Below are 57,671 nucleotides of genomic sequence, written 5' to 3' on the forward strand. Positions count from 1 at the left end.
CAGTGTACTGATGTGCGGATATAGGGTCTGCGTGACAGGCGTCAACATACCTTGCACAGCCTGCACGACCTTGTTCGCTGCACTGAAATAGCCGACAGCCACCGGACCGGCGATCAAGCCCAAAACAAATGCATTGCTGCTGGTATAGACATTGATGGCTGCTGTCGACAAAAAAACATGCCAACCATTGTTGAATTGATTACGGAGGCTTTCTCTGGACGGGATACGCCAGCTTATGCCCTGCTTCCTGCGCAGGACTAACCATGCAGGGATGGCCGCCAGCAAAACAGGCACAGACTGTATGCCTGCAGCGATGAGGTAGTCATGCGTGTTGTGGACAAAAATGAATATGCAGGCCGTGGTAATCAGGCGCGCTCCCATATTCATCCAGGTAATATCTTTCATGCGTTCCAGACCCTGAAACAGCCAGGTAGGGAAAAGGGTTGCCCCCATCACCGTAAGGTACACAATCAGATATAAGGCCCAATGCGCATGAAACGTCGGTATGCTTGCTACCAGAGCAGCCAAAATCAAGGCACCCGCCAAAAATAGGGCGACTTTTATGGTCAATACCGCGCTGACAATCTCACCCAGTTTTTCGGGATTATCACGATGCACCGCTATTTCCCGAGTAGCACTTAAATTAAAGCCATAGTCTGTTGCCACCACAAAATACTGGATAAATGCCTGAGAAAAGGCGATGAGCCCAAATTTTTCCGGCCCTAGCACCCGCACCAGATAGGGCAAGGTCACCAAAGGCAACAAATAATTCGCGCCCTGCAAGGTGAACAGGGAGGCCATATTGCCCAGAAGACGCTTGCGGTCACTCATGCGCATGGAACCCTGAGTTCACCATGACTGGCCGTTCTTCCTCTCTCATTCCCTCACATGCTCCATAATGAGCCCCAAGTTCCCGAAGCATGAGTCCCAGCTGGCTTCCCGCAGCGTTCTGGCAGATCTGATCAATTTGCTCGGAGCAAAGGCGCATGGGGTTCAATCCACCCACAGCCCAGAGAGATCCAGAATGATTGCGGCGAAGGGGTCGATGGCGGCCTGATCCGTACCGCCCCAGGTACCCAGCAGCAGCCAACGGCCATCCTGGTTGGCGTAGGCTTCCAGGGTGCGGACGTCGGGGTCAATGAGCCAGCAGTGAGCGACACCGGCGGCGGCATAGCGGGGCAGTTTGAGGACACGGTCGGTACGCGCAGTCGTTGGAGAGATCACTTCGCAGACCCAGTCGGGGACCATCTCGAACCACGCGGTCTTGGGCAGTGCGGGCATCCGCTCGCGACGCCACCCAGCGAGGTCCGGGACGAGGATGTCTTCGTTCAGGTGCAGTTCGGGTTCGTCGAGTATCCACCAACCGCCGGGGCCGCCGCTTCCTCCCTGGTCGAAAGGACTGCCGACCTTGATGCCCAGGGCCGACGAGGCGCGGGCATGGGCCGGTGCAGGCCGGGGATGGGTGTGGAGTTGACCGGCGATGATCTCGCCCACGACGTTGTCGGGCAGACCGAAGAGGTCTTCGTAGCGCGCGAAGCGCTCTGCGGCGGTCATGCCGCCCCCTTTTCGGTATCGAGGCCGGACGCGCTGAGGCCGTCCACTTCCCGGCGCAGGGCGGCGATTTCCGTCTGGAGAGCGTCGTATTCGGCCATTTTCCGGTGCAGGAAGCGGACGGTGACCCGGGCTTTTTCCTGAACCCCTTCCGGCGTCAGCAGGTAGGCGTAAACGCCTTTGTCCGGGTTGTTACGAAAATTTCCCATCTTGACCAGGCCCTTTTCTACGAGGGCCTTGAGACAATAATTGGTTTTGCCCAGACTGATACCCATGACCGCAGCCAGTTCGCGCTGGGTCATTTCGGGGTGCTCAGTGAGCAGTTTGAGCAACTGATAGCGGGTGGCGTCGTCGAGCATTTTCTTTGTTCAGGCGATGAACGATAAGCGATACTATGGAAGACCACCCGATACTGTCAAGAATTTTTGCGCAGCGCATTTTGCAGCAGCGCCAGAAAACCACCCAGAATCAGCCCGCCCAGAATCGCCAGCACCAGTATCAGAGTCTTTTTTGGAGATACCGGGTTGGGATCATAGCGGGGGGACAAGGTTTGCAGGCTCGGACTGGTGTTATTGGCCGCCAGTGCATTTTCAGCCTTGGCCATGGCCGACTGTAGCTGGATCAGTGCATCATTATGCTGGGCTTGTTCCATATAACGCAGTAATGGATCGGAATGTGCTGCATGTACATCTGGGGCGCTACTCAAAGTTTTGCGCATATCCTGATACTGCGTCTGCAACTGTTTTAACTGGGCCTGGCGGGTAGCGACAATCTGCTGGTAGCGTTGCTGATTGTGCTTCAAAAATTTCTGGATGATTTGCGTCAGATATTGCTGGGCATCCTGTGGCGACTTTCCGTAGGCTTCCAGTGTCAGAATGGAAGCTTCTGCCTTGTCCGGCGTGACGCTGTGCAATCTGGGCAATTGTTTTTGGGCCTGCACTGTATTCACGGGGGTATACTGATTCATCAAACGACTGGCTAATTGGGTGCCACTATCCAATGGCTGCCCGGCCACCTGCCCAATCTGAATCACGGCATTGCTTTCATACACGGTCGGCGTCAGCAACAAGTAAACAACGGCAAGCCCCAGACAGACCACAGTGCTGACAAAAACCACCCACTTACGTTTGACGATAATTTCCCAAAGCTCGCGTAAACTGATCTCGTCATCCGGAACACTGCGATAGGCATGGGCTGGATTGGTTTTGTCTTCTTCAGGCATGCTGTATCCTCTTTACAAAATAAAGAAGTCGGGCAGGGTATCAGGATCAGGGAGATGAGGGAATGTTCTTGCAACTTATAGGGGTGACGGTTTGAAGCCGTCCTTACCTTCCGGACGCTGGTCCCTGAAACCTTCATATCTGCTTGTATTGGCGGATATTTTGGCGCTATGGATGGCTTTTTATTTGGGGAGAATTCCCCATGCGCTTTACTATCATCTAAACTCTGTAAAGGTGCTGCTGACCTGGTGGGGCAGCTATGCGCAGATCAATCTGCTGATTTTTTTGTTGTTGGCGTTTCTCGGCATCACCTTTTTTACGGTACGTGGGCATTATGCCCGTCGCAAGGCTTTTTGGGATGAACTGGGCGACATCCTCGCCATATTCACCCTGTTGCTGGCCTTGAATGCAGCCATTGCCTTTGGCGGAAAATGGCCGATTTCCCGCCTGTGGCTGTTTTCGACCTGGTTTTTGGCCTTGGCACTACTGCCACTAATCCGTACTTTGTTACGCGCGCTGTTGCTGCGTCTGGGTGTGTGGAGCATGCCGGTGGTGCTGATAGGTTGCGGGCGCAATGCAGTAGAAACCATCATGGCACTCAAAAGTGAACCCATTCTGGGCTATGCGGTGGAGCGGATTTTGGTGCCCGAGGGAGAGACCGCGCAGGCGGAAAATTATCCTGCAGGCAAGCTCATTCAGCCGTTGGGAAAAAATCCTTTGATCACATTGGCCGCTCTGGGTAATCCCCCCGTTGTTTTGGCTATGGATATGGAGCAATGGAATATCCATGAAGGAATGCTCCGCACTTTAACCATGCATTATCCGAAGCTGACCGTGGTGCCGCCCTTACGGGGGTTGCCCCTGTTTGGCATGGAAGTGATGCATTTTTTCAGCCACGATGTGTTGATGCTGCGGGTCAGGGATAACCTGGCCCAGTTGTGGCCACGTATCACCAAACGTCTTTTTGATCTGCTGGCGGCTTCGTTGCTGGTGGTGTTGCTATCTCCCTTTCTGCTTTACATTGCCTGGCGCATTCGCCGTGCAGATGGTGGACCAGCTCTGTATGCCCAGGAGCGTATCGGACACCAGGGTAAATCCTTTGGTTGCCTTAAGTTCAGATCCATGGTCATTGATGCCGATGCACGCCTGGCGGAGTACTTCACGGCGAACCCGCAGTTAAAAGCGGAGTACGAGCAGACCTATAAGCTGAAAAATGATCCACGCATTACTTCCATTGGAAAATTTCTGCGCAAAACCAGTCTGGATGAGCTGCCGCAACTGTTTAATGTACTGCGCGGCGAAATGAGTCTGGTGGGTCCAAGGCCAGTCACTGCCAAAGAAATTGAAACCTATTACGGAGAAATCGGCGCGCTTTACAAACTGGTTTTCCCCGGCATTACTGGACTCTGGCAAGTCAGTGGTCGCTCCAACACCAGTTACTCAGAAAGAATTTATCTCGACAGCTGGTACGTTAAAAACTGGACGCTCTGGTATGACATTGTCATTTTACTCCGCACCATCAAGGTAGTTTTGAAGCGGGATGGGGCTTATTGAACAGCCTTGGGCCAAACAATATCTGGCCACCCTGGATCATGGAGCAGTGGTACCCGTTCCAGGAGGCCACGCGCCTTTTCTTTGGCTGCGTTGCTTACAAAAGCGACGATCTAACACGACACCCACTCCACCACTTCCCGCAAAGTCCTCAGCATCTGCTTCCCTGCCCGCTGCCAGTGATATGGCTCCTCAGACTTCAGGGATAGCCATGGGTGATGTTGGGTTTCAGCTTGCATCCCCCGCGCGGCTCTTCTACAATAGATGTATTCCGTTGACGCTGTTTGCGTTATGCGAGTAAGAACGCTCCCTCCATCAGGAGGTTTGGGTACGACAGGTTTCCTGATCGTACCTTTTTTAATTTTAGGCTGGCAAAGGTGACATGGCTTTATGGGTGAAATAACACGGGCGCTCATCAGCGTTTCTGACAAGCGCGGGGTGGTGGAGTTTGCACGGCGACTGCGCGACTTTGGGGTGGAAATTCTGTCTACGGGTGGAACCGCCAAGGTGTTGATGGCCGACGGCATTGCCGTTCAGGAAGTGGGCGATTACACCGGTTTTCCGGAAATGCTGGAGGGCCGCCTGAAAACCCTGCACCCCAAAATTCATGGCGGCCTGCTGGCCCGTCGCGGTAATGCTGACCACGATCGGCAAATAGCGGAGCAGGACATCCTCCCCATTGATTTGCTTTGCGTCAATTTATATCCCTTTGCCGAAACTGTGGCGCGCCCCGACTGCACGCTGGAAGAGGCCATCGAGAACATTGATATTGGCGGGCCGACCATGCTCCGGGCCGGGGCTAAAAACTGGGAAGGCGTGACAGTTCTTGTTGATCCTGATGACTATTCCCGCGTCTTGCAGGAAATGGAGCAAAGCCACGGTGGCGTGGGGGCGGCTACCCGTTTTCATCTGGCAACCAAGGTTTTTGCCCATACCGCCCAGTACGATGGGGCCATTGCCAACTATTTGTCCAGCCGTAATGTGGAAGGTCAGCACAGTCAGTTTCCCCAGACCCTTTGCCTGCAGTTCGAGAAGGTGCAGGAATTGCGCTATGGCGAAAACCCCCATCAGGCAGCGGCTTTTTACCGCGATGGCAGCGGCGGAGGGCTGGCGGATGCCCATCAGTTGCAGGGCAAGGAACTTTCCTACAATAACATTGGCGATGGCGATGCGGCCGTCGCTCTGGTCATGGAATTCTCGGAACCGGCCTGTTGCGTGGTCAAACATGGAAACCCCTGTGGAGTAGCTTTGGGTCAGGATTTGCTCAGTGCCTTTCAGCGCGCCTGGGCGGGTGATCCGGTTTCGGCCTTTGGCAGCATCATTGCTTTTAATGCGCCGTTGGATGCCCAGACCGCTGAACTGATCAGTAATCAGTTTGTCGAGATGGTACTGGCTCCGGCCATTTTGCCCGATGCCCGCCTGATTCTGGCCAAAAAGAAAAACCTGCGGGCGCTGGCTTTTGAAGACGGTCACGCCTGGCAGCGTCCAGGCTGGGACTACAAACGGGTGCGTGGTGGCCTGCTGGTGCAGGAATTTGATCAGGCCATGGAAATGGAGGACGACTGGCAGGTGGTCAGCGCGCGGGCGCCCAGCCTGCAGGAGCAACGTGACCTCGCCTTTGTCTGGCGGGTCGGTAAATATGTGCGGTCCAACGCCATTGTCTACGGTCGTGAAGGGCAGACCGTGGGTATTGGCGCGGGGCAGATGAGTCGGGTGGATGCGGCCCGCTGCGGGGCCGCCAAGGCACTGGATCTGGGTTTTGATTTGCACGGCGCAGCGCTGGCTTCCGATGCCTTTTTCCCGTTCCGGGATGGGGTTGATGCGGCGGCCGCTGCCGGAGTGAAAGCCATTATTCAGCCCGGTGGCTCCATTCGCGATGAGGAAGTCATCGCCAGCGCCAACGAGCACGGGATGGCCATGGTGTTTACCGGCGTCCGTCACTTCCGCCACGGTTAAGAGGGATATTTATGGGTGCGAAGGTTTTGGTTTTGGGGGGCGGCGGTCGTGAACATGCCATCGCCTGGAAGCTGGCCCAATCAGAACGGGTCGAGACCGTCTATTGCGCGCCCGGTAACCCTGGTACGGCCGGTGAAGAAAAGCTGTGCAACCTGAAGCTGAATCCCAACAATCCTCAGGCGGTGGTGGCTGAGGCCCATGCCCTGGATATTCAACTGGTGGTGATTGGACCGGAAGCGCCGCTGGTGGCGGGGGTGGGTGATGCCCTGCGCCGCGCCGGAATTCCGGTTTTTGGGCCGGATCAGGCGGGGGCCATGCTGGAGGGCAGCAAGGCCCATGCCAAGGCTTTCATGATGCGCTACGGGCTGCCGACCGCCCGTTATGAGCGTTTTACCGACACTGCCCATGCTCTGGAATATCTGCATGGACACCCACTGCCGGTGGTGGTCAAGGCCGATGGCCTGGCTGCAGGCAAAGGCGTGGTGGTAGCCAGTACCTTGCAGGAAGCAGAAAGCGCAGCACGGCAGTTTCTGCAGTGGGGCCCCATCATCATTGAAGAGTTTCTGGAAGGTGAGGAAGCCAGCTTTATCGCCATTATTGTCGATGGTCAGGTGCTGCCTCTGGCCGGTTCTCAGGATCATAAGCGGCTGCTGGATGATGACCAGGGGCCCAATACCGGTGGGATGGGTGCCTACTCCCCTGCCCCGGTGCTGGACACGGCCATGAGCGAGCGGGTGCTGCGGGAAATCATGCGCCCTGCAGCGCAGGGTCTGATGGCCGACGGCACGCCGTATTGCGGCTTTTTGTATGCCGGCCTGATGATTGGCCGGGATGGGCCGAAGTTGCTGGAGTTCAATTGCCGCCTGGGCGATCCTGAAACCCAGCCGCTGATGATGCGCCTGCGCTCGGATCTTTATGCGGTCCTGCTGCTGGCTGCTCTGGATGAGAGACTACCCGCTGAACTGGATTGGGACAGCCGCAGCGCCTTGTGCGTGGTGATGGCTGCAGAGGGGTACCCTGAGCATCCGCGTACAGGGGATGCCATTGCCGGGCTGGGTGCGGCCGAAACGGATACCGTCAAGGTGTTTCATGCGGGTACCAAAAGTGTGGATGGTCATGTGGCTACGGCCGGTGGGCGGGTGCTGGGTGTGACCGCGCTGGGAGACAGTCTCGCTATTGCCCAGCATCGTGCTTATTCGGTAGTCGCCAAAATCCACTGGTCCGGGGTGCAGTTCCGTCAGGATATTGGTCATTTGGGTTTACGCCGTGACTAGGCAGCGCTGAGACGTATGCCAGGGCATACTCCGCGTCGTCAGGAATTACGCCAGCTGGTGGCGCATCTGCGTCGGGGTGGGGTCATTGCCTATCCAACAGAAGGGGTCTGGGGGCTGGGTTGTGACCCTCGGCAACGGCGGGCGCTGCGCCGCATTCTGCATTTAAAAAAACGCCCACAACACAAGGGCGTTCTGCTCATTGCCGGACGCCGCTGCGAAACTGCCACCTTTTGGTCGGATCAGGGCATCAGTCCGGCACTGCTGGAACAATACTGGCCGGGGACCACCCTGGTGCTGCCCGCCCGTCAGCAGGTTCCGGTCTGGATTCGTGGACGGCATCCCAGTGTGGCCGTTCGGGTCAGCCATCATCCCGGTGTCCGTGCTCTGACCCGGGCTTTTGGCAGTGCCATTGTCTCAACCAGTGCCAATCGCGCTGGCCAGCGACCCGCCCGTGACTTGCGGACCATCCGCCGCTATTTTGGCAACCATCTTCCGGTACTGCATGCCCGACTGGGTAGGCAGCGCCGCCCGAGCCGCATTGTCGATGCCCGTACTGGTCAGGTTTTAAGGGATTAAGAGATTAAGGGGGTAAATTTTCGCGAGAATCAGTTCACCCAATCCACGACCCGCAATCCGGGAACACGCTCAAACTCGCGCAGGTTATTGGTGACGACAATCAAACCCGTACTTCTGGCATGACCCGCAATCATCTGATCATAAGGCCCTATGGGCTGACCTGTGCGGGCCAATTCGGCGCGAAGCTGTCCCGTATGCCTGGCAGCCTCCATGCCATATCCAAGAACCTCCAGGCGAGCTGCAAATCCTTCTATTTCTGCCAAATTCCGTTCTGGAAACTGGGATTTTTCTGCACCATAAATCAACTCCATCAGCGTGATGGTACTTATCGCCATTTGGCCCTGGTGCTGGTGAAACTGCGCCTGAATTTCTGGCGGTTTGCGCTTGATGGTAAAAATGCAGATATTGGTATCCAGCAGGTATTTAATCACAAGCCTTCCCGGTGCTGATCGTCGGGCTGCTCGCGGCTTTCCATAAAGTCAGCACTGACCCCTTCACCATTAAACCAGCTTTCCCAGGATTCACCTGCAGGTACCAGGATGCGCACACGACCCAAGGCGACGACATCCACGCGCTTCACATCATTGGGGAAAGCGATGGACTTGGGCAGTCGTACGGCCTGGCTACGATTGATTTGAAAGACGGTTGCTTGTTCCATGATGGTAATCACTATTGTATATGGCGTTGGGATATCCTACCAAGCGCGAAGCCCGGTGGCAAGGATTCGCGAACCAATAGCCTGCGGCCACTTTCTGGCGAAACGGGCCTTCCGGTGGCATAATTCCCCGCCAGCATAGGAGATAAAACCATGCAGCAGCCTTCCACTCAAGCCGTCGAACAGTTTCTTCTCCAGCTTCAGGACCGCATTTGTACGGCTCTTGAAAAGGCGGATGGTCACGCCAGTTTTCGGGAAGATCTCTGGGAAAGGCCCGGTGGTGGTGGAGGGCGTACCCGGGTCATCAATGGCGGTGATCTGCTGGAAAAGGGGGGGGTCAATTTCTCCAGGGTGCATGGCGATAAACTGCCACCCTCGGCCACCGCGCAGCGTCCTGAACTGGCGGGGCAACCTTTCACGGCAGTGGGTGTTTCGCTGGTCCTGCACCCCCGCAATCCTTATGTGCCCATTGTCCATATGAACTACCGGTTTTTTGCGGCGGGTCCCGTGTGGTGGTTTGGCGGCGGAGCTGACCTCACCCCGAGTTACGGTTTTGTGGAAGACGCCCGGCACTTTCATCAAACCCTCAAGGCCGCCTGTGATCGGCATAGCCCCGATTTTTATCCCCGTTTCAAGACCTGGTGTGATGAATATTTCACCATCAAACATCGCCAGGAAATGCGGGGGGTCGGCGGCATTTTCTTTGATGACCTCAGCGGGGATGCCGATACTCTACAGGCGTTCTGGGAAGAGGTGGCCAACAGTTTTCTGGAGAGCTATCTGCCCATTGCCGAACGGCGCCGCAACACTCCTTTTGGTGAGCGAGAACGGGATTTTCAGCTGATCCGTCGGGGTCGCTATGTGGAATTCAATCTGGTGTACGACCGGGGCACCCTGTTCGGCCTGCAATCCGGCGGACGCACCGAGAGTATTCTCATGTCCCTGCCCCCCCTCGCCGCCTGGCATTATGACTGGCAGGCACCGGCAGATAGCCCCGAGGCCCGCCTGAAGGAAGACTTCCTGACCCCCAGGGACTGGGCATGATTTATCCGCTGCTGCGGCCATTACTGTTTGGTCTGGAGGCGGAGCAGGCCCATCAACTCAGCATCGCGGCGCTGGAAACCCTGGGTCGCATGCCCCGCAGTCTGGAACGGGTATCTGAACATTTTGCGGTGGAGAACCCCGCGCTGCAGCAAAGCTTGTGGGGACTGAATTTTCGCAATCCCGTGGGGCTGGCGGCTGGTTATGACAAGGATGCCCGCGCTACGGCGGCCTTGCCAGCTTTGGGTTTTGGATTTGTGGAAATTGGTACGGTCACACCACGCGCCCAATCCGGCAACCCCCGTCCCCGGGTGTTTCGTTATCCGTCTTCTCAGGCAGTCATCAACCGCATGGGCTTTCCCGGAGAGGGGGCTGCTGCGGTAGCTGAACGTCTGCGCGCCATCCCCCATCCCCATCGCGTTCCCATCGGGATCAATCTTGGCAAAAACAAGGATACGCCACTGGAGCAGGCGACGGCGGACTATGTCAGCGCCCTGGAAGTGCTTTTTCCCTATGGCGATTATCTGACAGTGAATGTCAGTTCTCCCAATACGCCGGGGCTGCGACTGTTGCAAGGCGCTGATGCCCTTCCGGAATTGCTGGCTGCGGTGGCCGCTGCCAATCAACGCCTGGCCGCCGAACATCAGCGCCCAGCCCTGCCCCTGCTCCTGAAAATCGCTCCGGATCTGAATCCCGAAGATATTGGCGCCATGGCGCAACTCGGCAAAGGCGACCAGCCACTGGTGGATGGTTTCATTGCTACCAACACCACCATTGATCGTCCTGCTGGACATCCCGAATATGTGCAGGCGGGAGGGCTGAGTGGTACACCCCTCCGGTCACGCGCCAACGCGGTTATTGCGCAACTGTATCGGGAAACTGCGGGTAAGGTGCCCATTGTCGGCGTTGGCGGCATTTCCTGTGCGGCAGATGCCTACGAAAAAATCCGGGCGGGGGCCAGTTTGCTGCAAATTTATACGGGTCTGGTTTTTAGAGGGCCGGAACTGCTTCGCGAGATTTTGCTGGAGTTACCCGATCTGTGTCAGAAAGATGGTTTTGCTCAGATCAGCACTGCACGGGGAACGGCCAACAATGTTGAGGAATAAAACAGTCATGATTTATTGGTCACGCTTACTGTGCTTATTGTGCCTGCTGATTTCTTTGGCGGGCTGCGCCGCCGTGTCCGATACCGCTTCAGCGACCGGTGATGTGGTTGATGCTGGTACCTCACTGATCCCCTGACTCTGGATTCAGCGCCTTTGGCGTTAGACCATCAGGCAGCACGCTGACTGCCGGGCTCCAGCATTTCCGGCAAAGCCTGCCCTGCCATCTCCGAACCCAGCCACCAGGTCGTGAGCACCCCAATTAATCCTGCTCCCGCCAGTACCAATAATAATCCGCCATTACCCAATTCGGCCTGGAGCGTGGGCAGGAAAAACACACTGACCACCCCACCAAAGCGGCTGAAGGCGGTAGCAAAGCCGTGGCCTGTGGCCCGTAATTCAGTAGGATACAGTTCGGTTGGGATAATCCAGGTGGTATTGCCCGGTCCAAAACTGTTGGCGATTTGCCAGATGATCAACCCTGCCGCGACAATAATAAAAGGCGGCTCGCCGGAGAGGGCAAAGAGCCCGACCAGGCCCAGGCTGATGGCGTCCCCCAGAAAACCCCAAATCTGGGCACGGCGCCGTCCAATGCGGTCAATCAGCAGGGCCAGAGGAATCCAGCCCAGCACAAAGCTGGCTGTAAAAAAGCTATTCCCGATGATGGCCTGTTCCGGCGTTTTCAGCCCCATGTGCATGAGCATAAAGGGCAGAAAAATACCCAGGGCATAGCCCATGACATCCATCATGAACCAGGGTACACAGGCGTAAATGGTGCGCCGCAAATATGGCTTACTGAAAAGCATGGTCCACGACACATTTCGGCTGGCCTGCATGCTGGAAGCGGTTTCCTGGACCAGACGTTCCCGTTCATGGGCATCCACATCCGGCACCAGCCAGCGTAAAACCTGTGCGGCTTCCTGCAGGCGGCCCCGATAAATATACCAGCGCGGCGACTCCAGCAAACTGCGCCGCAACCAGAGTACCAACACCGCCGGCACTGCGCCGGATGCCAGCATCCAGCGCCAGGCATCCGGGCCCGTATTCAGCAATGCCAGGCCCACCAGACTGGAAAGTAGCGCGCCCCCCATCCATAACCCGAAAATCCAGGTCATGGCCGACCCGCGCTTGTTTTTGGGCATGAATTCAGCAATGTAAGTGGAACTCAAGGGATAATCTGCGCCAACCCCAAGCCCAAGAATGAAGCGCAAAATGACCAGAGAGGTGATGTCCCAGGCAAATCCGGAAAGCAAGGCCGCAAAGAAAAATGCCGCAATATCAATTAGATAAACCGTCTTGCGGCCATAACGATCCGCAATAATACCGCCAAAAAGTCCACCAATCAGTGCGCCCACCAGCGCCGCAGTACCCAGCAATCCCAGCAGAGTTGGCCCCAGATGCCATTGCGGTTTGAGCAGAATCAGTACAATAGCCATGATACTCAAATCATAACCATCCAGAAAAATGCCGAGGCCGGATGCCCAGAGAATCCGCCGATGCCGCCTGGTAACTTTCTGTTCGTTATCTATTGCACTGAGTAGGTTACTCATCATCTCGCCATCAAAGCCGTTGTAAAGCGTTCACCATAGCACGTCAATATGACACTTTTATGACAGTCCCTTAAAGAAATAGATGAAAAAACAGGGTTTACCTGACTTTTGTGAGCATTACGCTTTTCGTTATAGACCGTTGCTTAAAAAACACTGGTCATGAGTTTTTATTAATACCTATCCTAAGCAAAATACAGCCCAGAAAATATCATATTTTTGTCATAAAACATTCACAATACTGTCACATTACTCTGATATGATGTTTTCAATAGAAAATTTAACAGGTTAATTCACTATTTACCCATTTTTGAGGATCGAGATGCCAATCAGAAATTTCAGGTTTTCGGCAATCGGTATCATGTTGATGCTTATTCCTTTCAGTCAAGCCCTTGCTCAGAACAGCACCTCACCCATTGTCATGGGCAACACCGCCAATCCGGGCGCCGTTGCGGATGCCTATCTGGCCCATGCCCGGGCCATCCGCAAGGCGGATGCACCCATCGTCCATCTGCTGAATCATTCTGCTTATACCCTGGCGGTACCCCTCCTCAAAAAAGCGGCGGCGGACAAGGACGATTTCTGGGCCGCTGACACGCTGGGTCATTTGTATCAGGCAGGTTTGGGCGTTTCCGCAAACTCCCAGACCGCTTTCCACTGGTATCTGCAGGCCGCCGAAGCGGGAGATCGTTTTGCCCAGCGTCAGGTAGCCAATGCCTATCTCAATGGCTGGGGCGTCACCCGCAATCCCCGACGGGCAGCTTTCTGGTTTCGACAGGGTCTGATGGTTCCGCAAGTGGTCAATGCCGATTTCTGGTTAGGCAAAACCTATGCAGCGGGCAGACTCATGCCGAAAAATCTGACCAAGGCGGCCTGGTATGAAGGGCGCAGTCTTGCTCTGCTGAAACAATTGGATACCGAGCACGTGGGTGCTGCCGCCTATGACCTCGGCATTGCCTACTGGCACGGGTATGGGGTCAAAAAAGACGCTCATCAGGCCGAACAGTATTTCCAACGCGCCCTGGCGGAGCACTATCCGGCTGCGGCTGCTGCCCTTCAGCATCTTAAGGAGAAAAACACATGAGGCGTCGCGATTTTTTAAAAAGCCTGGGGGCTGGTGCCACGCTGACGGCCTTTCTGGGCAGTTCGGTAGCCCGTGCTGCCATGCTGCCCGCCCTGGGACGTTCCGGGACCCTGGAAGATGTGGAACATATTGTGGTCTTCATGCAGGAAAATCGATCTTTTGATCATTACTTTGGACATCTGAGCGGGGTGCGCGGCTACAATGACCGCTTCCCGCTGAAGTTGCCCGACGGTCAACCCGTCTGGTTTCAGGGGCGCATGGACGATCCGACCCGGCCCATTCTGCCTTTTCATTTCAATACCCAGAAAACTTCCGCGCAATTCCTTCAGGACCTGGACCATAGCTGGGCGTCTCAGCACGGAGCCATTGCGGGGGGCCTGATGAATGCCTGGCCGCTCAACAAGACCGACATGACCATGGGCTATTTCCAACGCCAGGATATTCCTTTTCATTATGCGCTGGCCGATCATTTTACCATTTGTGACCATTATTTCACCTCCATTGCCGGGCCTACCTGTCCCAATCGCTGCATGCTGTTTACCGGCTCCATTGATCCCGAGGGCCAGCACGGCGGCCCCTACATTGATGACGACACCCATCTCTGGACCAAGGGTGTCAAACCCTTTACCTGGACGACCTATGCGGAGCGCCTGCAAAACGCAGGCATTTCCTGGCGTGTCTATCAGGAAGGGCTCCACGAAGAGGACCATAATCCGATGACGGGGAATTTCGGGGAAAATGCGCTGCTGTATTTCCAGGCGTTTACGGACATTCCCGACAGTTCACCGCTGGCCCAACGCGCACGGCGACCGGGCGGAGTGGCAGCATTGCGTGAGGATGTGCTGCGTAATCGTCTGCCGCAGGTTTCCTGGATTGTGGTGCCAGCCGGTTATTCCGAACATCCCTCTTATCCACCTGCCTATGGCGCCATTTACATTGCCCGGGTGCTGGATGCCCTGACCAGCAATCCGGAGGTCTGGGGCAAGACTGTGCTGCTTCTGGATTATGATGAGAATGATGGATTTTTCGACCATGTGCCGCCACCTCAACCTCCCACTCCGGTGCGGCCCGGCAAAAGTACGGTAAGCACCGAAGGCGAAGTTCACAATCGGATTAACCCGGACTGGCCTACGCTTTATAGCGCCGACCAACTGCCCTATGGTCTCGGACCACGTGCACCAATGATTACTATCTCGCCCTGGAGTAAAGGCGGCTATGTGTGTTCGGAAGTCTTCGACCATACTTCCGTCATCCGCTTCATCGAAAAACGCTTCGGCGTCAGCGAACCCAACATCACTCCCTGGCGACGCGCCATTTGCGGTGATCTGACTTCGGCCTTTGACTTTTCACGCCCTGATGAGCGCAAGGTATCGCTGCCCAGTACCGCTAATTATGTAGCGACGGTACATCACGAATCCACATTGCCCGCTCCGCAAGTGCCCACAGAACAGGCCATTGCCATAGATCCTCAAGAAAGTGGCCTGCGCAAACGGCGGCCCCTCGCATACGCCACCGCTGTGCGGCTGGAAGCAACGCATCAGGGCGTCCGTCTACACCTGCATAACCCTTCTGAGTTGGGCGTCGTCTGCACCGCCTACTGGGATCACAGCCATCAACTTCCCCACCATTACACCCTGGGAGCAGGAGCCAAACTGGAAGACGAGATGATGCTGCCCAAGAATCAGAAGCTCGCGCTCACGGTTTATGGTCCGGACAGCTATATCCGCAAAATCACGGGTACGGGTCCTTCCACTTTGCACATCGATACCCAGGGAACCAGGCCTGGGGATATCCAGGTACTCTTGTATAACGCCGGTGCCGATACCTTGCCCATTGAAGTAACAGACCATGTGTATGGACAGGGCACACGAAAAATCCAGTTGGCAGCAGGACAAACCCGGGAGCTGCACTGGAACCTGCAACCCAGTCACCACTGGTATGATCTGATGATTTCTACTCCTCAGCACCAGTGGCGTCTGGCGGGGCATATTGAAAACGGGGATGAGAGTTTCAGCGACCCGGCCAATGTAATACCGGTACTTGCCTGAAAATTGACTTTAGCCATGTGAAACGGTTAGTTGGAAAATATCTGATCCAATGTTAGCCCTTCCAACACCTGTTCACCCAGGCGCTCCAGCTCTTCCACACTGGCCGAGCTGATGCGTGCTTCAAATTCAGGGCGCAACGGACCAAAGCGCTTCTGCAACAATTTCCGCAACATCTGCTGTTCCCCTTGTTGCCTACCTTGTTGCCTACCTTCTTCTAATCCTTGTTCTAATCCTTGCTCTAATCCCTGTTCCATCCCTCGCTCCATGCCAAGACCGTAAGAAGGTAATTCGGTGATCAACACTTCGCTTAACATACTTTGTTCCTCCTTCACTACATCAAACAAATCCCGGTTAGTCGACAATATTTCGAGCATTTTCATATAGTCCCGAAATCGACCAGGAGCACCTTCAGTCAACACCTGCAAGCGACCGAGAATATGCCGAATAACCGCACGCGGCGAACGCCCCTTAAAATCACAAAGCACCGCCAACACCAAAGCATCCGGACTATCTTCGTCAAGCAGCCGGGTGCAGTCAATGCGGTGCATGTCCACAGTCTGGTATTGATACTCCAAGCCAGACTGCGTAATTCCCGAAGCCATACGCAGCGGCTCCTTGCCAATATACAACAGTACCTGGCGAATCTCTTCCTCTGGCTGCTGAAGACACAGATCGCTGCGGTAACGCAGCATACGGCAGGGCATCTGCAAATCGTTATTATTTTGCACTTCTATATGCAGCAAGAAATGCCCGTCCTGGCCCCGCATGCGGGCGACCAAATCTGCCCTCCGCTCTTCCACACGAGGGTGACTACTTTCTACAATCTCGGCCTGCTCTACTTTCATATGCAGAAGTATGCGCGCTATATCCAAGGTAATGCGCTTGAGTAACTCCTTTGACACCACATCTTTTTCTTGCATCCGCAGCCTTTTTCTGGCGAGGTTTTCAGGGTGGAATAATAATAATAAATTCTGAAGGCTGGTGCAGTGGAATTTATTAATAGAGGCCGAACAGTGCCATAAATAAACGTTATAAGCTACAATGTTCAATATCATTCCTCGTCCCGCAAGAACAAGGTATCCGCAGCATGCGTCTTATCTGTAGCTTCCTGAACAAACCATTTTTGAGGGATCGCTTACGGAGCTGGTGCGAGGACATTCTGTGCTGTATGGCCGTTGGGATACTTTTGAATGCTCAGACAGCCTCGGCAGCGCCTCTGGACATGCTGATTCACGATCCTTTTGATACCCGGGGATGGGTAAAGCAACCGCTGGGGCAAAGCTGGCAAGATCGGCAACTAAAATTACCTAAGGCGGCTCTGCCGGGCACGCGCACTTTCGTAAAACCCCAAAGCCTTGCCGCATTGACCAATTATGCCCTGGCACACAACCCGCAAACCCGGGTGGCCTATGAGAATTTACAGGCCTCTGCGGCAGGCCTGGGTGTCGCCGAATCTGCCTGGTTGCCGAGTATTTCCCTGAGTGACTCTGCGGCACGTTCCCAGAGCAATACCACAGCGGGTTTTAGCATTCCCATCATCAACAGTAATTCGGCTTCTCTCAGCCTGAGTTATGTACTGCTGGATTTTGGCCTACGCGCCGCGCAGAAAGACGGGGCGCTGGCCCAGTTGTACATTTCCGGCTTTGATAACAATAGCGCGCTGACGAAAGTCGCTCTCAGCGTCACCCAGAATTACTACCAGCTCATTGGCGAGCAGGCGCTGGTTCGGGCTTATGCGCAAACGGTCAAGGAAGATAGCGCCAATCTGGATGCTGCGCGACTGAAGCAGCATTCAGGTATGGCTACCATTGCCGATGTTCTGCAGGCGCAGTCGGCTCTTGCGCAGGCGCAGTCCCAATGGATTTCGGCCCAGGCTACTGTGCGCTCAGATCAGGCCGCCCTGGCGGAAAGTTGTGGATTACCACCCGGCAATCCCATTCCGCTGGTCCCCTTAAACACCCATCAACTGCCCCCCAACATTACGCCTTCTGTGCACTCCCTAGTCCTTCATGCTACTCAACACAACCCCAATGTCATGGCGGCCGCCGCCCAGATTCTGGCCAGCCGTGCCACACTTCGGGAGGATCAGGCTCAGGGACTGCCGACCTTGAGCGCATCGGCTTCCGCCGGAAAACGCTTTCAGAACGGGCTGGAACCTTCCCAGAACTGGGCCATCGGTTTCAGTCTTAAAGTGCCTCTGTTTACGGGTTTTCATGACAGTTACCAAATTCAGGAGGCGCGGCGCCAGGAGCGTAGTGCTCAGGCCTCATTGAACCAGGAGACCCAAAGCATTGCCTTAACCGTGTATCAGGATTACCAGACCGTCATGGGTGCGCGCTCAGCGGCAAAAGCGGCACAAATCGCGGTCAAAAGTGCCCAGGCTTCGCTGGCTGCCATCCGCGCCCAATACAAGGTAGGACTTTCGACCATGCTCAATTTGCTGACTGCCCAGGCGACGCTGACGACTGCTGAACAGACCCGGATTCAGGATATGACGACGGCCTATGTGCAACTGGCTAATCTCGCCAATGCCTTGGGGATGATCGGGCTCCCCGACACGACCACAGGATTCCATTCATGATGCGTTCTCTGCCCGTAAAATCCCTGTTGCTTCCCGTTGCGGCAGCCCTGATCCTGGCGGGCTGCGCCCAGCACAAGCCCTCCCACAAAAATACGGCACTGCCGGTCGAAACCACGACCGTGCAGACCGGCAATCTACCCATTGTGGTCAATACCCTGGGGCAAGCCGTGGCATCCCACAGTGTCACCATCACCCCGCAGGTGAGCGGCATTTTGCAAAAGGTTGCCGTCCACTCGGGGCAAGTGGTTCAAAAAGGCCAGCTTCTCTTCCAGATTGATCCTGCCACACCCGCCGCCCAGGTGGCTGAAGACCAAGCCAATCTACAGGGTGAAATGGCCCAGGAACAATATGATGATGCCCAGGTCAAGGCTTATGCGCCGCTGCTCGACAAGGATTATGTCACCCGTCAGACGGTCCAGCAGGCTCAGGCTCAGGCCAACACCGCAGCCGCCACCGTGGCCGCTGATCAGGCGGCACTGCAGGCCGCTCGCATTACTCTGGCTGAAACCCGGATTACCGCACCCATCAGTGGTAGCGTAGGCATCCTGAGCCTCAAATCCGGCAATCTGGTCACTGCCAACAGCACAGCACTGGTCACCATCAATCAAATTCAACCCATTTACGTGCAATTCAGCCTGCCTGAAGCCTATCTCGACGATTTACATACCGCCATCAGCAATCACTCCGGCAAAATAGCAGTCTGGGATGAAAATCATCAGACCCGGATTGGCACCGGGACAGTCACGGTGATTGATAATACCGTCAACACAGCTTCGGCGACGGTCACGGCACGCGCCACCCTGAGTAATCAGCCAGCCCGACTCTGGCCGGGTGAATATGTACAGGTGGATTTCACCGCCCGAGAACTGCGTCATGCCCTGATCATTCCTGCAACAGCCTTACAGCAGGGCGTCTCCGGCCCTTATGTCTATACCATAAAAAAAGACAAGGCCATTATGCAGGCCGTGCAATTTTTAGGGCAAAACGGTAAGCAGGTGGCTATCGCCGGAAGCCATTTACTGGGAGAAAGGGTGATTGTAGGGGCACCGACCCGACTTCATCCCAGTTCTGAAGTGCGCGTGATCAAGCCATGAATCTTTCAGAACCCTTTATTCGCCGCCCCGTCGCCACGACGGTACTCGCCGTAGCAGTAGCCCTGCTGGGTTTGTTTGCCTATCTGCAATTACCCACGGCTTTGCTGCCCAACGTCAGCTTTCCGATGGTGATGGTCACCGCCGAACTGCCGGGAGCCAGCCCCAAAACCATGTCCAGCGCGGTAGCCACCCCACTGGAAAGGCAATTTGCCAGCATTCCCGGTCTCAACTCCATGAGTGCCGTCAGTCAAAACGGGGTGACCCAGATCACCCTGCAGTTCGATCTCAGCAAATCCGCGCTGGGGGCCACCCAGCAGGTGTCCAACGCCGTTTCCCAGGCCCAGCATTTTTTACCACCGGGTATGCCCGAGCCACCTTCAGTCCGGCAAATGAATCCTTCGGCCCAGCCCGTGTTTTATATTGGCATGTCCGCGCCCAACATGCCGCTTTATGATCTGGATAAATACGCGCAAACCAAGGTCAGTACGGCATTATCCGGTATCTCCGGGGTATCTGACGTACAAATTTACGGGGCACAAACCTACGCCGTACGCATTTATGTGAATCCTTTTGCCCTTTCTGCCCGGGGTCTGAGTCTGCAGGCTGTACAAAGCGCCCTGGGGAATGCCAACGTCAATCTGCCCGGCGGCACCCTGGATGGGGGCGATCAGGCTTTCGCCACCCAGGTACATGGTCAGTTACATACCGCAAAAGCCTACAACCATCTGGTTCTGGCCTACGAAGGCGGACAGGCGGTGCCCCTCAGTGCGGTTGGCAAGGCCATCAACAGTACCCAGGATAACCAGCAGGAGACCTGGATCAACAAAACGCCCGGCATTGTTCTCGCCGTAACACGGCAGCCCGGCAGTAATACCGTTGCCATTTCCAACAAAATCCGCGCCCTGTTGCCACAACTGCAGGCCGCCATGCCCGGCGGGGTGCATCTGACCAATGTTTTCGATTTGGCCGATTACATTCGCGCCGCAGTACACGAAGTGTTGATGACCCTCATCCTGGCCAGCATTCTGGTAGCAGGTGTCATGTGGCTGTTTCTGCGCCGCCCCTCGGCTACCCTCATCGGTGCAGTCGCCATCCCCCTTTCCCTGTTGGGCACCTTTCTGGTCATGATGCTGCTCGGTTTCAGCATCAATACCCTGACCTTGCTGGCCCTGACCCTTTCCGTGGGTTTTGTGGTGGATGATGCCGTGGTGATGCTGGAAAACATCAACCGACATATCGACCGAGGTGAAACAGGCATGACTGCCGCCCTTAATGGCAGTCGCGAAATCAGTTTTACGGTCCTGTCCATGACCTTGTCCCTGTCCATCATTTTTCTGCCTCTGATTTTTCTGGGGGGCTTTGTCGGTCATTTATTCTCGGACTTCGGAGTCAGCATTGCCGTGGTCATCCTGATTTCCGGGATGGTCGCCCTGAGCGTTACCCCCATGCTCTGCAGCCGTTATCTCAAGCCCAATCATGCCCACGCCCGGACTGATCTGCATGATACGGGTCACTTACCTGAAGACGGTATTTTTCAGCGTTTTTTCAAGGACAGCCGCGATTTTTATATTCGCACCCTGAAAGTGGCCCTGAACCATAAATACTGGATGCTGGCCCTGGCCGGACTTGCGCTGGCGGGTAGTGTCTGGCTGGTCATGATTGTTCCCAAGGCTTTTTTACCCAGCCAGAATTCGGGCATGATCAATGCCAATATTGAATACCCGACCGGGATGACCTTTGCTGAAGTCAGGCACGAGCAGTCGGAAATCGCCCGGATTGTGAAATCCAATACCCGCATTCAGTCGGTGGTGTCTTCGGCAGGTCAGGGCGCAGGAGGTTTTGGCAGCCGCAACTCCGGCCATATGTTCATCCATATTCGCAGTGGATATGCGCCACAGACGGAAAACATCATTGTGGATCTGCAGCGCGCCACCCGTCGCTTTCATAATGCCCAGATTGTTTTTCAGGGACCGCAAAGCGCCCACTCGGGAACCGCCAGCGGCAATGGCAGCTATATTTATGAACTCATGGGCAGCAACTGGACAGATCTGAATGCGGCCACGCTGAAAATGACCGAAGCGCTGCAAAAGCTTCCGCAACTGAATTCCGTCAGTAACAGCCTGGAAAACAATAATCCGCAGGTCACCATTCATATCAATCGTGCCCGTGCCACCGCTTTGGGGGTCACCCCGGCCGCCATCGAAAACACCCTGGGTCTGGCCTTTGGCGGACATGAGGTGGGAACCATTTACGGGGCTAGTAATCAATATGAAGTAATTATGGAACTTGAACCGCGCTATCAGAAAAATATCAATGCCTTGTCCACCCTGAGCGTGCCGGGGGCGGGATCAGCGCTGGTTCCCCTTTCTGCCGTAGCCAGTTTTCATTATGACGCAGCCCCCCTGAATCTGATGCAGCACAATGGCCAGCCCTCCACCACTATTTCCTTCAATCTGGCCCCCGGGGTGCAGCTCGGTTCGGCCATCAGCGCCCTGCAGCATACGGCTCACCAAGTCCTGCCCGCAGGCATTGTCGGGCATCTGGGCGGCAATGCCGCGCAATTTCAGTCTGCCTTCAAATCTTTGCCTTTTTTATTGCTGGCAACGGTGTTGCTGATTTACGTGGTCCTTGCCATGTTGTATGAACATTTTCTCCATCCCCTGACGATTTTAACGGCTTTGCCGCTGGCGGCTTTCGGTGCGCTGCTGTCTTTGGTCATTTTTCATGAGCCGCTGGATTTATACAGCTTCATCGGCATCATCATGTTACTGGGGCTGGTCAAGAAAAACGGGATTATCCTCGTAGACTTTGCCGTCAGTCGGCGCCGTGAGGGCGAAGATGCCTACAATGCCATTATTGATGCCTGCACCATTCGTTATCGGCCGATCATGATGACTACTTTTGCCGCCATTCTCGGGGTGCTGCCCATAGCCATCGGCTTTGGCGCCGGTGCCGGAAGTCGGGTACCCCTGGGTATTGCCGTGGTCGGCGGCCTGATATTTTCCCAGTTTCTCACCCTGTATATCACGCCCGCTTTTTATTTATGGTTTGACGGGCTCTCCTGGCCACGTCGCAAACGGACGCAAGCCGTTGCGTTGAATCCCGATCCCTCATAAAGGTGACTCATCCATGCTTCTTCTGAAATCTGTCCAGCGCGCTCTGATGGTTGTTTGTGGAGCAGGCCTGCTAAGCGGCACTTTACCGGGCAGCCTGGCCCAGGCCGGGACGACGGTTTCTGGCAACAGCAACGCGCCTTTTATCCCGATCAATGAAAAGCAGAGCGGAGCCCCCCTGCGGATTCTCAAAAACCATGTCAATGTTACGGTGCAATCCAACGGACTGTTTACTGAGCGCGATCATCAGGTGCTGGAACTTCTCAACCCGGCCCTGGAAACCATGATCAATCCCTACCAGATTCAGTATTCTGCCGATATGGCCAAGCTGCGGGTGCTGCGCGCCTGGGTCAGCACGCCCGGTGGCCAAAAATATGTCGTACCAGCCAGTGCCATTTTTGTGCGCCCGGAACCGATGGCTGCCGGAGCCCCCATGTATAGTCATGCCAAGGTGCTTTCCATCGTTCTGCCGAAATTGGGCAAAGACGATCAGCTTCATATCATTACCGAAAAAACCCAGACCACGCCCTATTTCGCCGGACAGTTTTCGCAAATCTGGGAAATGCCCGTCAGTCAGTCTGCACGCAATTTTCGTATTGATATTACGGCACCACGCAGCATGCATTTACGGGCCGCCCACACCGGCAACTGGATTGTTTCGCAGCGCACTCAGGGCCAGTTGATTCATATCAGTGCCCGTATGGCGGTACACCACGCGCGTTATCCGGGACCGAGTACTGTAGACGAAAGCCAGTTCAGCCCGCTTTTTGAGGTCAGCACTTTTCCCAGTTGGGCAGCCGTCGGCAAGGCCTACTGGTCACGCGCCGCCGACAAGGCGGCAGTTACCCCCATTGTCCAAAAAACCGCCGATACAGCAAGTCATGGACTGCAGGGCTGGGATGCGGAAAAAGCCCTGTATACCTGGGACTCCCACCATATTCGTTATGTAGGCCTGGAATTGGGTGTCGGCGGTTATGTGCCCATCTCGGCCAGCAAAACCCTGGAAACCCGCTATGGGGACTGCAAGGCCCACGCCACCCTGCTGCAGGCGCTTTTCAATGCCAGAGGCTTCAAGCTTTATCCAACATTAATCAACTGGAATAATGTGTTCACCCTGCCGCCGCTGCCCACTCCTTTCTGGTTTAATCACGCCATCGACTATGCCCCGCAGCGTCATCTTTTTCTGGACAGTACCGGCACCTACGAAACACCGGGGCAGCTGGCTATTGGTGAACGCGACAAACCCAGCATTGTCACCGGTCCGCATCCCCGGGTAGTGACCACCCCGGGTGCCGAGCCCGATGCCAACCAGTTGGACTATGCGGCTGATCTGACCCTGCAGCAAAATGGTGACTTAAGCGGGGTTGCCAAGATGCAGACCAAAGGCTGGTGGGCCTGGATGTATCGGCAAACCTTCGCCTCCATTCCTCCATCAGCCTATCACCGGGTCATGAATACCCTGCTGCTGCCGGATGGAGGCGGGAGTGGCACCTTTGTGCCAGGCAATCCGGATATTCTCGACCAGCCCTTTGCCGTGACTGCGCATTGGCATACTGTGGCTTACACCCATGTTGGCGATCATATCAGTTTTCCCATTCCCTCCGGCCCCTATCTGACCCCCGGCCTTTCCGCCACCGCCCGACCCATGGAAGCATTGACCCGGGTCATTGGCCCGCTGCAGCGTCAACATCCTGTCACCACGTATCTCGGTGGCATTCACTGGACAACGACTATCCATCTGCCCGAGGGTTATCAGGTGCAATATCTACCGCCCGCACAGCAGCTCCATAATCAGGCGGGAAGTTTCACTTATAACCTCACCCTCCAAGAACACAGCGTCATCGTACACTACACACTGCAACTCCAGCGGGTCGTGTACAACCCTCAGCAATATCCGGCCTTGCGCACGCTCCTGAAACTGGATTATGCCGCGCAGCAAAGCCCGATTATCCTTGTTCGCCAATGAATTCAGGAAACCTGCATATGACCCGTCATCTCACTCCCAAAGCGGCTTTATTAACTGCCGGTTTTATCCTGCTGACTGTCAGCGCCAACCCGGCTTTTGCCCGGGAACCCGCCCAGGTGAATTATCAGGTGTTACTCCTGCGTCAGGAACTGAGCGTACAGAAAAACGGTGCCTATACCGACAGCATTGACCGGGTGATTCAACCGCTGACCATGGCTGGCGTACAGTCACAATCCCAGATGCAAATTGGCTATCCAGCTAACTTTGCCCGCGTGCACATACTCGAAGCCTATACGGAAACGGCCTCGGGCGTTAAACATCCCGTCCCGGCCGATGCCATTTATACCCAATCCAGCCCGGATGCCCTGAGTGCCCCTTTTTTAAGTGATGGTCGCATCCAGAGTGTGGTCTTTCCGGCGGTAGCGCCCGGAGATACGCTGCACATCCGCTACACTATCCACTATGATCATCCCTATTTGCCGGGTATCTACGCCATCAGCACGCTCCTGGCCCCCAATGTGCCCGTCAGCAAGGCACAAATCATTTTGCACACCCCTGCCGCGCAAAAACTCTATGCCGCCCAGCAGGGGGATGCCTGGCATGCCGTGTCCGTCAGCCACGCTAAAAATGCGGCCAGCCGATCTTTTGAAACCAGCCTCAGTAAGGTTTCCTACCCACCACTGGGTAGTCCGGCACTGACGCAATATGCGCCCCTGGCAGTGATTTCGACAGCAGAACACTGGACTGAAGTCGCCACGGCTTACAATCAGCTTGCCACCCCCGCCATGCAGATGACCCCGGAATTGCAAAAAGCCGCTGAACATATTGCGCATGGAGCAACAGGGCTGGATGCGGTCAAAGTCATTTATCACTGGATGCAAAAAAACATTCATTCGGTATCCATCAACTACGCCAATGCCGGCTTTACGCCACCCAGCGCGAGCAGCACCCTGCAACGTGGAGTCGGCGACAGTAATGCCAATGCAGCATTGCTCTGCACCCTGCTAGGCGCCCTCCATATTGAAGCAGTACCGGCCATGATTTCCACCTCCGCGCGCTTTCACCCCTATCCTGCTGTGGATCCTTTTGCCTTTGGTCATTTTCTGGTGTACGTGCCCGCTTATCATTTATTTCTGGATCCCACTTCGCGCTATGCCGGCATCCATAGTTTACCCCTGGAGGATGCGGGCCGACCGGTGCTCATTACCGGAAAAAATCCACGCATGACGCAAATCCCTTTGCCCGATCTCAGCTTGCCGCTCATCGACAAACATAGCCAACTCCGCTTGAGCGCCTCCGGCACCATGCACGACCAGACCGTCGAAATACGCCGGGGTTACGCCGCCCAGGATATTCGCTCCGCGCTGATGGGCAGCAAGGGACGCATGTTGATGAAAGGATTGCGCAACGGTTTTTATGAACAGGGAGATCTGGGGCAACTGGAAAGCATTGCTTTTCAGAACCGGAAAAAGCTCGACCAGCCTCTGGGCCTGAAAACCAGCGCCGTAAAAAACGGCCTGTTTATACCCGGACATAGTGTCGCCATGATCATGCCCACAGATACGTCCATGGCCAAGCCTCTGCAGGCCTTTACTGCAGAGAGCGTCCGCACAACACCGAGTCTGATCAATCCCAGCTATATGCAATCAGATATTTCCCTGAAATTGCCGCAAGGTTATCAGCCCGCCTATTTACCGAAAAATATCGACATACAGACATCCGTTGGAAGCTATAGCATTCACTACGCACTGTCCGGACAAACCCTCAAAATTGATCAGCGGCTGAAGCTGCCGGAGTTTGTGATCAGCGCGAAGGACTACCCGGCCTTGCACCAACTGGCGGTATTGAGCTCCAGCAGTACCCGCGAGGGGTTACTGCTGGTGAAAGGATTCACTAAACGCTGAAATCCTTGGGTTGCTGATCCCAGTCAAAAGCACCCAACAGATCATAGGCATCCCGATCGCGATGATTGAGGGGATCGAGACCGAAACGGGTTTCAATAAATTTGAGAATGCTGGCGGTACTGGCCAGATGATGATCCACCAGGCCACTCCGCACCCATGGACTGATCAACATGGCGGGAATACGGGTTCCAAATCCGTAATCATCCACCACTTTCGGTGGTAACGAATCCCAAAAACCACCCCCTTCATCATAAGTGATAAATATCGCGGTTTTATCCCAGGCAGGGCCATCAGCCACAGCCCGCACCAGTTGCTCCACCCATTCCATGCCATAAGCGGGCGCACTATCCGCTGGATGTTCATCATGGGATGCCGTAGCTTTTAAAAAAGAAACCGAGGGCAACTTGCCGGCACGCGCATCCGCCAGAAAATCATCACTATCCCGAATATGACCTGCCTTGACATAATCCGGCCAACGCGGGTAATACTGGAAAGGATTATGATGGGCAACATATAACTGGCTGGTATCAATTACTGCCGAACCATCTCCCGGTCCGAAAGCCGTTTTCAGCGCCCAGGGTTTTACTTTATTCCAGTTTTCGTTGTACCAGGCCCAGGAAACCTTTGCCGCATTCATACGGTCACCAATATTGTCATAAGTCTGCGCTGCTGGTGGCGGCGAAATTTCCAGCTCTTGCATTCTGCCTGCGTCCGTAGGACCTTGAATAGGCACCAGATCATTCACCATGATTTTACGATGGTCATAAGGCAAATCAAAAAATCCATGTTCCAGACCGGCCTCGCGCGGATCAAAGGGCGCACAAATATCTGCTGTAGCCTGAGGGTTGATGCACGAACGCGCGGCGACGAGATACAGGGCATTGCCCGTACTACCACCACTCATTGCCTGATAAAAATGATCAAATAAAGTGTATTGATGCGCCACGCGATGGTAAAAAGGAAGATCTTCTCCCGTATAGTGCCCCAGAACAGGGCCACTGGGACGGGCCAGATCAAAAGCCATCTGCTCTGCCGACATTTTCCTGAATTCATCACGGTGCAAATGGGTTTTGCTACCCCCGGCCAGGGCTACAAACCGGTCCATTTTGCCATTATTGACTTCAGCCATCATCCGGAAAAAACGATGCTTGGGATCCCAGTTAACATTACCCTTGGCTGGAATATAAGGCGCCAAATGAAAGGGTTTATTAGCTAGCTGCACATTCTGAAAACCGGGAATGTCTAAAGGCAAAGGTAAGTTACCATAGGGAATTCCGGCCGGGTTTTTCTGGAGACCATTGAAGCGATGATCAATGTTTCCCAATGCATCCAGGAGATTAATGACTTTCTGACCATTTTTGGCTTGAAAAGTCCCAAAGTAATGATCAAAACTGCGATTTTCCTGAAAAATTACAACCACATGCTCAATTTTTTTGCGCAGGATGGTTTTTTCATCTACTCCAGCCGCATGGGCCATACCCATTAATTTTGGTGCGGAAACTACTGCTGCACCACCTAACCCCAATTGCTTCAAAAACTGCCGACGATTCTGACGCTCCATCATCTATTCCTCATCAAAAAGAGAGAGTTTGTTATTCTGGTGGTTTAATTCAGTATATGAATTTTTTCAGCACAACTGCCCTTGCGGCCCTTTTCCAGACTGTCAGGGGCGGGAAATGCATTGATTTTATCTTTGTGAATGGTAATCCAGGCTTGGGTCAAAATATTGCCTTGATGCTCCAGTTCATGGCTATGGCGGCCGGGGGTCTCGCAACGGAGTTCCAGGGCATCCGCATTTTTCACCTTGAAGCTTTCGGCAAAGGCTTTGAGAATGGCATTGCGCTCCACCCATTGCCCGCGATGCTCACGAATAAAGGCCGTGAACGAACTGGCGTTGAGTTTATCCAGCAAATCCAGCTCCTTGGGGAAAAACTGTTCGGGTGTTTCGCCAAAACAGGCGACATGTTTGTAATACTCATGGCGATCCAGACAAATGTTGGCCATGGGCATGTGCGCATACAAACGCTGATGCAGTGCAGCCGGCAGATTCAGAGCCTGATTGGCACAACTATCCTTCGGCAGGCTATGGCCCGGGTTATACCAGTAACAGCCATAATGCCACCAGGTCGGGCCCTTCATTCCAGAGGCAATCAGTGACTGGGGCCGGCTCGCCCACAGCCCATGCATGGTCCACTCCTGGTTGATTTTTGCGTCCGGGGACAAATCCTTGCAGGCAGCACCCGCATTGGTCCAGGTCGCGCACACGCCGGGATGCCACATGACCGCAAAAGTATAGTGGTTGAAATTCTGCATACCTTGGGGAACGTCTGCCGCCGCCAGTGAAGATGTCAGGCCAACCCCAATAAAACCGAGAGATAAAACTGAAGCTTTTATGACCCGCAAAATATTCACTGGCAAAATGCTCCCCGTAAAAATAGTGTTCATGTTAACTGGAATGGCTGGACAAATGTACTTCAACCGTAAAGTTGGTTGCATGCTTGGGCATGTTTTTCGTAAAGGGCGGATAGTTACCCTCTTTCACGGATTGCAGAGCCGCCTTATCAATCGGTTGCACACCACTGGACTGGGAGATTTTGGCCCAAAGCAGTTGTCCGGAAGGGGTCAACCGGAAAGTAATGACTGCCGTACCGCTTAAGTGCATCAAACGCACGGCCTCAGGCACATGGGCATCGGCCTGAACCTGAGCACGTACCATAGCAGCATAACGGGCCAATGCTGCCTGCCGCGCCGCCATACTGGGTGCTGGAGGCGGCGGCGGCGGGGCTGGCGGCGTCACTGGCGGCGCAGGCGGTACGACTGGAGCAGTCGGCAACGGCGTTTTGGCCATCAGCGGTTTGGGCGCCGGAGTATGATGGACCACTGGACGCGGTTGGGGAATGGGTTTGGGCCTCGGCACCGGTACCGGCTTGGGTTGCACCACTGGTTTGGGCGGCGGCGGAACCGGAATGGGTTTGGGCTTGGGCGGTGCCGGATGCACCATATGAATGGCGATGATTTTTTTCACCACCGGCTTGGGCGGCGGCGGCGCCGAGCTGATCCACAGCAGGCCTGCCAGCAGCGCAATTTCCAGAACCGCCCCCACCAGCAGGGCCTTAACAAAATGCCCCTCAGACTTATCAGGCCCTTGGGGCGACCAGGAAGGATTTGTCACCATGGTATTCATCATTTAACCCTCATCGAATGACATTGCCCGGGAATGTACCGAAGCACCATGCCGGGCAATGGCTTTCAGATAGCGCCGCAAATCCGTTAAAAGATTTGCGGCGCAAAACAATAACGGCTTAGAAATTAGCCGTCAGGCTTACATAAAAAGTTCTCGGTGCCCCGGGCAGCCCAATCAGATCGCCCTTGGTGTTGGGTCCGTAAGTTCCGCCACTACTGATATATTCATAGCTGTTGTAGCGGTTACCAAGCACATTGAGCAGGTCCACTTCCACGCCCACATTCCGGAAATAAGCCATGTGCATGGGAATCTTGCTGTGCAAAGCCAGATTCAGCAAGGTATAAGAGGGCAGTTTTGCCGTAGCTGAGGGTGACTTGGTGATACTGTCATACAGGGACTGGGGTCCGGTATACTGCACCCAAATACGCGGTTCCAGCAAAATACCGTCAACGAAACTTTTGGTATAGGCGCCAATATTGAAAGTTGCATCCGGGACATTGGCAACCGGTAAGCCATCATAACTTTTACCTTTCACGGTATAATTACTGAAATACGCTTTCTGAAACGACAAATTGGCAAAGGTGTGGAGCCAGTAAAGCGGGTTATCGACGGCATAAATATTGACCCCTTCATAATCCGAAGTGCCGTCGGCATTGATCACATCACCATTGGTCAAGGTAATAGGAAGATACTGATTGGAGAAGCGGGTAAAGTACCAGTTGGCACTAAACAGGAAGTGATGCAGGTAACCATCATGCGCCACGTGCACCTTGAAACCGGCCTGATAATTCTGCCCCTTTTCCAACGAAAGCGAACTGGCTGGGATAGCCTGGAAAGGACCACCGCCACCACCGAATGCAGGTGTCTGATAAGCCTCACTATAACCTGCAAACAGCGCCAGATGATGAATAGGACGCCAGCTGATATTCACCGAAGGTTCCACCGCACTCAGGCTGCGAGAATCCGCAGGGAGTATAGCCTGATTACCCTTAGGATATAATTGGCTCGACTCCGGGAAGGTTTCCGTTGTAAAAGGCGTATAATTCATCTGAAATTGTTCTACGCGAACTCCTGGAGTAATATCCACAGAGGATATCGGATGAATTTTATCCTGGAAGAAAGCCGCCACATCAGTTACATCCAGAAAGTCGCTCCGGTACTTGTCATTGGGAACAAAACGCGTGGCATAGTAGGGTGCATATTGGCTGTAGAAGGCATTTTTAGAGTTGTCTCTGGATTTAATAAAATAGCCGCCAAATCCCAGCTTGTTGTAGGGCAACTTGCTATCAAACCAGAGCTTATCTCCGTAAGTTTCACTGTGGGGATCATTATACTCATTGGTATTGGGCGCTCCCACCCCATAGGAAACATAACGATTGTGCAAACGGTGTCCATAACGATACCAGATGTCATTATGCAGCCAGGTCGCGGCACCAATATCCACGTTCAGCTTGTTGTAGAACATCCAGGTGCTGTTACTGTCAATTTTGTAAGGTGCCGCATTGTAAAAGCCAGAGGTCTGCTGGCTATACAGTGGGCCGGGTATTGGTTTGCCGGTTTTGTTATCAAAGCCGTTGATGGTCGTACCCGCTGCTGCCGATACCGGAATATCATAAGGCTTGTAGGCTGAGCCCTTGGCTAAATAGGCTCCAAAACTGTCATCGCCCCGGCGGAAGCGCTTACGAATCTTGAGGAACCAGGCATAGCTGTTGCTCGGCAAAACCACTCCAGAAGGACTGAGTAAACTGGTTCCGGATGGTACGCCAAGGAAACTGTTACCGCTGCTCACGCCGCCCGCGAGAACCGCTGAAAAACCATCAAAATTACCGGTACGCACATCAAAGTGAATATTCTTGAAATCATTACTTCCGTAACTCATGCCAATACTGGCACCAGGTTTGTTGGTCGGCTGGATCGGCACAAAATCAATACCACCTCCAATATTGTTATACCAACGATTCTCGGGATTACCGGGGCCATAGGTGACATGAATACCCTGGATCATGGAAGGCTGATTGACCTGGGGAGACTGCCACAACCCGGTAGCCGGATTATTCATGGGGATACCATCAAAAGAAATGGCAATACTGTGTGCGGCTTCAGAGCCCTTGGGATTACCCCAACCTTGTTTAATGCCATCTATGCTAATCTGAGCCTTGGCAGCACCCGTCCCGTAACTGGCCAAGGTACTCACCCCGGGAGCAAAATTCAGCATTTGCGCGCCGCCAGCACCTGGTCCTGCTGCTTCAATTTCTTTTCTGCCTAAAACTTTTGAAGAAATGCCTGACTTGAAGATGTGCTTTTGCTTGGGCAATTCTGGCGTATGCTGCGCATAAGCAGATTGTGTCACCACATTACTGGAAACTTCGCCTACAGCAATGCTTTGCTGATTGGTTTTGTGTCGTACCCGTGCGCTGCGCGTCTGGGCGGTCACCCCCGCATGGGCCAGTGGTATCAAGCCCAAGAGGCCGGTAGCGGCCAAGGCAAGGGTTAATGGACGCATATTTGTTTTACGGTACATTTTTATAACTCCCTAACGTTATATAGAAAAAAGTTTGTTCAAGAACTTTTTGCCGCTATCCCGATATCACTCACCCCCGCCTTCTGGCAGCGGTCCATGACATGAATGAAATCCTGAAAGGGCACGCCCCTGTCAGCGGCGATGGTGATCTGGGTCTTGCCGGGGTCGCCGTCGCTGGCGAGCATTTTCTCCAGACCATCCAGGTCGTAATGATGACCCTTGACGTTCACCGACCCATCTTTCTGAATGTTGATGGTGAAATGCGGACGCGGCAGACTCTGGGCTTCACTGGAAGTGGGCAACTGCAGATTGAGGCCCTTGTCGGGAATCATCTGCAGGGTGATCATGATGAAAAACACCAGCAGGAAAAGCATGATGTCAATCATCGGAATGATTTCGACCCTGCCTTTCTTCTGCTCGAAGTAACGCCGGTTCATTATCCTGCCCTCGCCACGGCCACTGCTTCGGCATTGGGGCGGCCTTCCGCATCAAAAGTCACCACCGGCTGACCATCCATGCGGTTGATGAGCATGGTTTTCACCGAGTCCAGTTGCAGCAGAATCATGCGCACCTGATTGTTGAAGGCATTGAAGGTCAACAAGCCGAGCATGGCGATGAACAGGCCGGAGGCGGTGGATACCAGGGCATCGGCAACACCCCCCGTGACCTGCATGGGCGCATGACCAGGCTGGGCCAATACCGAAAACGCATGAAACATACCGATGATGGTCCCGAACAGACCCAGCAGCGGGGCCAGGGTAATAATGGTGTCCAGCAACCACAGGCGGCGGTCCAGTTTCGGCGCAATGACCAGCACACTTTCTTCCAGACGGCTGGCGAGGGCTTCACCCTTTACCTGACCACTATGGGCGGCAGCGGTACGCAGCAGAGCGGCTTCGGGTAAGTCGCCCGCATCTTCGGCCAGGGTGCTGAGCGCTTCGCGATCCAGACGCCCATGCCGTCCCAGTTCCTGAACGAATGCCAGACCACGCAGAATGGTCCGCCGCAGGTACCAGAACCGGTCCACCATCACGGCCAGTTCCACCAGCAGCATCAGGCCCAGTATGTATAAAACCCCGTCCGAGTAGTTGGCGAGGTGAATGAGATATTGGAGGTTCATCAGAAAAGCACCTTGTAACAATGAAGGTGCTACCTTAACAAACTAATGTGACAGTTTTATGAACCTTTTATGACAATTTCACATCAAATGATATTTTTTGCGGCAAAGTCAGCCGATAACCAAAACCATGCACCGTTTCCAGCCATTCTCCGGCACCAGCCGCCTCCATATATTTACGTAATCGATGAACCTGAGCAGCGACTGAGTTTTCCTGAATGAATTTTTGACCATCGCTGAGCACATTGGCAATTTCCGAGGCCGTAAATGTCCGATCTGGATGCAAAGCCAGATAATGGAGAAACCGGAATAACCTTCGGCTCAATCTGATTTCAGAACCGTTCAAGCGGATTCGACTGCTTTCAGGATTGATCCAGATATAAGGATCTTGCCGGACTTCAGTATTCTCCCAATGATGGCCGTTTTTTAACAGGGTTCCTATCTGGGCGCGTAAAACAGATTCCGTCACCGTATCCGCCAGATAGGCGCTGGCACCGGCATCCAGTGCGGACATGGCATGAGCTTCGTCATCGGCACCCAATGCCAGAACGCATAAGTGCGTACAAACCGGAAGGGATAATAATTCATTCAGCCATGGCGCCATATCCACAGTCCAATCCGTAATAATCAGCAAAACCGGATGCCAGCGTTTAATGAGTGGTAAAACATCACGTTCTTGACCATTCAACGCTTTGACAAAAGCTCCTGAACGCTGTAACCGTAAAGCAATCTTATCGGCTGGATTACCTGCAGAAAATATCAGAATTCTGGAACCGACCAGCGTGCTGAGGTTTTCCACTTTAGCAGCCGTCATTAATAACAAGGCATCTGTCATATGCATCGCATGATGAAGCACCCCACCGACCAGGGTATAAAACATATTCGCTCCTGATTTTTTTGATTAATCAATAACTGCGCACTTTCCGGAAAAAAATTTACGCACATCTTTTTCCGCAAAAGGCATTCATTTATAAAATCAGGCAGGTAAAAAACCTGCCTGATGATTCATCAGGAAAACCTCAGGAAGGCGTCATCCCTGCAGAGGTATTCTTGCGCATCGGTACCACAATATCTTCACCACTGGCTTCTTCAAGAGATTTACCAGCAGGCTCTTTGAGGCAAAAAGCCGTGAGCAGCAAACCAGCCAGAGCAAAAAAGAAAGTGATCATCAAAGTTCCATGTAAACCATAATCATGCAGCAAGATCGGGAAAACTAAGGCGCCCAAAAAAGCACCTACTTTGGCTGTTCCTGCAGACAGGCCATGTCCGGTAGTCCGTAAATTGACCGGGAAAAGTTCGGCGGCCAGAACAAAGGTGGTGGTATTGGGGCCGTATTCCGCAAAAAAGTAGGAAACACCGTACAGCACCAGAAATACACCCACAGATTGCGTCAGTACCGGGAAAGCACCAATCAGCAGGAACATCAATCCCATCAGAAAAAATCCCAGCATCTGCAGGGTTTTATGACCGACACGATCAATCGTAAACGCCGCCAGAAAATAACCGGGGACAGCCGCAATAGCAAATACCATCAAACTCAATGCCGTACTGGTCACCACGTCGGCATGCGGGGCAATATGCGACATGATCATGGGGGTAGAAATGGTATTTCCATAATAGGCATAGTCGAACATGAACCAGCCACCGGCTGTACCCAGCAGGGTCAACCAGTAACGGCTCAAAGGCTGTTTGACAATTTTGTCCTGAACCGTGGCCGTGGCCGTTCCCAAGCTGAATGAAGCCAGTTGCTTACCGGCTGCCACGGCATCGCCTTTGACGCGGGCCAACCAGCGCGGAGATTCGGGTAGGGTACGACGAATATAGATAACGGCGGCCGCCGGTAAAGCACCCAGTCCCAGCATCAGACGCCAGGCCAGATCATGATTCACACCCGCCGCCAGCAGCGTTAAAGCCACTACCGGACCTGTTACCAAACCAATGGCCTGGGCTGAAAAAACCAGACTGACCATGCGACCACGGGATTTGACGTTTGCATATTCGCTCATCAGCACAGCGGAGAGCGGATAATCACCACCAATCCCCAAGCCTAAAATAACGCGGGCGATGAGCAGCACTGTCACATCCGGCGCAAAAGCGGATAGTAGTGCACCAACGGTCATCAACAGTGCTTCAAGACCGTAAATGGCCTTGCGGCCCAGCCGATCCGCCAGGGTACCAAATACGTAGGCACCCACAAAAGTGGCGATGAGCGAAATGGAACCAATCAGCCCGACTTCGGCTGCGCCCAAATGCCACTCACCCTTGATCAGCACCAGGGCGGTACCAATAATGAAAAGATCATAAGCAGAAGTGAAAAAGCCCATTGCGGACGCAAACATGGCTTTCAGATGAAACGGACTGAAACTGACAGAGTTGAGTGCCTCTGCCACATTGTTTTGTGTTGAACTGCCTTGCGGTGTTGCCATCGTGGTCTCCTTTCTAGTCTGGACCTTACGAAAGGCTACACCCCAATTGTGACCGTATTATGAACTTTTTATGACACTTTTATGACAGTTTCCCCAAACCCCTACTGTAGGGGGATGGTTTCCTGGGCTGGCTGCTGCGGCGCCGCTTCTGCAGGAACATTATCTTGCGCAGGCGGGAGACTCGTCGGCGCTGTCGCACTGGCAGCCAAACCCAAATGCTGGGAAAGCAGCTTCTGAAACTGCAAGGACATCGATTTATTACCCAAGGTACCAATACGAATATTCGCCTTGGTGACATCCGTCGCCATGGAGGTCAAGGTTACCCGCACGGTATCTCCTTCCGTGGTCATCCCTTCTAACAGATATTTGGAAGGGCTTTTGCGAATTTCACCATTATAGCGTATGCCCATGTCTGCAAATGCAGATTGAGAAGCAGCACTCACCCGATTCATGGAAGCTGGATAGTAAGCATAAAAATTGGCGACCCCGCCATTTTGCACATAGGCCACTGCCCCGCCACCGGCACCAGCAGCGACGAGTGCAACGCAGCCTCCCAAGGGCAAAGCGGAGACTGCAGCAGCTAAAGCCAAAAAGGTAAAACGTCGTTGAATCAACATGTACCCGCTCCTCCAAACCACCTGAAAACCAAATACAGAAAAGCCCGGATTAACCGGGCCGTTCAAATCAAATTTGGTACCGAGAGTCGGACTCGAACCGACACGATGTCACCACCACCGGATTTTGAGTCCGGCGCGTCTACCAGTTCCGCCATCCCGGCAAAATAGCCAGCAAAGTATACCCCCAGGACCCATATACTTCAAGAGCTGGCCAAGCCCCTTACTCTCCATCTTTCTGTTTAGCTCTGAGAAACCACCCCCACTGTCACAAAAGGTTCACATAAATGTCATCACACCGTCACATTAGCATTGTATATTATACACAACAATTAGATAACCAAGCGTAAGCCCAAAGCAACTGTTTGAAATAAATACCGCCACCTTCTGGCCGCACTGTAAGTTCAGATGAGATATGGCAGGAAATTAAGACAACGCAAACTTGAAAATTGCGTTGTTAGGGGTTTTTGCGTCAAACACTAACGGAAGGGAGCCAATCATGATCAATCGCCGTAAGAAAGTAATTTATCTTGCCATTATTAGCGCCACTGTGAGCCTCTACGGCATTAGTGCAGAAGCTGATGAATCCTTGGGGACGGTAACCGGAACGGCTACAGCCAGCAACAATTTCTTTGGTAGCAGTCCCAATATCAATACCGGAGAAACGCCCAAAAGCGATATCCAGCGCATCCAGAAATTTAATAAAAAAGCCACCAATCAGGAGACCCTGATCACCCGTGGACAATTTGAGATGCTCGCACCCACAGACTCTTATACCCAGGTGTTGAACAACATGCCCAACGCCATGGTCGTCAGCAGCGGTGACAGCATGGACGGTGATGACGTTTATATCAACGGATTTGGCAAATCACTGATCAATTTTACCCTGGACGGCATACCGCTCAATGACAATGACAGCTATACCTATTATACCAACGAGTTCATCCCCTCTGTACTGGTAGCCGGGACCAAATATTATCCGGGCGCTGAATCTGCAGCGATTCCAGGTCTTTCAGCCTTCGGCGGCTCCGTGGAGACCTACAGCCTCAAGCCATCACCATCGCCTTTTGTGCGCCCCATCGTCGGTGCGGGATCTTTCGGTAAATATAATGTCGGTGGTTTGATCAACACCGGTCTTTTTGCCAAGAACTTTGCCCCGACTTCCGCCTGGATATATGTGAATAAAATTCAGCGGGATGGCTATTTCCAGAATAACGGTGCCCTGCAAAATCAGTTTTTGTTCAAGTCTGTTACTCAGATTGGACCTGGTGCCCTGACCCTGTTTTTCTCCCAGAACAATCAACGCTTCAACTATTATAATGGCGCCACAGCAACGCAAATAGCCCAATATGGACAGGATTACAACAGTTATACCAGAAATCCTCTACTCCTAAACGGCAAGGCCAATTATAATTACACGGGATATAATTATAATCAGTACCTGAACTGGCTGGGCTACGCCAAATATGAAGGCGAAATTGGCAAAGTCAAGTTCTCCGATCAATTATACTATTACTACGGAAATGGATTCAGCGCCAGCGCAACTACATATACCCAGACACTACTGACACCAGCAGGGACGATTGGCAGATTTTCTCCTGCAAGGAATGGCGTTTTACTGGGAAATAGCGTTAACAATACTCATCGCTGGGGGAATCTGGCCCGTATCATCTATCCGCTTGGTCCGGTCAGCACAGAACTGGGTTTCTGGTTCAATCATAATAATACACTGCACGATTCCCGTTATTTCAGTGCCAGCAATACCTATCTTGGATCTTCCTATTCGGAGCCGGTGGTCACCAACACCTATCAGCCCTATATCAATTTAACTTACAAGCCTGTTGATGCACTTACCCTGGCAGCTGGTTTTAAATATCTTTATGTCACCCGGGATTTTAAAAATACAGTGGCTCTGGCGCAAAACAAGCCTGGTCAATTCAATGTAAATTTCGGCTCGGTATTACCTTCTGTGGGTGCCAACCTGCGCATCACCGACAATTGGCATGCATTTGCCAATTTTACCCAAAATACCAATCCTCCTGGATACAACCAGTTTTATACCGGAACCTACAATGCCGAGCTAAAACCTCAGAAAGCCAACACTTACAGTGTCGGTACACACTGGGATATTGGACCCTGGAGTTCCAGTCTGCAGGCCTTCCGCGTCGATTTCCAGAACTACATTTTAAGTACGACCATACTGGTTGGATCGCTGAATCAGACTGTGCTGGCAAACGCGGGCACGGCCATCAATCAGGGCCTCTCCTGGCAGAATAACGTTGTCCTGAACGACATTTTCAGTGCCTACGCCAACTTCGGCGTCCTCGACGCCCGTTTAACCTCGTCTCATCAGCCTTTTCCCTATGCTCCGCATCATACCGAGGCACTGGGGCTGATTGCCCGTTACCATGGCCTGAGAGCAACAGTTTCCCTCCATGAGATGGGGCAGTCGTACTATAACCTGGGTGGTAAATTCCTGCCTTTGGGTAGCCGTTTCTTTGCAGATGCTTCTCTACGTTACACATTCAGAAATGCGCCCCTTGGCCAGTCTCTGGGCTTCAAGAACATCACTGCCAGTCTGAATCTGAACAATTTGTTTGATCGCCGGTTTGTGCAGAGCTATACCGGCAGCAGCAGCAATCCAAATCTGAAACTCAATCTCCCTACCAATGTTTATGCGACCATTGATGCCACTTTCTAGGCATTAAATAACCGAATCAGCCTCTCCTTGTGATTTTGGAGAGGTACTTTTACAAGAGAGAACCAAGATGGACTTTTCAACAATAGCCAGCGTTGCCGCCAAATCCGGCGGTATTCTTTATATCATGCCTGTACTCCTCTTGATCGTTTTATGGGTGAGCATAGAGCGTTTTTTGTTTTTAAGCCGCATGAGTCGCCTCGGAGAAAAAATGGCGAGCGCCCTGGAACAGCTTCCGGACATTAAGGAGCAAAGCCTGCGCCCTCTCGCAGATTCTGCGGAATTTCCTTTTCGCGCTTTGCTCCAGGTCCCTATCCGTTTCCCCAATATCAAGGACAGCGCACAGCTTTCCGAGATTCTTCAGGAAGCGGTCATGCGTCAGGTCCCTTTGCTGGATAAGCGTCTTTGGCTCCTGGATACCACGGTTACCCTGGCTCCTTTGCTGGGTCTTCTGGGTACCATTATCGGGATGTTTCATGCTTTTCAGATTTTAAATAATGTGGCCAACAATCCCACAGCCATTACCGGAAGCGTTGCTGAAGCACTGATGGCCACTGCAGCCGGTCTGGTCATCGCCATTATCGGTCTGGTCAGTTTTAATGGCCTGCAAAACCAGATGCGCTTTGTTGTTCATCAAATGGAAACCTTGCGCAGCATGCTCATCAATCGTTTGTCCGGACTGGACCATAGTCATGCCCTGAATAATACCGAGACCCAACCGGTCATTTATGCGGCGAAAGAGGCCTGAGTCATGCAATACCTCGAAATGAAAAAAGGACGTGTCGAGATTATCCAGATGATTGATATCATGCTATTTTTGCTGATCTTCTTCATCATGATCACCGTCCACATGATCCCCAGCCAAGGGCTACCAGCGCACCTTCCCGGTTCCAGTTCTGCCCAGGAATTACCCAAGCCTAAAGTGGTATTGACCCTGCATACCGATGGCACCCTGGAATTCAAGGACAAAACCATCAGCCTCCAGGATCTCGAAGCCCAATTGCGCCAGGGAAACCCATCAGAAACCCAGGTAACCATTGCCGCTGATAAGGGCGCCGACATTCAGGCGCTGGTAAAAGTCATGGATGCCTGCCGTCATGCCGGGGTCACCGCAATCGGCCTTGCCGCCAAACCCGTGTCATGATGTCCGCAGATTTGCGTCCGCTGGGAAGTCTGGTCAAGGCGCCAAGCGGTAACGGCAACCTCAAGGCGCTGATGATTGCCGCCGCCATTGAATCGGCTTTTGTCGCCGTGCTGATCTGGCAAAGCGCAACACAGCCCCCCCACCGGCAGCCATCAATGCCCCCGTTACCATCAGCCTGGTGCCACCCGCTCCGCCCAAACCATTACCACCCACGCCCAAGCCAAAGGTACAACCAAAGCCTGTACCGCGACCGACTCCACGACCAACGCCACGGCCGGTTCCACACCCTGTTGCCAAACCGCAGGAGAAAATTCCGGTGCCCCCATCACCATTGCCCAGCCCGGTGCAAGCTCCGGCACCCAAAGTCATAGCGACACCACCGCCTCCCCTGCAGAGTCCTGCTCCGGTGAGCCCGGCCGTGCGCGAAGACTATCTGGCACAAGTGAAAGGCGCCATTCAGGCAGCAGTCCGTTTTCCGGAATCTGCAAAAATGCTGGGTGAAAATGGACGGGTACAGTTGCACTTTTTCCTTCATAACGGCCAGATTAGTGACGTGAAAATCATGCAAAAAGGAAGTATGAGTACCTTCGATAGTGCCGCTATTGCTGCTTTGGGCAATGCGCGCCTGCCCACCGTCCCCGCAGGTCTCAAGGACAAAATCTTCGATTTGAGCATCTGGGTGGAGTTCAAACTCAGTGGTCAAGACGAATAGCTCATAACAGAAACCGTCCCGGATGATTGCAGCGACCATGGCTACGGCCACGGAAGCCCAAACATCCGGAGCAAATATCCTATCCAAAAGGGAGCCAATACCGATGTACATTTCACGCAGAAATTTTATAGCCCGATCGGGGCTGGGCTTAGGGCTGGGCCTCAGCCTGCCCGTGACCGCTTTCGCCATGCAGGTACCTGCGCGTGCCACGAGCCTGCATGCCGGACCCATGACCGGATATCCGGCGCAACGCTCGGCGAGTATCTGGCTGCAAACCATGGGGCCTGCCAAAGTAAGTATCGCTTATTGGCCCGTCCAGCAGCCGCATTTACGGGAAAGCAGCAGCGAAATGAGCACCAGCGCCAGGGAGTTTTATACCGCCTTGCTCACCTTGGATGATCTTGCCCCGAGTACAACCTACCAAACTGAAATACAATTGGACGGCAAAACCTGGAGCGGTAAAAATCTGCAAATACATACGCCTGAACTTTGGCAATGGCGTCATCCCGCTCCGGATTTCAAAGTCCTCACGGGGTCTTGCGCGTACATCAATGACCCGCAATATGATCGTCCGGGCAAAGCGTATGGGGGTGGGTACGAAATATATGATCCCATGACCGCTGAAGCCGCCGATATGATGATCTGGTTGGGAGATAATCTTTATTTCCGTGAAGCCGACATTCAAAGTCCCGCAGGAATGGCCATGCGCTACTGGACGGATCGCGCCTTTCCACCTCTGCAAAAGTTTTTGCAATCTACCCGACAGATAGCTATCTGGGATGATCATGATTATGGAGCCAATGACAGCGACAGCAGTTTTGTCCTGAAACAAAGTGCACTCCGCCTTTTTCAGGGTTATTGGGCGAACCCCTCTTATGGTCAGCCAGGAACTCCCGGGGTATTTACCCAGTGCACCCTGAATGATGCCGATTTTTTTCTGCTGGATGATCGCTGGTACCGCGATGCAGACGCTGCCCACTTGTCACGCGGCAAGCAAATGTTTGGCAAAGCGCAAATGGATTGGTTAAAAAACGCCCTGCTCAGCTCTCGTGCGCATTTCAAAATCGTTGCCGCAGGGGGACAACTTTTTAATGATGACGATGCTTATGAAGGCTGGAATTTATATCCGGAAGAACGTCAGGATTTTATGGACTGGCTCCAGAATAATCAGATCAGGGGATTATTGTTCCTTTCGGGAGATCGGCATATCAGCGAATTAATGCGCCGACCCCGCCCGCATTACTCTGGCAAGCACGATTATCCCCTCTGGGAACTCACCAGCTCTCCACTTAACTCCAGTCCGGCCAAAGGAGACGCCAACCCCTATCGGGTGCCGGGTACGCTGGTAGAAGCCAGAAACTATTGCAGCATAGAGTTCCTCGGCAAGGGCGCCGGGCGACATCTACTCCTGAGCTGCAAATCTACCGGGGGTAAGATCCTTTGGGAACATCAGATCAGCAGCGCCGATCTGGGCTACATCTGAGCCAAAAAACCAACATCATTTAACAACGGCATTGGGCCTGCAGGCTTTTTGCGCCAACGTCCCTTGCCTGTTGTTCCAAGGTTCATCCTGAATTTCACAGCTTCAAACGGGCCAGGATAATTCTGCGCATAAACCACCCGTGGCCACATTCATCAGACGCAGGCGCATGCCTTGTGCTTCGGCCAGCTGACGGGCAATGGCCAGGCCCAATCCACTTCCTTCACCATGCCCTCTGGCATCATCCAGACGAATAAATGGCTCAAAAACCTTTTCCAACTCGATTTCCGGAATCCCCGGCCCGGCATCACAGAGGCGGATCAGAACCTGGTTGGCCATTTTTCTGAACTCCACGCGAACCTCTCCGCCGCCATAACGTATGGCATTATCCAGCAAGTTGGATAATAAGCGTCGTAAAGCCTCTCGATCACCCCGAAAAGCATAACGGCGCGGTAACTGGGCATGCCATTGACCTCCGGCCCGCTCAAAATCTGAACCGACTTCCTGCAATAAAACCATCAAATCGAAATCTGCCACCTTGGCTGCCATACCGCGCCCCAGATCCAGTGATTGTGCCAGCAGCGCGTCCATGCGCTCGATGTCCTGCAACATGCCATCGTGCAAATGCCGGGGGGTATTTTCCGGAAGCAGTTCCCAAGCCATGCGCAATCGGGCCAAAGGCGAACGTAAATCATGGGAAATACCCGTCAATAAAAGCGATTGATGATTAATCATTGCCTGCAAACGCGTGCGTAATTCAGCAAAAATATCGAGAATATTCTGAAACTCATAGGCTCCGCCAGGTGGCAGACTTGGCAGGGGTGCTTTCAGCGAGCTTCTGAGCGCTGTTGAAATGACATCCAATGGTTTTAAAACCCTGCGCACCAGAATCATGGTCAAAACCACCAACGCCAGGGTCGAAAACACCAAAACAAAAATCATGGCGATAGGCAGTGATGAAGCGAGGCGCCCCCGATCAAAATGCACCCAGATCGTTTCCCCGGAAATATTTACCGGCACCCAGAAAGTCCGTACCGCGCCACCCAACACATCTACGGGAACCGGTTTTCCCAGACGTTTACTGAGTGCCTGGCTCAAAAGCCAACCATAAATATGGCCATGCGTATGTTTTATTGAGCGGTCCAGTTGCGCCGAGATTTCTACCCCATTATCCGCACGCAGGCTTTCCAGAAAAGCCGGTCGATTTTCGGGCGAAAGCTCGGTGTAGGTTTTGGCGCTGATCACAATCAGACCGGCCAGATCTTCCGCCGATCGTTCTGCCAACGGATAAAGTACGGTCAGAACAACTATCACCAAGGTCAGAATCTGTAAAATGACAATGCCCGGCCCCAGCGTCCAGGCCGTCTGCGAAAATAAATTTCTGCCCCGCCGCAAACTCATGGGCCCGGCACAAAACGATAGCCCAAGCCACGCTCTGTCTGCAAAAAACGCGGTTGCCGGGGATTTTCTTCCAGAATTTTTCGTAAGCGGGTAACGCGTACATCAATACTGCGATCAAAGCGTCCATCTTCTTCGCCGCCCAAAAGTTGCAACAGCAAATCCCGGCTCAAAATACGTTTTGGTCGTTGTGCAAAAACCAGCAATAAATCCATTTCCGCCGGGTTGATGTCCACCTCAGCATCGCCTCGATATAGCCGGCGCTCCGAAATCTGCAGGTGAAATTCTCCGATCTCTACCTTGTCAGCACCTTCATCCTTACCGCTACGCCGTAACAGTACGCGCAAGCGCGCCAACAATTCCCTGGCGTTAAAAGGCTTGGCCAAATAGTCATCCACCCCACTTTCCAGACCAAGAATGCGCTCGTCATCCTCTCCCCGCGCCGAGAGCATCAGAATGGGTGGGCCGCCTTCCTTGCTGCGTAGCTCTTTGGCCAGACTGATGCCATCCTGACCTGGTAACATCCAGTCCAATACGATGACATCTATTGGGCCAGCAAGCAGGTGTTGACGCATCTGCTTGCCATTGGCTGCCAGCAAAACCGCAAGTCCCTGTGCTACCAGATACTCCCGTAGCATGTCTGCAAGCCTTTGATCATCATCCACTATCAACACGACCGCCATAACTTGCCTCGCTTGCTCTTCCCTGATGAAGCAATGTGCCCCATCAGGAAATATTCCCGAAATATTTACCGCCTACTATAACACCATAGGCAGCAGCGGTACCCAAACCAAAAGATAGAGTGGAGCGCGTTTTTCAGCAAGCTGGTAAATGATAAAAACGGTTATGCTTTCAGGTTTGTAGCGGTTGTTTTGCGGCTATTAGACGGATCTTTGATCCGTCTTTTTTTATGGGCGCTGTGAACAAGCAAACGGGCCTTCAAAAAAAGTCAAACAGGGTATTTTGCGGAAATATTCCAGAAACAAAACGTCCGTATTATGTAATCCATGGCGAGGGCACAACGTACCCAAACCTCACAGAAAGAGGGAGCGCTTCAGGAATTTTATGCACCGTCGGCCCGAAGGCCGCAGTGCTTTAGGTATGAAACAGTTTTGTAGCGGTTGTTTTGCGGCTATTAGACGGATCTTTGATCCGTCTTTTTTTATATCGTGGTTATCATGCTACACTATTGTTGCTTGTTCAACAAGGATGTCGTATGGACCCCAAAAACCAACGCTTAGTCTGGGTGGATCTTGAAATGACCGGTCTGCACCCTGAGCAGGATGAAATCCTTGAAATCGCCAGTATTGTCACCGACAACCAGCTTCGCATTATCTGCGAAGGGCCGGTGCTGGCCGTGCATCATCCCGACACAGTGCTGGCTAAAATGGATGACTGGAATCAGCGTACCCATGGTCAATCCGGGCTGATTCAGCGGGTGCGAGACAGCCGACTGGATACCCAGGCCGTGGAAACCCAGACCCTGGATTTTCTCAGCGCGCATGTCGCTGCCGGCACTTCGCCCATTTGCGGTAATAGTATTTGCCAGGATCGGCGTTTTCTGGCAAGACTGATGCCCCGACTGGAGCGCTTTTTTCACTATCGGATGATTGATGTCAGCACGCTCAAAGAGCTGACTTCCCGCTGGTATCCCGGCTTCCCGAGATTTCCCAAGGCAGAAAAACATGAGGCCCTGGCGGATATCCGTGAATCCATTGACGAACTGACTTATTATCGGGAGAAGATCTTTCCGCAGCTTCTGGAGTCTCCTGAAAAGTAGATCCCGTTATTTTACCGGTGCCGGAAGGTTCTGGATCAGATCAACCCGTACCCGCACTTCCAGATTTTCTGCCAGAACCTTACAAAGCAGGTAGTCTCCCTCCGGACTTTCCTGCCACTCCAGGGGCATGACGACTTCCATGTAATGAATGCCCGTACTTTCATCCGCCCAGTGCAGGCGCATTTGTTCTGATGTTAGTATGGCAATTTGCAAGCGTTCGGCAATCTGGCGCGGAGTAGATGCAATCTGGGTCACGGAGGCTCCTCAATAGTGAAAATTGATCTTTTCTACGAACTTGCTGTTCCCGAACATCAGGGCCGCAGCGAAGCCCAAGTTTATCACGAAACGCTCGACGAACTCAGCCTGGCGGATCAGCTGGGTTTTCATGGTGCCTGGCTGGTAGAACATCACTTCATGCGGGAATATTCGCATTCCAGCGCCCCCGAAATATTTCTGGCTGCTGCCAGTCAACGTACCAGCAAGTTACGCTTGGGACATGCTGTTGTGGTACTGCCTTATAATCACATAATCCGGGTTGCCGAACGGGTTGCCGCCCTGGATATTCTCAGCAACGGTCGCCTGGAGCTCGGCGTTGGTCGCGGTTTTTCTCCCAAGGAATATCAACTTTTCGGTAGGCAAATGGCCGACAGCCGCCAACATATGAAGGAAGGTCTGCAAATTCTTCGCCAGGCTGGAGGACCTGCTTTCAGCCACACGGATAAACTTTATCAGTTTGAAAATCTGGATATATTACCCAAGCCCATCCAGAGGCCTCACCCCCCCCTGTGGACAGCAGCCGTCAGTCCCGCCACCTTTCAGTGGGCCGCTCAGGAAGGCATCGGGGTTCTCTCCGGACCCTTCAAGCCCTGGTTCATGATCAAACAGGATTTGCGCGCTTATAAAAAGGGCTGGCAACAGCAACATGGTCAAGGCCCTTTGCAGGCCGGACAAAATAATGGATTTGCCATGACCATTGGTTGCCTTTGCCTGGAAGATGCCGCCGAAGCCAGACGGCTGGCTGAGGGATTTACCTGGTACTATCAGCGCTTGCTGGATCAGACCCGGCCGGTTCTCGCGCTGTTGCGGGAAAGCTATGAATACTATCACCGGCTCGGCTTCCTTGAGCCCCTGCTGCGGCGCGGCCTGAGTTTACGCATGCTCGAAAGTATGGGTATGGTGGTGGTCGGTGATCCGGAAACCTGTCGAAAGAAGCTTTCCAGATATGCCCGTGCCGGAGTGGATCGCCTGATTCTGGCGGTTGGCGCAGGCATGGTATCCAGTGCAGTTACCCGGCGCTCCCTGCAACTGCTCGCGGAAGAAGTCATACCTTTCCTGAACCAGCCGGAAACCCGCTGATGCGGGTCATGGTTACCGGTGCTGCCGGTCATACGGCTGCAGCATTACTTCCGGTTCTCGTGCAACGGCCGGATATTCAGCAGGTGATCGCTGTCGATATTCACCCGCCCGCTTTTAGCTCTGCCAAAATGCGCTACTTCAGCATGGATATTCGCGACCCGCGTCTTGCAGAGCAACTGGCGGACATTGACCAGATCATTCACCTGGCCTTTGTGGTTCTCAGCCCCCATCTGGGGCCGCAAAACCGTTGGCGCAGCGAGATGCGCAACATCAACCTGCGCGGCAGCCAGCATCTTTTTCAGGCAGCAGCCAGCGCCGGCGTGCGACATGTCATTTACACCAGCAGTGTTGCCGCATACGGTGCCTGGCCCGATAATCCCATTCCTCTGGATGAAAACTGGCCCTGCCGGCCGGTGCCCGGTTTTGCCTATAGTGAAGACAAGGCGGCACTGGAATCCTGGCTGGATATTTTCTCCGCCCAACAACCGGCATTGGCAGTTACCCGATTGCGTCTTCATGCCATCATCGGCCCCCATGGGCAAAAACTGGTAAACGCCATTGCGACCAGCCCCTTTAATGTACGCATGAAGAACCCGGGTCTACCCATCCAATGTCTGCATGAAGAAGATGCGACCAGCGCCATCATTGCTGCTCTGGATCACGCCCATGGTGGAGTGTTCAATATTGCCGCAGCAGAACCTGTCCCGTGGTCCAGCATTCCGCGCCGCTGGTCTTTACCATTGAACCCGGGACAGTTACATCGCATCCATCGCCGTCTGCGGCCCTTCAATCGGGCTTTGGGTGATCCGGGCTGGCTTCAGGCTCTGGAAAATCCGCTCATTGTCGATACCCGCCGCGCTCAAGAGACACTTGGCTGGCAAGCCCGCTACTCCGTCAGCGAAGCACTGTCCTCCCTACGTCAGGCCCAGGGTCTCAGTCCGCTTAAAGCTTGGAGGGTCTCCTAGACCATGGCACAATAGCGCATGACTTTTGCGTCCAACATCCCCGTCCAGGCCCGGATTCAGCGCCATCATGATGCGCTGGTCAAACGCTTGTCTGCACATAGCAGTCAATACCGGGATCCGGTCAGCACCATCCCCTGGGAAAGTCTGGATGCTGACAGCGCCTGGCTACCAGAATCCCTGGTTTCTCTTTATGGATTACCGGAATACGAGCAGCTCAGTGCGGATGAACGTACCCGGCTTTCGCAGGTGGAATTTGTCTCTTTTTGTGAGCTGGGCCTCTGGCTGGAGGCCCTGTTCATCCAGCGACTCAGTGCCAACTCCATGCACGAGATGTATCGCGACCCCCAGGGCTATCATTACCAGCTTCACGAACTGCGTGAAGAAGTCGGACATAGCCTCATGTTTCTGGAGCTCCAGCAGCGTTCCCATCTGCCATTCATGACCCCTCTTGGTGAGCGTCCGCCCTTGGCACGTCTGTTTGCCCGCTACGCTCCAGAGGGTTCTGCGGCTTTTTGGGCGACTATTCTTATCGGCGAGGATGTGCCAGATCGCATGAACCGCCTGATTTTCGCCCGTAAGGATCTGCCTTCTGCCGTGCTCGCCATTACCCATGTGCACATGCGCGAGGAAGCGCGGCATATGGCTTTTGCCCGGACAACCATTCAGATGCGCAGCCAGTCCATGCATGTACTGAAAAAAAAGGCCATCAGTCCGGTGTTGCGTGAGGTATTCCGGCAGTTTCTGCGCACCTGCTTTTTCCCCTCGGAACAGGTTTATGCTGCGGCCGGTCTGAGCCATCCCAGGGTCTGGGCACGTCGCGCCCGTCACAATCCACACCGGATTGCATTGATGAACCAGTGTGCAAACCCCAGTCGTGACTTTCTGCGCACCCAGGGCTTTGCCTTGTGATTTTTTTACTCCTGCTATAATTTGAGAACCATGAAAAAAACCATGCTGTTTGAACTCGGATCCATCTATGTCTCTCCAGATGCCCAGGCCGTTTTTGAATCTGGCGATCTGGACCCACAGGAATTGCTCCGGCGTCATGTTACTGCCGATTGGGACGAAGCCAGTGACCCGGAGGTTGTGCGTGCCAGTGAAAAGGCCATCCAGAGCGAAGGGGCTGTAGTCAGTTCCTGGCAGATCAGTGGTTATACGGTCTGGATTCGGACTGATTCCAGTAGAAAAACAACCATCATCGACTTACCACTTGAACACTGAGGTGTACCATGGCGGTGCTGACGATTCCTACACAGGCTTTCCCCGATCAACGCCCCGGCACCTCGGGTCTGCGTAAAAAAGTATCGGTTTTTCAGCAGCCTCATTATCTCGAGAATTTTGTCCAATCGATCTTTGCAGCGATTCCTGACCGCAAGGGCAAAATGCTGATTCTTGGTGGCGATGGACGCTTTTTCAATCGCGAAGCCATCCAGATCATTTTGCGGATGGCCGCTGCCAATGGCTGGGGCAAAGTCATGGTCGGCCGGGGAGGACTGTTTTCCACGCCGGCTGTTTCTGCAGTCATTCGTGCCCACCATGCCCATGGCGGCATTATCCTCAGCGCCTCCCACAATCCGGCTGGCCCCGATCATGACTTCGGCATCAAATACAACATCAGCAACGGGGGGCCCGCTCCTGAAAAAATCACGGATGCCATCTGGGCCAGTAGTAAAAGCATCCAGAGCTATCAAACTCTGGATACTGCTGATGTCGACATCGATCACGATGGCATTTTTCAACTTGGCGACATGACCGTTGAAATTTGCGATCCAGTCCGGGACTATGCCGAGCTGATGGCCCGCATTTTTGACTTCGAAGCGCTGCGTCGTCTTTTTAAAGGCAGTTTCCGCATGCGTTTTGACGCCATGCACGCCATCACTGGTCCTTATGCCCTGGAACTTCTTGAAAACCAGCTGGGTGCCCCTGCGGGTACGGTCGTCAATGGCATTCCCCTGACGGATTTTGGTGGTGGTCATCCCGATCCCAATCTGGTCTATGCCAAGCCCCTTACTGATTATCTGTTCAGCAAAGAGGCTCCCGACTTTGGCGCAGCATCCGACGGCGATGGTGACCGCAACATGATTCTGGGTCGCCAGTTTTTTGTCACACCCAGCGACTCTCTGGCGGTATTGGCTGCCAACGCTACGCATATTCCCGGCTACCGCAGAGGATTGAAGGGCGTTGCACGCTCCATGCCCACCAGTCAGGCCGTTGATGTGGTAGCACAAAAACTGGGCATACCGCATTATGAAACGCCGACCGGCTGGAAATTTTTTGGGAATCTTCTGGATGCCGGCAGGATTACCTTTTGTGGCGAAGAAAGTTTCGGCACCGGTTCTGATCATGTCCGCGAAAAGGATGGGCTCTGGGCAATTCTCGCCTGGCTGTCGGTGATCGCCGCGACCGGCCAATCCGTGGCAGAAATCGTGGCCCGGCACTGGCAGGAATTTGGCCGCCATTACTACACCCGCCATGACTACGAGGGAATACCTGCCAGCGCCGGGGAAGAAATCATGGCGACACTCACTGCTCAGCTTCCGGTGCTGGCAGGGCAAACGCTGGCGGGAAGGATTGTCCAGACCGCTGATGATTTTGCCTATACGGATCAGATAGATGGAAGCATTAGCAGCCATCAGGGATTGCGCCTGCTGTTTAGCGATGGAGCGCGCCTGGTTTTCCGTCTTTCCGGAACCGGAACCGAGGGTGCAACTCTGCGGATTTATCATGAACATCTGGAGCAGGATGCTGCGCGCCAGCAACTGGATCCACAACGGGTTCTGCGTGAACTGATTGCCTTGGGCAAGGATCTGACCCGCATTGAAAAGCTTACGGGCCGCAAGGCCCCCACTGTCATCACCTGATGAAGGAGTCTGACTATGATGGATTACGACAACGATAGTAATGGTCTTGGATATAGTGCCTTGGGTATCGCCCTGCTGGCGGGTGCCGCTGCCGGTGCAGTAACCGCTTTGCTTTTTGCCCCCCAGGCAGGCGATCGCACCCGCGAACAAATCCGCCATCAGGCCAATCGCGCCTGGGACAAAGTGGTCGCTTCCCGTGAACGGATGAATGAACGCGTGGAAGAGTTGCTGGATACCATCGCCATTTACAGTGAAGAGCTGGTCCAAAAGGGTAAAGATCTGAGCGACCGGGAACGGCAACGCCTTAATGATGGCATCGCCCTGGCCCGTAGCGAACTGGATCGCCTGCGTCGGAAACTGTCCCGTTTAGATTGACCTCAGAGCAGCAAGCGGCTATTCTCAGCCGCGACGGGGCGTAGCGCAGCTTGGTAGCGCGCCTGCTTTGGGAGCAGGATGTCGTAGGTTCGAATCCTATCGCCCCGACCAATTAAAACAGGCACTTGGCACATGCGGCCAAGTGCCTTTGTTTTTATTTACATCAGGACCCCAGCACTTTGCGGGCATTGGTGAATATCTGCATCCACGGGGTCAATTCGCCCCAATCTGCCGGAGCCCAGCTCATTTGCAGGCTACGCACGACCCGCTCGGGATGCGGCATCAAAATGGCTACCCGACCATCTTCGTTGCAGAGCCCGGTAATCCCTTCCGGCGATCCGTTGGGGTTAGCCGGATAGTGGCGTGCCACTTGCCCCATGGCGTCCACGTAGCGCATGGTGACCGGTGCAGGAGATCCTTCGGTGGTACTGTCAAAGTGGGCACGGCCTTCACCATGGGCGATGACAATCGGTGCATAGGTTCCGGCCATCCCGCTAAACCACAGAGAAGGAGAGTCCAGCACTTCCACCATGGCCAGGCGGGCTTCAAATTGCTCAGAACGATTGCGGGTAAATAATGGCCAATGCCCGGCTCCGGGAATGATTTCCCGCAATTCAGCCATCATCTGGCAGCCATTGCAGACACCCAGGGCCAGACGCGATTCATCTGCAAAAAACGCCGCAAACTGGTCCAGCAATGCTGAATGAAACAGGATGGACTTGGCCCAGCCAGCCCCGGCACCCAGCACATCGCCATAGGAAAAGCCGCCACAGGCTGCCAAAGCCTGAAAATCATTGAGCTGATAGCGTCCATTAGCCAGATCACTCATGTGGACATCCACAGCCGTGAATCCGGCACGGTGAAAAGCTGCCGCCATCTCAGTCTGACCATTGACGCCCTGCTCCCGCAAAATAGCCACCTTGGGCTGCACACCCTGTTGAATCACGGGCATCTGCAGACTGAAGGGAACGCGGGCGAAAAGCGGTGCTTCCGTCGCGGTCGCAGCGGCAAATGCTTCTTTGGCGCATTGCGGATCGTCACGCAACGACGCCATCTGATAACTGTTTTCAGTCCATGCCTGCAGCAACTCCGCAACGGGTTCGTCCAGTAATACCTGTTCACCCTGCAGTACCCGCAGCTGCCAATGCCCGACCTGCACGACACCAAGGCACTGAGCCCGGGTGTCCAGATCCATTTCCGCAAAAATGCCCCGCACGGTTTCCCGATCTTTGGCCGCTACCTGAAGTAATACGCCCGACTCCTCCGCAAACAGGAAAGACCAGACATCGGCCCCGGCAGGCAGCACCATATCCGCTCCGCAACGACTCGCAAATGACATTTCACAGAGCGTAGCCCACAGCCCGCCATCGGCACGGTCATGATAGGCGAGCACGAGTTCCTGTTCACGCAAACTGCAGAGCGCCGCAAAAAGTTTACGCAACAGTTCGGGCTGATCCATGTCCGGCGTTTCCGCGCCCATTTGCCCCATTGTCTGAGCGAGGATGGAAGCCCCCAGACGGCCCTGTCCTAAATCGACCAGCCATAAATCCGTCTCTTCCTGAGCCGCCCACTGGGACGTCCAGGTCTTGCGCAGGTCCTGCACCGGCGTAAAAGCCGTAATAATCAGGGAAAGAGGAGAGACGACCGCTTTTCCCTGCCCTTCCTCCTGCCAGAGCGTGCGCATGGACAAGGAGTCTTTTCCCACTGGAATGGCCAGATCCAGGGCAGGACAGACCTCCAGGGCTACCGCCTTGACGGCATCAAAGAGGGCTGCATCTTCGCCGGGATGATCCACTGCCGCCATCCAGTTGGCCGAGAGCTTGATGTTATCCAGTGCCCGCACATCTGCCGCCCAAAGATTGGTCAGTGCTTCAGCAATGGCCAGGCGCGCACTGGCTACGGGGTTCAGAACCGCCACTGGCGCCCTTTCGCCAATGGCCATCGCCTCACCATGGGTATTCCAGAAATCCGCTGCGGTCACCCCACAGTCAGCAACCGGCACCTGCCAGGGACCGACCATCTGATCGCGGTGAATCAGGCCGCCCACGCTCCGGTCGCCAATGGTAATCAGGAACTCCTTACTGGCTACTGAGGGATGACGGAGCACCGCGTAGGCAGCATCGCGCAGAACGGCTCCAGACAGGTCCAGAGATTGGGTCTGAACCATCTGATGCCGACTATCTCTGTCCATGCGCGGCGGACAACCCAGTAACGCACTGAGCGCCATATCTACAGGCGTATTCTGCAGGAGCGCATCTTCGACCAGAAGAATATCTTCATCCACAGCCTCGCCCAGTACGGCGTAGGGGCAACGCTCACGCTGGCAAATGGCCTCGAAGCGCGGCAAATCCTCCGGAGTAACCGCCAACACATAGCGCTCCTGCGCTTCATTACTCCAGATTTGCATGGGCGACATGGCGGGTTCTTCATTAGGTACCATGCGCAACTGCAGGCGCCCGCCCCGCCCCCCATCATGTAACAACTCGGGAACCGCGTTGGATAATCCCCCAGCGCCCACATCATGAATGGAGAGGATGGGGGAATCTCGGCCCAGAGCCACGCAGCGTTCAATCACTTCCTGGGCCCGCCGTTGCATTTCGGGATTACCCCGTTGCACCGAGGCAAAATCCAGTTGTTCATCGCCCGATCCGCTGGCCACACTGGAAGCTGCGCCACCACCCAGACCGATGAGCATGGCCGGGCCACCAATCACCAGGACTTTCGCGCCTATCGGCAAAGGCTGCTTTTCCACCATCTGCGGGCGGATTTGCCCCAGCCCTCCGGCCAGCATGATGGGCTTGTGGTAACCGCGATGCACCCCATTGTGATCACACTCAAAAACCCGGAAGTAGCCGGCAATGGCCGGACGTCCAAATTCATTGTTGAAAGCAGCCGCACCCAGCGGTCCATCGCGCATGATTTCCAGGGCGGAACGAATACGCACAGGCTTGCCATAAAAAGACTGTTCCCAGGACTGGATATAACCCGGAATACGGAGATGAGATACCGAGAACCCGGTCAGACCCGCCTTGGGTTTGCCACCCCGCCCCGTGGCCCCTTCATCCCGAATTTCCCCACCACTGCCCGTGGCCGCGCCCGGGAAGGGAGAAATGGCCGTTGGATGATTGTGGGTTTCCACCTTCATCAAAATGGCGGTGTTTTCTTGCGTTAGCCGATATTGACCATCTGCGGCCACGGCAAAGGGCTGACTGGTCATGATACTCGCCATGACTGCTGCATTGTCCTTGTAGGCAGATAAAGTGCCTTGCGGAGTCAGGCGATGGGTTTCACGGATCATGCCAAACAGACTCTGGGACTGATTTTCGCCATCCAGATGGTAGTGGGCGTTAAATACCTTATGGCGACAATGCTCGGAATTCGCCTGGGCAAACATCATCAGTTCGGCATCACTGGGATCTCGGCCCAAATCTGAAAAATAATCCTTCAGGTAATCCAGTTCAGCAGGAGACAACGCCAGTCCCATGCTGCGATTGGCTTCAGTCAAGGCCGTCATGCCCTCTGCCTGCAGCGCCACCCGCCGCAAATGCGCCGGTTCGGGATGCTTGAAAATGGCCTCGGCTGCATCCCAGTCAGAAAGCACAGATTCGGTCATGGGGTCATGAAGCTGCCGGCGGATTTGCTCCATTTCTGTGGTGCTGAAAGTACCTGCTCCGGCACGCATCAGCGTATAGGACACACCGCGCTCGACCCTGCGGACGTTGGCAAGCCCGCAATGCCGGAAAATTTCGCTGGCTTTGCTCGACCAGGGAGAAATGGTACCCAGGCGCGGCAATACGCAAATTTCCTGAATTCCATCCTGGGACTCTTCGGTAAATGGCGTTCCATAGTGCAGCAGAGCGGTGACCACACCAGTTTGTTCGGCGTTGAGGGCTTCACTCAGGTCAAGCAGATGCACAAAGCGCGCATTCAGATAAGCAACCGGAAGGTCGGCTTCTTGCAGGAGTTTCAGCAGATGTTGCAGACGAAAGGCAGAAAGGGCCGCAGAGCCGCGCAGCAGCAGCATGAAGTGTTTCCTCGCTCAAAAATCAGACCTGGAACCGACAATAAACTTAAAGGGGCACACCCAGACGTTGGGCCACTTCCAGATAGGCTTCCACCACCCCGCCGAGATTACGCCGGAAGCGATCCTTATCCATTTTTTCCAGACTTTGGGCATCCCATAAGCGACAACCGTCGGGGCTGAATTCATCACCCAGATATAATTCGCCGTGAAAACGTCCAAATTCCAGCTTGAAATCCACCAGAATCAGGTTGGCCTTGGCAAATAAAGCTTTCAACAGGGTATTTACACGCATGGTCCAGCGCCGCATGGCTTCCACCTCTTCTGCACTGGCCCAGCCAAAAGTGCGAATATGTGCGGTGTTGATCATGGGATCATGCAAGGCATCATTTTTCAGAAAAAACTCCAGGGTCGGGGGCTCCAGTATCCGCCCTTCCTCGATACCCAGGCGCTTCGTTAAAGAGCCTGCGGCACGATTGCGAACCACGCATTCCACCGGAATCATTTCCAGACGGCGCACCAGACTTTCGCGTGCATCCAGACGCCGGATAAAATGGGTCGGTACGCCCTCGGATTGCAGGTACTCCATGATAAAAGCATTGAAAGCATTATTGACCTCACCCTTGCGGGCAAGCTGCTCGACTTTTTCTCCATCAAAAGCCGAAGTGTCATCCTTGAAGTGCAGGATCAGCTCATCTTCCACGCTGCTGGCATAAACAATTTTGGCCTTGCCTTCGTACAATGCCTGACGTTCACTCATTGCGGCTGCCCCTTCGGGAAGACCCGCGCAAAGATGCGATCAATGTTGCGGGTGTGGTAAGCAAGATCAAACAGTTCCGCCAGATCCTTTTCCTGCAGATACTGCGAAACATCCGGATCGGCAGCCAGCAGCGCCTTGAAATCGGCATTATTTTCCCAGACCTGCATGGCATTGCGCTGGACGACACGGTAAGCATTTTCCCGCAACATGCCCTTGGCCGTCAAAGCCAGCAATACCCGTTGAGAGAAAATCAGACCATGCATTTTATTCAGGTTATCCATCATATGCTGAGGATAAACCACCAGTTTTTCCAGCAACCCACTGGCCCGATGGAACATGAAATCCATGACAATGCAGGCGTCCGGACCAATAACCCGCTCCACGCTGGAATGGGAAATATCCCGCTCATGCCAGAGGGCAATGTCTTCCAGCGCCATGCCGGCATAGCCGCGCAGCAGGCGCGCCAAGCCGGTAAGATTTTCGGAAAGAATCGGATTGCGCTTGTGCGGCATGGCAGAACTGCCCTTCTGCCCCGCCGTAAACGGTTCTTCGGCTTCCAGTACTTCCGTACGCTGCAGATGCCGAATTTCCACCGCGATTTTCTCGATGGAACCGGCGATGATGGCGAGGGTACTGAAAAACTCGGCATGACGATCTCTGGAGATCACCTGGGTGCTGGCCAGCTCTGGATGAAGGCCCAACTCATGACAGACGGCTTCTTCAATATCCGGATCAATATTGGCAAAAGTACCCACTGCTCCGGACAGCATTCCCGCAGAAACTGCCGCAATGGCACGCTGCAGACGCTGGTGATTACGCTGCGCCTCGGCATACCAGACGGCCACTTTCAGACCAAAAGTAATGGGCTCGGCATGAATGCCGTGGGAACGGCCCATCATGACCGTATCCTTGTATTTCCAGGCCAGTTGCTCCAGCGCGGCGCAAGTCCGATCCATGCCTTTCAGAAGCAGTTCACCGGAGCGTTTGAGCTGCAAGCCGAACCCCGTATCCACTACATCTGAAGAAGTGAGTCCCACGTGAATAAAGCGACTGGAAGGCCCCACAAATTCTGCCACAGATGTCAAAAATGCAATGACGTCATGTTTCACTTCCAGCTCGATTTCAGCAATGCGGGCACTGTCAAAAGCCGCCTTTGCTTCAATTTCTGCCAGGGCCTCGGCCGGAATCCCGCCACGCGCAGCCAGCGCGCGGCAGGCGGCCAGCTCGACATCCAGCCACGCCTGATATTTAGCGTCCTGAGTCCATAAAGCACCCATTTCCGGGCGCGTATAACGCTCAATCATGCATTGCCCCCGGATTGCGGAGTCAGGGCCGTCTGCAACTTGTTGAGCACTTCCACCGACCACTTGGGTGCAGTCTTACCCACCCCCGGCCCGGTTTCCAGGACGCTACCAGAGTTGTCTTTCATGGCCAGCAGGCGGACCCGCACCGAAACCGGCTCCTGATCTTTCGGGCTGCTCCAGATAGCCTTGATGTTATCCCAGGTACGGTTCAGAATCCCGCCCACAAAACCCTGCTTTTGCTGGGTCTGCTTGCCGTCTTTATGAATCATCACCGACCAATCCCCCATTCCTTCGCTGCGGACCGGATAACCCAGGCCCTGCAGGGCCACCTCAACAGCGGGTTGGGCTTTGGCAGGAACCGCATTCAGAACCAGATAAGGACCTCCATCATCGCGATAGCGCGTCACCTTGATTTTGGGCATTTCTGCCAGCAGCACCGACTGGTTCAGACGCTTCTGCACTGCCTGCAGCAAGTCGCGATTATGATCGGCATCGGCAGGGACCTTTTTCCATTCCACCGAACTGCCCTGGGGGTTATTCCAGTAACGCTCCTGCTGGATACTCAAAACCTGGTTGCCATCGGTGGCGGTCTGCAAATGAAAAGCGTAGCGTTCCCGATGTGAAGGCGCCAGGGTATTGCCGAAAAAGGCCGCAATACCGGTACGGAAATTATGCCAGCCAGTCACCAGTT

Annotated in this window: 51 protein-coding genes, 2 tRNA genes and 1 pseudogene (2 of these 54 only partly in view); 28 read left to right on the forward strand and 26 right to left on the reverse strand. The window is 54.0% G+C overall.

The features are described from left to right. The 4 genes from H7F11_RS02300 to H7F11_RS02315 all read right to left on the reverse strand — a co-directional run. Positions 1–837: the 5' portion of a flippase gene (locus tag H7F11_RS02300; protein WP_193649560.1), read on the reverse strand. The gene continues 435 nt to the left of window position 1, outside the view; only the first 837 of its 1,272 coding nucleotides appear in the window; the start codon lies at positions 835–837; its stop codon lies off the left edge, out of view. A 156-nt stretch (positions 838–993) separates the two neighbouring features. Further along, positions 994–1,554 carry a Uma2 family endonuclease gene (locus H7F11_RS02305; RefSeq protein WP_193649559.1) on the reverse strand — a complete coding sequence of 187 codons (561 nt, stop codon included), beginning with the start codon at positions 1,552–1,554 and terminating at the stop codon, positions 994–996. Then, positions 1,551–1,910 (reverse strand): MarR family EPS-associated transcriptional regulator, encoded by a 360-nt coding sequence (locus H7F11_RS02310; RefSeq protein ID WP_193649558.1) that lies wholly within the window; start codon positions 1,908–1,910, stop codon positions 1,551–1,553. The genes H7F11_RS02305 and H7F11_RS02310 overlap by 4 nt, the downstream gene beginning before the upstream one ends. Before the next feature lie 56 nt (positions 1,911–1,966). After that, entirely contained in the window at positions 1,967–2,773 is an 807-nt protein-coding gene (locus tag H7F11_RS02315; protein WP_193649557.1) for a Wzz/FepE/Etk N-terminal domain-containing protein, read from the reverse strand. Positions 2,774–2,864: 91 nt separating this feature from the next. On the opposite strand from H7F11_RS02315, the gene wbaP reads away from it, so the two are divergent. The 4 genes from wbaP to H7F11_RS02335 all read left to right on the forward strand — a co-directional run bounded on the left by wbaP (position 2,865) and on the right by H7F11_RS02335 (position 8,128). Further along, positions 2,865–4,325: an undecaprenyl-phosphate galactose phosphotransferase WbaP gene (gene wbaP, locus H7F11_RS02320; protein ID WP_227485184.1), complete on the forward strand. Its 1,461-nt coding sequence runs from the start codon at positions 2,865–2,867 to the stop codon at positions 4,323–4,325. A gap of 387 nt (positions 4,326–4,712) precedes the next feature. Further along, positions 4,713–6,278 carry a bifunctional phosphoribosylaminoimidazolecarboxamide formyltransferase/IMP cyclohydrolase gene (purH, locus tag H7F11_RS02325; RefSeq protein WP_193649556.1) on the forward strand — a complete coding sequence of 522 codons (1,566 nt, stop codon included), beginning with the start codon at positions 4,713–4,715 and terminating at the stop codon, positions 6,276–6,278. Positions 6,279–6,289: 11 nt separating this feature from the next. Beyond that, the gene (gene purD / locus H7F11_RS02330; RefSeq protein ID WP_193649555.1) at positions 6,290–7,552 is read left to right on the forward strand and encodes a phosphoribosylamine--glycine ligase; all 1,263 of its coding nucleotides are present in this window, start codon (positions 6,290–6,292) and stop codon (positions 7,550–7,552) included. 15 nt (positions 7,553–7,567) lie between these two features. Next, the gene (locus H7F11_RS02335) at positions 7,568–8,128 is read left to right on the forward strand and encodes an L-threonylcarbamoyladenylate synthase (protein WP_193649554.1); all 561 of its coding nucleotides are present in this window, start codon (positions 7,568–7,570) and stop codon (positions 8,126–8,128) included. Positions 8,129–8,157: 29 nt separating this feature from the next. Here H7F11_RS02335 and vapC read toward each other — a convergent pair whose 3' ends face one another. Both vapC and vapB read right to left on the reverse strand, forming a co-directional pair. After that, positions 8,158–8,559: a type II toxin-antitoxin system tRNA(fMet)-specific endonuclease VapC gene (gene vapC / locus H7F11_RS02340; RefSeq protein WP_193649553.1), complete on the reverse strand. Its 402-nt coding sequence runs from the start codon at positions 8,557–8,559 to the stop codon at positions 8,158–8,160. Further along, positions 8,556–8,786, reverse strand: a complete 231-nt coding sequence (vapB, locus tag H7F11_RS02345) for a type II toxin-antitoxin system VapB family antitoxin (RefSeq protein ID WP_193649552.1) — start codon at positions 8,784–8,786, stop codon at positions 8,556–8,558. The genes vapC and vapB overlap by 4 nt, the downstream gene beginning before the upstream one ends. Before the next feature lie 150 nt (positions 8,787–8,936). Between vapB and hemF the strand changes: the two genes are divergently transcribed. Genes hemF through H7F11_RS16910 form a run of 3 tightly spaced genes read left to right on the forward strand, consistent with a single transcriptional unit; the run spans position 8,937 to position 11,066 of the window. Further along, complete coding sequence (gene hemF / locus H7F11_RS02350; RefSeq protein ID WP_193649551.1) at positions 8,937–9,827, forward strand: oxygen-dependent coproporphyrinogen oxidase; 891 nt, start codon at positions 8,937–8,939, stop codon at positions 9,825–9,827. Then, positions 9,824–10,930 carry a quinone-dependent dihydroorotate dehydrogenase gene (locus H7F11_RS02355; protein ID WP_193649550.1) on the forward strand — a complete coding sequence of 369 codons (1,107 nt, stop codon included), beginning with the start codon at positions 9,824–9,826 and terminating at the stop codon, positions 10,928–10,930. The genes hemF and H7F11_RS02355 overlap by 4 nt, the downstream gene beginning before the upstream one ends. Positions 10,931–10,937: 7 nt before the next feature. Further along, complete coding sequence (locus H7F11_RS16910; RefSeq protein WP_264674700.1) at positions 10,938–11,066, forward strand: hypothetical protein; 129 nt, start codon at positions 10,938–10,940, stop codon at positions 11,064–11,066. Between the two features lie 31 nt (positions 11,067–11,097). Here the strand turns inward: H7F11_RS16910 and H7F11_RS02360 are convergent, their stop codons facing one another. Further along, positions 11,098–12,480, reverse strand: coding sequence for an MFS transporter (locus tag H7F11_RS02360; RefSeq protein ID WP_227485185.1), 1,383 nt, complete (start codon positions 12,478–12,480; stop codon positions 11,098–11,100). 355 nt (positions 12,481–12,835) lie between these two features. Here H7F11_RS02360 and H7F11_RS02365 point away from each other — a divergent pair, with 355 nt between their 5' ends. Together H7F11_RS02365 and H7F11_RS02370 are read left to right on the forward strand one after the other, a co-directional pair. After that, positions 12,836–13,558, forward strand: a complete 723-nt coding sequence (locus H7F11_RS02365; RefSeq protein ID WP_193649549.1) for a tetratricopeptide repeat protein — start codon at positions 12,836–12,838, stop codon at positions 13,556–13,558. Continuing rightward, positions 13,555–15,606 carry a phosphocholine-specific phospholipase C gene (locus tag H7F11_RS02370; protein ID WP_193649548.1) on the forward strand — a complete coding sequence of 684 codons (2,052 nt, stop codon included), beginning with the start codon at positions 13,555–13,557 and terminating at the stop codon, positions 15,604–15,606. The genes H7F11_RS02365 and H7F11_RS02370 overlap by 4 nt, the downstream gene beginning before the upstream one ends. 26 nt (positions 15,607–15,632) lie before the next feature. Here H7F11_RS02370 and H7F11_RS02375 read toward each other — a convergent pair whose 3' ends face one another. Next, complete coding sequence (locus H7F11_RS02375; protein ID WP_193649547.1) at positions 15,633–16,655, reverse strand: DUF4351 domain-containing protein; 1,023 nt, start codon at positions 16,653–16,655, stop codon at positions 15,633–15,635. Between the two features lie 137 nt (positions 16,656–16,792). Between H7F11_RS02375 and H7F11_RS02380 the strand changes: the two genes are divergently transcribed. The 6 genes and pseudogenes from H7F11_RS02380 (at position 16,793) to H7F11_RS02400 (ending at position 26,264) form a co-directional block, all read left to right on the forward strand. After that, complete coding sequence (locus H7F11_RS02380) at positions 16,793–18,187, forward strand: TolC family protein (protein ID WP_227485186.1); 1,395 nt, start codon at positions 16,793–16,795, stop codon at positions 18,185–18,187. After that, the gene (locus tag H7F11_RS02385) at positions 18,184–19,281 is read left to right on the forward strand and encodes an efflux RND transporter periplasmic adaptor subunit (protein ID WP_193649545.1); all 1,098 of its coding nucleotides are present in this window, start codon (positions 18,184–18,186) and stop codon (positions 19,279–19,281) included. The genes H7F11_RS02380 and H7F11_RS02385 overlap by 4 nt, the downstream gene beginning before the upstream one ends. Beyond that, the gene (locus H7F11_RS02390; protein WP_193649544.1) at positions 19,278–22,397 is read left to right on the forward strand and encodes an efflux RND transporter permease subunit; all 3,120 of its coding nucleotides are present in this window, start codon (positions 19,278–19,280) and stop codon (positions 22,395–22,397) included. Before H7F11_RS02385 ends, H7F11_RS02390 begins: the two co-directional genes overlap by 4 nt. Before the next feature lie 46 nt (positions 22,398–22,443). After that, positions 22,444–23,031 (forward strand): annotated as a pseudogene (locus H7F11_RS17180) (DUF3857 domain-containing protein); the annotation flags it as partial. Positions 23,032–24,039: 1,008 nt separating this feature from the next. Next, entirely contained in the window at positions 24,040–24,360 is a 321-nt protein-coding gene (locus tag H7F11_RS17185; RefSeq protein WP_413773183.1) for a DUF3858 domain-containing protein, read from the forward strand. A 17-nt stretch (positions 24,361–24,377) separates the two neighbouring features. Beyond that, a complete protein-coding gene (locus H7F11_RS02400) occupies positions 24,378–26,264 on the forward strand; it encodes a DUF3857 domain-containing protein (RefSeq protein WP_193649542.1) in 1,887 nt (628 codons plus the stop codon). Here the strand turns inward: H7F11_RS02400 and H7F11_RS02405 are convergent. The 10 genes from H7F11_RS02405 to H7F11_RS02450 form a co-directional block, all read right to left on the reverse strand. After that, positions 26,254–27,828, reverse strand: coding sequence for an alkaline phosphatase family protein (locus H7F11_RS02405; protein WP_227485187.1), 1,575 nt, complete (start codon positions 27,826–27,828; stop codon positions 26,254–26,256). The two genes, H7F11_RS02400 and H7F11_RS02405, sit on opposite strands and share 11 nt — an antisense overlap. A 41-nt stretch (positions 27,829–27,869) precedes the next feature. After that, positions 27,870–28,676, reverse strand: coding sequence for a ribonuclease T2 family protein (locus H7F11_RS02410; RefSeq protein ID WP_193649541.1), 807 nt, complete (start codon positions 28,674–28,676; stop codon positions 27,870–27,872). 34 nt (positions 28,677–28,710) lie between these two features. Next, on the reverse strand, positions 28,711–29,448 hold the full coding sequence (locus H7F11_RS02415) for an energy transducer TonB (RefSeq protein WP_193649687.1): 738 nt from the start codon (positions 29,446–29,448) through the stop codon (positions 28,711–28,713). Between the two features lie 118 nt (positions 29,449–29,566). Next, complete coding sequence (locus H7F11_RS02420; RefSeq protein WP_193649540.1) at positions 29,567–31,969, reverse strand: TonB-dependent receptor; 2,403 nt, start codon at positions 31,967–31,969, stop codon at positions 29,567–29,569. Positions 31,970–32,007: 38 nt separating this feature from the next. Continuing rightward, the gene (locus H7F11_RS02425; RefSeq protein ID WP_193649539.1) at positions 32,008–32,406 is read right to left on the reverse strand and encodes an ExbD/TolR family protein; all 399 of its coding nucleotides are present in this window, start codon (positions 32,404–32,406) and stop codon (positions 32,008–32,010) included. Next, positions 32,406–33,089, reverse strand: a complete 684-nt coding sequence (locus tag H7F11_RS02430; protein WP_193649538.1) for a MotA/TolQ/ExbB proton channel family protein — start codon at positions 33,087–33,089, stop codon at positions 32,406–32,408. The genes H7F11_RS02425 and H7F11_RS02430 overlap by 1 nt, the downstream gene beginning before the upstream one ends. A 67-nt stretch (positions 33,090–33,156) precedes the next feature. Then, a complete protein-coding gene (locus tag H7F11_RS02435) occupies positions 33,157–33,966 on the reverse strand; it encodes a winged-helix domain-containing protein (RefSeq protein ID WP_227485188.1) in 810 nt (269 codons plus the stop codon). 139 nt (positions 33,967–34,105) lie between these two features. Then, on the reverse strand, positions 34,106–35,512 hold the full coding sequence (locus H7F11_RS02440) for an MFS transporter (protein WP_193649537.1): 1,407 nt from the start codon (positions 35,510–35,512) through the stop codon (positions 34,106–34,108). Positions 35,513–35,613: 101 nt separating this feature from the next. After that, positions 35,614–36,129 carry a DUF3568 family protein gene (locus tag H7F11_RS02445; protein ID WP_193649536.1) on the reverse strand — a complete coding sequence of 172 codons (516 nt, stop codon included), beginning with the start codon at positions 36,127–36,129 and terminating at the stop codon, positions 35,614–35,616. Between the two features lie 74 nt (positions 36,130–36,203). After that, positions 36,204–36,290 (reverse strand) — tRNA-Leu (locus H7F11_RS02450). Positions 36,291–36,625: 335 nt separating this feature from the next. Between H7F11_RS02450 and H7F11_RS02455 the strand changes: the two genes are divergently transcribed. The 3 genes from H7F11_RS02455 (at position 36,626) to H7F11_RS02465 (ending at position 39,968) form a co-directional block, all read left to right on the forward strand. Continuing rightward, a complete protein-coding gene (locus H7F11_RS02455; RefSeq protein WP_193649535.1) occupies positions 36,626–38,827 on the forward strand; it encodes a TonB-dependent receptor in 2,202 nt (733 codons plus the stop codon). 67 nt (positions 38,828–38,894) lie between these two features. After that, entirely contained in the window at positions 38,895–39,572 is a 678-nt protein-coding gene (locus H7F11_RS02460) for a MotA/TolQ/ExbB proton channel family protein (RefSeq protein ID WP_193649534.1), read from the forward strand. A 3-nt stretch (positions 39,573–39,575) separates the two neighbouring features. Then, complete coding sequence (locus tag H7F11_RS02465; RefSeq protein ID WP_193649533.1) at positions 39,576–39,968, forward strand: ExbD/TolR family protein; 393 nt, start codon at positions 39,576–39,578, stop codon at positions 39,966–39,968. A 60-nt stretch (positions 39,969–40,028) separates the two neighbouring features. Here the strand turns inward: H7F11_RS02465 and H7F11_RS16630 are convergent, their stop codons facing one another. Further along, a complete protein-coding gene (locus H7F11_RS16630; protein ID WP_227485189.1) occupies positions 40,029–40,265 on the reverse strand; it encodes a hypothetical protein in 237 nt (78 codons plus the stop codon). A 19-nt stretch (positions 40,266–40,284) separates the two neighbouring features. Here H7F11_RS16630 and H7F11_RS17075 point away from each other — a divergent pair, with 19 nt between their 5' ends. After that, a complete protein-coding gene (locus H7F11_RS17075; RefSeq protein WP_300251271.1) occupies positions 40,285–40,680 on the forward strand; it encodes an energy transducer TonB in 396 nt (131 codons plus the stop codon). Between the two features lie 103 nt (positions 40,681–40,783). Continuing rightward, the gene (locus tag H7F11_RS02475; protein ID WP_193649532.1) at positions 40,784–42,163 is read left to right on the forward strand and encodes an alkaline phosphatase D family protein; all 1,380 of its coding nucleotides are present in this window, start codon (positions 40,784–40,786) and stop codon (positions 42,161–42,163) included. A 102-nt stretch (positions 42,164–42,265) separates the two neighbouring features. On the opposite strand, the gene H7F11_RS02480 is transcribed toward H7F11_RS02475, so the two are convergent. Further along, positions 42,266–43,561 (reverse strand): sensor histidine kinase, encoded by a 1,296-nt coding sequence (locus tag H7F11_RS02480; RefSeq protein WP_193649531.1) that lies wholly within the window; start codon positions 43,559–43,561, stop codon positions 42,266–42,268. After that, positions 43,558–44,241, reverse strand: coding sequence for a response regulator (locus H7F11_RS02485; RefSeq protein WP_075323160.1), 684 nt, complete (start codon positions 44,239–44,241; stop codon positions 43,558–43,560). The genes H7F11_RS02480 and H7F11_RS02485 overlap by 4 nt, the downstream gene beginning before the upstream one ends. 533 nt (positions 44,242–44,774) lie before the next feature. Here H7F11_RS02485 and orn point away from each other — a divergent pair. After that, a complete protein-coding gene (orn, locus tag H7F11_RS02490; RefSeq protein WP_193649530.1) occupies positions 44,775–45,338 on the forward strand; it encodes an oligoribonuclease in 564 nt (187 codons plus the stop codon). A 6-nt stretch (positions 45,339–45,344) separates the two neighbouring features. Here the strand turns inward: orn and H7F11_RS02495 are convergent, their stop codons facing one another. Further along, on the reverse strand, positions 45,345–45,593 hold the full coding sequence (locus tag H7F11_RS02495; protein WP_193649529.1) for a hypothetical protein: 249 nt from the start codon (positions 45,591–45,593) through the stop codon (positions 45,345–45,347). A 15-nt stretch (positions 45,594–45,608) separates the two neighbouring features. On the opposite strand from H7F11_RS02495, the gene H7F11_RS02500 reads away from it, so the two are divergent. The 7 genes from H7F11_RS02500 to H7F11_RS02530 all read left to right on the forward strand — a co-directional run bounded on the left by H7F11_RS02500 (position 45,609) and on the right by H7F11_RS02530 (position 51,006). Beyond that, positions 45,609–46,694, forward strand: coding sequence for an LLM class flavin-dependent oxidoreductase (locus H7F11_RS02500; protein WP_193649528.1), 1,086 nt, complete (start codon positions 45,609–45,611; stop codon positions 46,692–46,694). Then, the gene (locus H7F11_RS02505; RefSeq protein WP_193649527.1) at positions 46,694–47,659 is read left to right on the forward strand and encodes an NAD-dependent epimerase/dehydratase family protein; all 966 of its coding nucleotides are present in this window, start codon (positions 46,694–46,696) and stop codon (positions 47,657–47,659) included. Before H7F11_RS02500 ends, H7F11_RS02505 begins: the two co-directional genes overlap by 1 nt. Positions 47,660–47,677: 18 nt before the next feature. Next, on the forward strand, positions 47,678–48,568 hold the full coding sequence (locus H7F11_RS02510; protein ID WP_193649526.1) for a diiron oxygenase: 891 nt from the start codon (positions 47,678–47,680) through the stop codon (positions 48,566–48,568). Between the two features lie 30 nt (positions 48,569–48,598). Further along, a complete protein-coding gene (locus H7F11_RS02515) occupies positions 48,599–48,880 on the forward strand; it encodes a hypothetical protein (RefSeq protein WP_193649525.1) in 282 nt (93 codons plus the stop codon). Between the two features lie 8 nt (positions 48,881–48,888). Then, positions 48,889–50,520 carry an alpha-D-glucose phosphate-specific phosphoglucomutase gene (locus tag H7F11_RS02520; RefSeq protein ID WP_193649524.1) on the forward strand — a complete coding sequence of 544 codons (1,632 nt, stop codon included), beginning with the start codon at positions 48,889–48,891 and terminating at the stop codon, positions 50,518–50,520. A 15-nt stretch (positions 50,521–50,535) separates the two neighbouring features. Continuing rightward, on the forward strand, positions 50,536–50,895 hold the full coding sequence (locus H7F11_RS02525; protein ID WP_024894610.1) for a YtxH domain-containing protein: 360 nt from the start codon (positions 50,536–50,538) through the stop codon (positions 50,893–50,895). 34 nt (positions 50,896–50,929) lie between these two features. Then, positions 50,930–51,006: transfer RNA gene (locus H7F11_RS02530), tRNA-Pro, on the forward strand. Positions 51,007–51,058: 52 nt separating this feature from the next. Here H7F11_RS02530 and purL read toward each other — a convergent pair. The 4 genes in view from purL to bamC are tightly spaced (at most 46 nt apart) and all read right to left on the reverse strand, a layout consistent with a single transcriptional unit that may run on beyond the window. Next, positions 51,059–54,919 (reverse strand): phosphoribosylformylglycinamidine synthase, encoded by a 3,861-nt coding sequence (purL, locus tag H7F11_RS02535; RefSeq protein WP_193649523.1) that lies wholly within the window; start codon positions 54,917–54,919, stop codon positions 51,059–51,061. 46 nt (positions 54,920–54,965) lie between these two features. Next, positions 54,966–55,676: a phosphoribosylaminoimidazolesuccinocarboxamide synthase gene (purC, locus tag H7F11_RS02540; RefSeq protein WP_075323172.1), complete on the reverse strand. Its 711-nt coding sequence runs from the start codon at positions 55,674–55,676 to the stop codon at positions 54,966–54,968. Continuing rightward, on the reverse strand, positions 55,673–56,980 hold the full coding sequence (gene purB, locus H7F11_RS02545; protein ID WP_193649522.1) for an adenylosuccinate lyase: 1,308 nt from the start codon (positions 56,978–56,980) through the stop codon (positions 55,673–55,675). Before purB ends, purC begins: the two co-directional genes overlap by 4 nt. Next, positions 56,977–57,671, reverse strand: partial view of an outer membrane protein assembly factor BamC gene (gene bamC / locus H7F11_RS02550; protein ID WP_193649521.1) — the 3' portion only. Its footprint extends 430 nt past the window's final position; the window shows 695 of its 1,125 coding nt (coding positions 431–1,125); its start codon lies beyond the right edge, outside the window; its stop codon occupies positions 56,977–56,979. The genes purB and bamC overlap by 4 nt, the downstream gene beginning before the upstream one ends.

The organism is Acidithiobacillus sp. HP-2 (genome assembly GCF_015100155.1).
In the GTDB taxonomy this organism is placed as follows: domain Bacteria; phylum Pseudomonadota; class Gammaproteobacteria; order Acidithiobacillales; family Acidithiobacillaceae; genus Acidithiobacillus.

Coding starts and splice junctions, on each gene's coding strand:
- H7F11_RS02305 (WP_193649559.1), bottom strand. CDS start 1,554: ATGACCGCCGCAGAGCGCTTCGCGCGCTACGAAGACCTCTTCGGTCTG.
- H7F11_RS02310 (WP_193649558.1), bottom strand. CDS start 1,910: ATGCTCGACGACGCCACCCGCTATCAGTTGCTCAAACTGCTCACTGAG.
- H7F11_RS02315 (WP_193649557.1), bottom strand. CDS start 2,773: ATGCCTGAAGAAGACAAAACCAATCCAGCCCATGCCTATCGCAGTGTT.
- purH (WP_193649556.1), top strand. CDS start 4,713: ATGGGTGAAATAACACGGGCGCTCATCAGCGTTTCTGACAAGCGCGGG.
- purD (WP_193649555.1), top strand. CDS start 6,290: ATGGGTGCGAAGGTTTTGGTTTTGGGGGGCGGCGGTCGTGAACATGCC.
- H7F11_RS02335 (WP_193649554.1), top strand. CDS start 7,568: ATGCCAGGGCATACTCCGCGTCGTCAGGAATTACGCCAGCTGGTGGCG.
- vapB (WP_193649552.1), bottom strand. CDS start 8,786: ATGGAACAAGCAACCGTCTTTCAAATCAATCGTAGCCAGGCCGTACGA.
- hemF (WP_193649551.1), top strand. CDS start 8,937: ATGCAGCAGCCTTCCACTCAAGCCGTCGAACAGTTTCTTCTCCAGCTT.
- H7F11_RS02355 (WP_193649550.1), top strand. CDS start 9,824: ATGATTTATCCGCTGCTGCGGCCATTACTGTTTGGTCTGGAGGCGGAG.
- H7F11_RS16910 (WP_264674700.1), top strand. CDS start 10,938: ATGATTTATTGGTCACGCTTACTGTGCTTATTGTGCCTGCTGATTTCT.
- H7F11_RS02360 (WP_227485185.1), bottom strand. CDS start 12,480: ATGATGAGTAACCTACTCAGTGCAATAGATAACGAACAGAAAGTTACC.
- H7F11_RS02365 (WP_193649549.1), top strand. CDS start 12,836: ATGTTGATGCTTATTCCTTTCAGTCAAGCCCTTGCTCAGAACAGCACC.
- H7F11_RS02370 (WP_193649548.1), top strand. CDS start 13,555: ATGAGGCGTCGCGATTTTTTAAAAAGCCTGGGGGCTGGTGCCACGCTG.
- H7F11_RS02385 (WP_193649545.1), top strand. CDS start 18,184: ATGATGCGTTCTCTGCCCGTAAAATCCCTGTTGCTTCCCGTTGCGGCA.
- H7F11_RS02390 (WP_193649544.1), top strand. CDS start 19,278: ATGAATCTTTCAGAACCCTTTATTCGCCGCCCCGTCGCCACGACGGTA.
- H7F11_RS17185 (WP_413773183.1), top strand. CDS start 24,040: ATGGAAGCATTGACCCGGGTCATTGGCCCGCTGCAGCGTCAACATCCT.
- H7F11_RS02400 (WP_193649542.1), top strand. CDS start 24,378: ATGACCCGTCATCTCACTCCCAAAGCGGCTTTATTAACTGCCGGTTTT.
- H7F11_RS02405 (WP_227485187.1), bottom strand. CDS start 27,828: ATGATGGAGCGTCAGAATCGTCGGCAGTTTTTGAAGCAATTGGGGTTA.
- H7F11_RS02415 (WP_193649687.1), bottom strand. CDS start 29,448: ATGAATACCATGGTGACAAATCCTTCCTGGTCGCCCCAAGGGCCTGAT.
- H7F11_RS02420 (WP_193649540.1), bottom strand. CDS start 31,969: ATGTACCGTAAAACAAATATGCGTCCATTAACCCTTGCCTTGGCCGCT.
- H7F11_RS02425 (WP_193649539.1), bottom strand. CDS start 32,406: ATGAACCGGCGTTACTTCGAGCAGAAGAAAGGCAGGGTCGAAATCATT.
- H7F11_RS02430 (WP_193649538.1), bottom strand. CDS start 33,089: ATGAACCTCCAATATCTCATTCACCTCGCCAACTACTCGGACGGGGTT.
- H7F11_RS02435 (WP_227485188.1), bottom strand. CDS start 33,966: ATGTTTTATACCCTGGTCGGTGGGGTGCTTCATCATGCGATGCATATG.
- H7F11_RS02440 (WP_193649537.1), bottom strand. CDS start 35,512: ATGGCAACACCGCAAGGCAGTTCAACACAAAACAATGTGGCAGAGGCA.
- H7F11_RS02445 (WP_193649536.1), bottom strand. CDS start 36,129: ATGTTGATTCAACGACGTTTTACCTTTTTGGCTTTAGCTGCTGCAGTC.
- H7F11_RS02455 (WP_193649535.1), top strand. CDS start 36,626: ATGATCAATCGCCGTAAGAAAGTAATTTATCTTGCCATTATTAGCGCC.
- H7F11_RS02460 (WP_193649534.1), top strand. CDS start 38,895: ATGGACTTTTCAACAATAGCCAGCGTTGCCGCCAAATCCGGCGGTATT.
- H7F11_RS02465 (WP_193649533.1), top strand. CDS start 39,576: ATGCAATACCTCGAAATGAAAAAAGGACGTGTCGAGATTATCCAGATG.
- H7F11_RS02475 (WP_193649532.1), top strand. CDS start 40,784: ATGTACATTTCACGCAGAAATTTTATAGCCCGATCGGGGCTGGGCTTA.
- H7F11_RS02480 (WP_193649531.1), bottom strand. CDS start 43,561: ATGAGTTTGCGGCGGGGCAGAAATTTATTTTCGCAGACGGCCTGGACG.
- H7F11_RS02485 (WP_075323160.1), bottom strand. CDS start 44,241: ATGGCGGTCGTGTTGATAGTGGATGATGATCAAAGGCTTGCAGACATG.
- orn (WP_193649530.1), top strand. CDS start 44,775: ATGGACCCCAAAAACCAACGCTTAGTCTGGGTGGATCTTGAAATGACC.
- H7F11_RS02505 (WP_193649527.1), top strand. CDS start 46,694: ATGCGGGTCATGGTTACCGGTGCTGCCGGTCATACGGCTGCAGCATTA.
- H7F11_RS02510 (WP_193649526.1), top strand. CDS start 47,678: ATGACTTTTGCGTCCAACATCCCCGTCCAGGCCCGGATTCAGCGCCAT.
- H7F11_RS02515 (WP_193649525.1), top strand. CDS start 48,599: ATGAAAAAAACCATGCTGTTTGAACTCGGATCCATCTATGTCTCTCCA.
- H7F11_RS02520 (WP_193649524.1), top strand. CDS start 48,889: ATGGCGGTGCTGACGATTCCTACACAGGCTTTCCCCGATCAACGCCCC.
- H7F11_RS02525 (WP_024894610.1), top strand. CDS start 50,536: ATGATGGATTACGACAACGATAGTAATGGTCTTGGATATAGTGCCTTG.
- purL (WP_193649523.1), bottom strand. CDS start 54,919: ATGCTGCTGCTGCGCGGCTCTGCGGCCCTTTCTGCCTTTCGTCTGCAA.
- purC (WP_075323172.1), bottom strand. CDS start 55,676: ATGAGTGAACGTCAGGCATTGTACGAAGGCAAGGCCAAAATTGTTTAT.
- purB (WP_193649522.1), bottom strand. CDS start 56,980: ATGATTGAGCGTTATACGCGCCCGGAAATGGGTGCTTTATGGACTCAG.